This window comes from Glutamicibacter sp., assembly GCF_035257265.1.
GTDB lineage: Bacteria > Actinomycetota > Actinomycetes > Actinomycetales > Micrococcaceae > Glutamicibacter.
On the sequence record NZ_DATEXC010000002.1, the window covers coordinates 56,269 to 97,034 of the forward strand.

35 protein-coding genes and 1 riboswitch (1 of these 36 running past the window's edge) are annotated in these 40,766 nt (G+C 56.6%); of the genes, 15 read left to right on the forward strand and 20 right to left on the reverse strand.

Annotated features, from left to right (window positions below; all coding sequences use genetic code 11):
* Window positions 1-1,657 carry the 3' portion of a formate--tetrahydrofolate ligase gene (locus VJ369_RS00300; RefSeq protein ID WP_324090165.1) on the forward strand. It extends 29 nt beyond the left edge of the window, so the window shows 1,657 of its 1,686 coding nt (coding positions 30-1,686); the start codon falls outside the window, past its left edge; the stop codon is at window positions 1,655-1,657.
* Here VJ369_RS00300 and VJ369_RS00305 read toward each other — a convergent pair.
* From VJ369_RS00305 to VJ369_RS00315, 3 genes are all read right to left on the reverse strand, one after another.
* A complete protein-coding gene (locus tag VJ369_RS00305; RefSeq protein ID WP_324090166.1) occupies window positions 1,654-1,881 on the reverse strand; it encodes a helix-turn-helix transcriptional regulator in 228 nt (75 codons plus the stop codon). The two genes, VJ369_RS00300 and VJ369_RS00305, sit on opposite strands and share 4 nt — an antisense overlap.
* Window positions 1,881-2,270, reverse strand: coding sequence for a DUF2975 domain-containing protein (locus VJ369_RS00310; protein ID WP_324090167.1), 390 nt, complete (start codon window positions 2,268-2,270; stop codon window positions 1,881-1,883). The genes VJ369_RS00305 and VJ369_RS00310 overlap by 1 nt, the downstream gene beginning before the upstream one ends.
* A 159-nt stretch (window positions 2,271-2,429) precedes the next feature.
* The gene (locus VJ369_RS00315) at window positions 2,430-3,080 is read right to left on the reverse strand and encodes a class I SAM-dependent methyltransferase (protein WP_324090168.1); all 651 of its coding nucleotides are present in this window, start codon (window positions 3,078-3,080) and stop codon (window positions 2,430-2,432) included.
* Window positions 3,081-3,284: 204 nt separating this feature from the next.
* On the opposite strand from VJ369_RS00315, the gene VJ369_RS00320 reads away from it, so the two are divergent.
* The gene (locus VJ369_RS00320; RefSeq protein ID WP_324090169.1) at window positions 3,285-4,394 is read left to right on the forward strand and encodes a hypothetical protein; all 1,110 of its coding nucleotides are present in this window, start codon (window positions 3,285-3,287) and stop codon (window positions 4,392-4,394) included.
* 3 nt (window positions 4,395-4,397) lie between these two features.
* Here VJ369_RS00320 and VJ369_RS00325 read toward each other — a convergent pair whose 3' ends face one another.
* Window positions 4,398-4,820 (reverse strand): DUF1801 domain-containing protein, encoded by a 423-nt coding sequence (locus tag VJ369_RS00325; RefSeq protein ID WP_324090170.1) that lies wholly within the window; start codon window positions 4,818-4,820, stop codon window positions 4,398-4,400.
* A gap of 23 nt (window positions 4,821-4,843) precedes the next feature.
* The gene (locus VJ369_RS00330; RefSeq protein ID WP_414652598.1) at window positions 4,844-6,226 is read right to left on the reverse strand and encodes an MFS transporter; all 1,383 of its coding nucleotides are present in this window, start codon (window positions 6,224-6,226) and stop codon (window positions 4,844-4,846) included.
* A 341-nt stretch (window positions 6,227-6,567) separates the two neighbouring features.
* Between VJ369_RS00330 and VJ369_RS00335 the strand changes: the two genes are divergently transcribed.
* Together VJ369_RS00335 and VJ369_RS00340 are read left to right on the forward strand one after the other, a co-directional pair.
* The gene (locus tag VJ369_RS00335) at window positions 6,568-8,004 is read left to right on the forward strand and encodes a glycosyltransferase family 2 protein (protein WP_324090172.1); all 1,437 of its coding nucleotides are present in this window, start codon (window positions 6,568-6,570) and stop codon (window positions 8,002-8,004) included.
* On the forward strand, window positions 8,001-8,222 hold the full coding sequence (locus VJ369_RS00340; protein ID WP_324090173.1) for a hypothetical protein: 222 nt from the start codon (window positions 8,001-8,003) through the stop codon (window positions 8,220-8,222). Before VJ369_RS00335 ends, VJ369_RS00340 begins: the two co-directional genes overlap by 4 nt.
* On the opposite strand, the gene VJ369_RS00345 is transcribed toward VJ369_RS00340, so the two are convergent.
* Window positions 8,184-8,879 (reverse strand): EAL domain-containing protein, encoded by a 696-nt coding sequence (locus VJ369_RS00345; protein ID WP_324090174.1) that lies wholly within the window; start codon window positions 8,877-8,879, stop codon window positions 8,184-8,186. The two genes, VJ369_RS00340 and VJ369_RS00345, sit on opposite strands and share 39 nt — an antisense overlap.
* 231 nt (window positions 8,880-9,110) lie before the next feature.
* On the opposite strand from VJ369_RS00345, the gene VJ369_RS00350 reads away from it, so the two are divergent.
* Window positions 9,111-10,037: a GGDEF domain-containing protein gene (locus VJ369_RS00350; protein WP_324090175.1), complete on the forward strand. Its 927-nt coding sequence runs from the start codon at window positions 9,111-9,113 to the stop codon at window positions 10,035-10,037.
* On the opposite strand, the gene VJ369_RS00355 is transcribed toward VJ369_RS00350, so the two are convergent.
* Both VJ369_RS00355 and thiC read right to left on the reverse strand, forming a co-directional pair.
* Window positions 10,034-11,566 carry a SulP family inorganic anion transporter gene (locus VJ369_RS00355; protein WP_414652597.1) on the reverse strand — a complete coding sequence of 511 codons (1,533 nt, stop codon included), beginning with the start codon at window positions 11,564-11,566 and terminating at the stop codon, window positions 10,034-10,036. The genes VJ369_RS00350 and VJ369_RS00355 overlap by 4 nt on opposite strands.
* 469 nt (window positions 11,567-12,035) lie before the next feature.
* Window positions 12,036-13,778, reverse strand: a complete 1,743-nt coding sequence (thiC, locus tag VJ369_RS00360) for a phosphomethylpyrimidine synthase ThiC (protein ID WP_324090177.1) — start codon at window positions 13,776-13,778, stop codon at window positions 12,036-12,038.
* Window positions 13,776-13,883: riboswitch (TPP riboswitch) on the reverse strand. It overlaps the preceding gene by 3 nt.
* A gap of 316 nt (window positions 13,884-14,199) precedes the next feature.
* Here thiC and VJ369_RS00365 point away from each other — a divergent pair.
* Window positions 14,200-14,637, forward strand: coding sequence for a MarR family winged helix-turn-helix transcriptional regulator (locus VJ369_RS00365; protein ID WP_324090178.1), 438 nt, complete (start codon window positions 14,200-14,202; stop codon window positions 14,635-14,637).
* 145 nt (window positions 14,638-14,782) lie between these two features.
* Here the strand turns inward: VJ369_RS00365 and VJ369_RS00370 are convergent, their stop codons facing one another.
* The gene (locus VJ369_RS00370; RefSeq protein ID WP_324090179.1) at window positions 14,783-16,231 is read right to left on the reverse strand and encodes an MFS transporter; all 1,449 of its coding nucleotides are present in this window, start codon (window positions 16,229-16,231) and stop codon (window positions 14,783-14,785) included.
* Between the two features lie 439 nt (window positions 16,232-16,670).
* Here VJ369_RS00370 and VJ369_RS00375 point away from each other — a divergent pair, with 439 nt between their 5' ends.
* Complete coding sequence (locus VJ369_RS00375; RefSeq protein ID WP_324090180.1) at window positions 16,671-17,834, forward strand: glycerate kinase; 1,164 nt, start codon at window positions 16,671-16,673, stop codon at window positions 17,832-17,834.
* 13 nt (window positions 17,835-17,847) lie between these two features.
* On the opposite strand, the gene VJ369_RS00380 is transcribed toward VJ369_RS00375, so the two are convergent.
* The 6 genes from VJ369_RS00380 to VJ369_RS00405 form a co-directional block, all read right to left on the reverse strand.
* A complete protein-coding gene (locus tag VJ369_RS00380) occupies window positions 17,848-18,525 on the reverse strand; it encodes a GntR family transcriptional regulator (RefSeq protein ID WP_324090181.1) in 678 nt (225 codons plus the stop codon).
* A 2-nt stretch (window positions 18,526-18,527) separates the two neighbouring features.
* The gene (locus tag VJ369_RS00385; protein ID WP_324090182.1) at window positions 18,528-20,147 is read right to left on the reverse strand and encodes an FAD-dependent oxidoreductase; all 1,620 of its coding nucleotides are present in this window, start codon (window positions 20,145-20,147) and stop codon (window positions 18,528-18,530) included.
* Between the two features lie 42 nt (window positions 20,148-20,189).
* Window positions 20,190-21,038, reverse strand: a complete 849-nt coding sequence (locus VJ369_RS00390) for a fumarylacetoacetate hydrolase family protein (RefSeq protein ID WP_324090183.1) — start codon at window positions 21,036-21,038, stop codon at window positions 20,190-20,192.
* A 41-nt stretch (window positions 21,039-21,079) separates the two neighbouring features.
* Window positions 21,080-21,964, reverse strand: a complete 885-nt coding sequence (locus VJ369_RS00395) for a VOC family protein (RefSeq protein WP_324090184.1) — start codon at window positions 21,962-21,964, stop codon at window positions 21,080-21,082.
* Window positions 21,965-22,264: 300 nt separating this feature from the next.
* On the reverse strand, window positions 22,265-23,638 hold the full coding sequence (locus VJ369_RS00400; protein WP_324090185.1) for a carboxylesterase family protein: 1,374 nt from the start codon (window positions 23,636-23,638) through the stop codon (window positions 22,265-22,267).
* Window positions 23,639-23,640: 2 nt separating this feature from the next.
* Window positions 23,641-25,623: an NAD(P)/FAD-dependent oxidoreductase gene (locus VJ369_RS00405; protein WP_324090186.1), complete on the reverse strand. Its 1,983-nt coding sequence runs from the start codon at window positions 25,621-25,623 to the stop codon at window positions 23,641-23,643.
* Between the two features lie 135 nt (window positions 25,624-25,758).
* Between VJ369_RS00405 and VJ369_RS00410 the strand changes: the two genes are divergently transcribed.
* Window positions 25,759-26,469 carry a GntR family transcriptional regulator gene (locus VJ369_RS00410; protein WP_324090187.1) on the forward strand — a complete coding sequence of 237 codons (711 nt, stop codon included), beginning with the start codon at window positions 25,759-25,761 and terminating at the stop codon, window positions 26,467-26,469.
* 247 nt (window positions 26,470-26,716) lie between these two features.
* Here the strand turns inward: VJ369_RS00410 and VJ369_RS00415 are convergent, their stop codons facing one another.
* Window positions 26,717-28,294 carry an FAD-binding oxidoreductase gene (locus VJ369_RS00415; RefSeq protein WP_324090188.1) on the reverse strand — a complete coding sequence of 526 codons (1,578 nt, stop codon included), beginning with the start codon at window positions 28,292-28,294 and terminating at the stop codon, window positions 26,717-26,719.
* A gap of 97 nt (window positions 28,295-28,391) precedes the next feature.
* Between VJ369_RS00415 and VJ369_RS00420 the strand changes: the two genes are divergently transcribed.
* Window positions 28,392-29,327, forward strand: a complete 936-nt coding sequence (locus VJ369_RS00420; RefSeq protein WP_324090189.1) for a LysR family transcriptional regulator — start codon at window positions 28,392-28,394, stop codon at window positions 29,325-29,327.
* Here VJ369_RS00420 and VJ369_RS00425 read toward each other — a convergent pair.
* Window positions 29,324-30,652 (reverse strand): NtaA/DmoA family FMN-dependent monooxygenase, encoded by a 1,329-nt coding sequence (locus VJ369_RS00425; protein WP_324090190.1) that lies wholly within the window; start codon window positions 30,650-30,652, stop codon window positions 29,324-29,326. The two genes, VJ369_RS00420 and VJ369_RS00425, sit on opposite strands and share 4 nt — an antisense overlap.
* Before the next feature lie 202 nt (window positions 30,653-30,854).
* Complete coding sequence (locus VJ369_RS00430) at window positions 30,855-32,234, reverse strand: MFS transporter (RefSeq protein WP_324090191.1); 1,380 nt, start codon at window positions 32,232-32,234, stop codon at window positions 30,855-30,857.
* Between the two features lie 258 nt (window positions 32,235-32,492).
* On the opposite strand from VJ369_RS00430, the gene VJ369_RS00435 reads away from it, so the two are divergent.
* From VJ369_RS00435 to VJ369_RS00450, 4 genes are all read left to right on the forward strand, one after another.
* On the forward strand, window positions 32,493-33,989 hold the full coding sequence (locus tag VJ369_RS00435; protein WP_324090192.1) for a 4-hydroxyphenylacetate 3-hydroxylase N-terminal domain-containing protein: 1,497 nt from the start codon (window positions 32,493-32,495) through the stop codon (window positions 33,987-33,989).
* Window positions 33,990-33,998: 9 nt separating this feature from the next.
* Window positions 33,999-35,429: an MmgE/PrpD family protein gene (locus VJ369_RS00440; protein ID WP_324090193.1), complete on the forward strand. Its 1,431-nt coding sequence runs from the start codon at window positions 33,999-34,001 to the stop codon at window positions 35,427-35,429.
* Window positions 35,426-36,574 carry a flavin reductase gene (locus VJ369_RS00445; protein ID WP_324090194.1) on the forward strand — a complete coding sequence of 383 codons (1,149 nt, stop codon included), beginning with the start codon at window positions 35,426-35,428 and terminating at the stop codon, window positions 36,572-36,574. The genes VJ369_RS00440 and VJ369_RS00445 overlap by 4 nt, the downstream gene beginning before the upstream one ends.
* Before the next feature lie 194 nt (window positions 36,575-36,768).
* Window positions 36,769-37,299: a hypothetical protein gene (locus VJ369_RS00450; RefSeq protein ID WP_324090195.1), complete on the forward strand. Its 531-nt coding sequence runs from the start codon at window positions 36,769-36,771 to the stop codon at window positions 37,297-37,299.
* A 4-nt stretch (window positions 37,300-37,303) separates the two neighbouring features.
* On the opposite strand, the gene map is transcribed toward VJ369_RS00450, so the two are convergent.
* A complete protein-coding gene (gene map / locus VJ369_RS00455) occupies window positions 37,304-38,080 on the reverse strand; it encodes a type I methionyl aminopeptidase (RefSeq protein ID WP_324090196.1) in 777 nt (258 codons plus the stop codon).
* 64 nt (window positions 38,081-38,144) lie between these two features.
* On the opposite strand from map, the gene VJ369_RS00460 reads away from it, so the two are divergent.
* Window positions 38,145-38,447, forward strand: coding sequence for a helix-turn-helix transcriptional regulator (locus tag VJ369_RS00460; RefSeq protein WP_324090197.1), 303 nt, complete (start codon window positions 38,145-38,147; stop codon window positions 38,445-38,447).
* Here VJ369_RS00460 and VJ369_RS00465 read toward each other — a convergent pair.
* Window positions 38,444-39,526: a Zn-dependent alcohol dehydrogenase gene (locus VJ369_RS00465; protein ID WP_324090198.1), complete on the reverse strand. Its 1,083-nt coding sequence runs from the start codon at window positions 39,524-39,526 to the stop codon at window positions 38,444-38,446. The genes VJ369_RS00460 and VJ369_RS00465 overlap by 4 nt on opposite strands.
* Before the next feature lie 111 nt (window positions 39,527-39,637).
* Here VJ369_RS00465 and VJ369_RS00470 point away from each other — a divergent pair, with 111 nt between their 5' ends.
* Entirely contained in the window at window positions 39,638-40,726 is a 1,089-nt protein-coding gene (locus VJ369_RS00470) for a Zn-dependent alcohol dehydrogenase (RefSeq protein ID WP_324090199.1), read from the forward strand.
* Window positions 40,727-40,766: the final 40 nt, after the last annotated feature.

The following is a 40,766-nucleotide window of genomic DNA, read 5'->3' on the forward strand; positions in this document are numbered from 1 at the left end:
CGATCTCGGGATTGCCTCGCGGGCGGTGCTCAAGCCAATATCCGAGATTGCACAGCGTGCGGGGATCCCGGATATAGCCGTTGAATCCTATGGCAGGTACAAAGCCAAAGTGGACCCGTCACTTTTGGCGGCTCGCGGAGACCGTCCGGGAAAGGTGATCCTGGTCAGCGGTATGTCACCGACGCCAGCTGGTGAAGGTAAATCAACCATGGTGGTGGGCTTAGGCGATGCTCTTACCGCCGCCGGAAGCAAAACCATGATCGCCTTGCGTGAACCATCTGTGGGCCCAAGCTTCGGGATGAAGGGCGGGGCCACCGGTGGCGGCTACTCGCAGGTGCTGCCCATGGATGAAATCAACTTGCATTTCACCGGGGATTTCCATGCCATCACCAGTGCCAACAATCTATTGATGGCACTGGTGGACAACCACCTGCAGCAGGGAAACTCGCTGGGCATTGATCCGCAGCGGATCACCTTCAAGCGGGTGATGGACATGAACGACCGCGCATTGCGCCACGTGGTGATCGGGCTTGGGTCGGTGACAGACGGAGTGACCAGGGAAACCGGTTTTGAGATCACTGCGGCTTCCGAGGTGATGGCGGTCTTCTGCCTGGCCACCGGGCTGGCGGATCTGCGTGCCCGATTGGGCCGGATGACTATTGGTTACAGCTATGCCAAGGCCCCGGTCACCGTTGATGATTTGGGTGCCGCCGGCGCCATGGCGTTGCTGCTCAAGGATGCAATCAAGCCCAATCTGGTGCAGACCATCGGTGGCACGCCCGCGTTCATCCACGGCGGGCCATTCGCTAACATTGCCCACGGTTGCAACTCGGCCATCGCCACCAATACCGCCCGGACACTCGCCGATGTTGTGGTGACCGAGGCCGGTTTCGGTACCGACCTGGGGGCCGAGAAATTCATGGACATTAAAGCCCGCTATGCCGGATGTGCCCCTGACGCGGTGGTCATCGTCGCGACAATCCGTGCGCTGAAGATGCATGGCGCGGTGACCAAGGATGAGCTGGGCAAGGAAAACGTTGAGGCGGTCCGTGACGGACTGCCCAATCTCGCACGGCATGTCTCGAATATCAAAAAATTCGGCGTCCAGCCGGTTATCGGCATCAACCGGTTCACCTTGGACACCGAGGACGAACTAGCGGTGGTCACCCAGTGGGCGCAGGCTCACGGGGTTGAATGCGCAGTCGCAGACGTGTGGGGTCAAGGCGGTCAAGGTGCCGTCGACTTAGCCTCCGCGGTCTTGCGCACCATCGCGACGCCAAGCAATTACGCCGAACTATATGAGTTGCAGCTGCCCATCGAGGAGAAGATCTCTACCGTGGTGCGCGAGATGTATGGAGCCGCCGGGGTGGAATACTCGGCCAAAGCTAAACGAGTACTTGAACAGATCCACGCCAACGGATGGGACCAGCTACCGGTATGCATAGCTAAAACCCAGTACTCCTTCTCCGATGACCCAACTCTGCTAGGCGACCCCGGAGGCTTTACGCTGCAGGTGCGTGAGTTGATTCCCAAGACTGGTGCTGGCTTTATCGTGGCCATCACCGGAACGCTGACAACCATGCCAGGTCTTCCCAAGGTTCCCGCTGCCATGCACATGGATGTTGATGGCAACGGGAACGCGGTGGGGCTGTCCTAGGAGGGCTTCTCTTCAGATTCTTCTGGCACCCAGCGCAGGATATCTCCGGGTTGGCAGCCAAGGACCCGGCAAATGGAATCCAGGGTGGTGAAACGAACCGCCTTGGCACGGCCGTTCTTCAACACAGCAATATTTGCTGCTGAGATTCCGACGGCCCGGGAGAATTCTCCCACCGACATTTTCCGCTTCGCTAGTTGCACGTCGATGTCGATAATGATGGGCATCAAACCACCTCTGCTAATTCAGCTTCGAGGCTAGTTGCTCCGCGCAGTAAGCCTTTCATGACGAGCATTAGCAAGAGAAGTGCGATTCCGCAGGCCGTGGCAGCCATAACGGCCAAAACGATGCCGGGGCCTCCAACGTTAATAATTCCCAGTAAGTGACTACCTAGCCCCAGCACTAGAACGGTGGCAAGTGCGATGGCCCCAATGATGGTGTTGACCCAAACGAAGGCGCGTTGATTAAAGATAGTGTGGTTCTCTACCAAAGACAGTAGTTTCCAAATGGCCACCAGTGCCACCTGCATGCACGCGATTCCCATGATCACTACCGCGGCATAGGGAGCCGCGAGGAAAGCGACTTCAGGGAACTGACTTGCATTTTCTTGAGCCAACGTGGGTATCACCCATATTTGCCAAGGGAAGCAGCCTAGGAATATCAGGACGAGAAAGGCCCGGAGAAGGGTTGTCAGCGCTGTATTCATAAGTTGATCATCGATCATTATCTATCGAAAATCAATAGGTACTGTCAGCCCTTCTCCGAAAAGGCAGCCTTAGGCTCGTCGCTGCACAAACACCACGGTGTCCTGTAGCGTCGCCGGGTTACCCTCTGGGTCGGCGATGGGGCGTTCGGCGATTTCTGCCCGGAGGATATTCCACTGCTGCGGATCCAAATCAAGTGCAGCTAGCTCGGATTCCGGGCTTGGGAAGGAATGCTGCGCCATCTGCTCATTAGTGGTCCATGATGGGGCGGCCGCGTGCGATACTGCCAGCAGGTGTCCACCGGGAGCTACTAAGGATGCGGCGCTCTGCAGAGTCTCGGCGCGCGGAAATTCGAAGGGAGCCTGGAAGAAGCTCAAGGTCACCAGATCAAATTGTTCATCGGTAGTCCACGTGGTCAGGTCTGCGGTGATGAAACGGGCCTGGCTCTCACTCAAGTCATGCTTGGCTGCATCTGCCTGTGCGCGTTTGACCGCGGTGGCGGAAATGTCCACGCCGCTTGCTTTCCAGCCCTTGCTGGCTAGCCACAAGACATCGGCACCTTCGCCGCAGCCGAAGTCCAGGCTTCTGCCAACGGGAAGGTCGGCGACGGTGTCGGCCAGTACCTTATTAACGTTTCCAGACCAGACTCGCTCGGACTGGCCGTAGTGGTTTTCCCAGAAGGCTACGTGGTCGGCCTCGGTCTGGTGATGATGTGAATGCATGAGTTCCCCGTTCTAAATTTTTAACGACCTGTTTCTTCAACTGTAGGACGCAAGCACCACATGTTCACCTCATTTTGCTTCTGACGCAAAAATTGCCACTGGTCGAGCAAATCACATGTTTCCTTGCCCTTCGAAGCAGACGTGTATTGCCGGTGCACCGTAGGCTTGAGGTAAGCAAATCCGCACAGAACTCGAGGACATTTCATGGCTAGCAAGAAGAAACAGGGCAAGAAGAATTCCGGTGCAGGCAACCCTGCCAAGGCAGCACAGCGCGGGCGCAGTGTATTTCGGATCCAGGCCGAAATTCTTGTCGATTCATTGCGTGAAGACTACGCGAAGTGGGTTACCGAAAAGGTGCCGTCCGTTGGTCAGGAAGAAGCTGCGCAGCTTGCCGAAATTCAGCTGGGTGTTGTGCGCTCCATCGGTGCCGAATATGCCGAACACGCGCGCAGTTCAAACCTGCACCACATTGAGCCAGAGCTCTTCGGCGAAGTGTTCGCTGAGTTCTTGGTCAATCTGCCCGAAGGCCTGGAAGCCGAGCCGATCTTCAGCGCGTGGCTTGAGTTCTTCGCTTACCAGCACGAGCGTGGCATCTGGGAAGGCGGCGAGGAAAATCTTACCGAGCTGCGCGAACTGCTGGACGACGCGCTGAAGGGTTTCGCCGAAGACGACGCGCAACTGTGCGAGTTGCTTCGGAGCACCGATCTTTACACCAAGGTCAAGGCCTTCTCCGAGGCATTGGGTGACGGCGTGGACATCACCGCGTTTAGCGAGGCGGCCAACGAAGATCGTGTACGAGTCATGGCGTCGGTAGGCGTAGATGCCGCAACCGTTCCGGTGGATGCGCCGGCCCCGGACGTTTTTGCCCACGTCTGGAACGCCGCGATTCTCTCGGTGGTTGACCCATCCGAAGGGCGGATCGTGCGTGATGACCTGGCCTTCGCTCACCTGATTGAAGGCGAAGAATCCGAGAGCGCACAACTGCTCTTTGAGATGGGTGTTGGCTGCGTGCAGAGCCATCTGGTACCAAACCAAGCCTTCACCGAGCGCGACGAAGCGTACTTCTTGGTGCTCCGTAACCTGTTGGTCACCGCGGTCACCGGCCGCCCGGCAGATCTCGAGGCACTGCGCCGTAACTGCGGGCCGAAGAACTTCGACGCGGTCCTTCCGGAAGCTCGGCAGGCACTTGTCTCCTTGGAAGGTTTCGGACTGCTCAAAGCCAACGGCGAGGAATACGAAGTGGACGAGCGGCTGCTTCCGGTGATCTCTGCCGGCGTCAGCGAAGCCGAAAGCCTGATCGAAGAAACCGAATAGGCGCTACATGCTGGTTTCATCTTCCCGTGCGTAAGCGATGGCGATGAGCCGCCGCAAAACCGTCAGGTCGATGTCCTCAAGTTTTTTCACATAAACGCAACCTGCTCCCTCGGTGTATTTACCAAGCTGGGGGAGCAGCTGTGCACCTTCGGGTAGATCTTTGAGCCCATAAATGGATTGCTGGGCCTTGCGTGGGGAAAATCCGGTCTTTGGCCAGATCCCGGTGTTCCTGGGATTCGACGGTGAAACGAAGGTGTATTGCCCGTAACCCACAATGGATGGACCCCACAGCACGGGCTGCTCGCCGGTAACTTGGGCGAAGATCTGCGCCAAGACCTGCGCATCCTCGCGGCGTTTGAGTGGAGTGGACGCGTTGATGAAATCTGCGACGTTTGCGTCGGTGGGCTGCGTTTTTGCGGTGCTCAATTCACGCTCTCTCTCCAGGTAGCCTAAGCAGGCTTAATTTTGGGTGCAGGTTTTGGATCACTGAATATTTCTGAAAGCCTGCGGTACTGTTTGCTGGTCAGGGCCAGCAGTGCCGCTAGCACCATGATCAGTCCTGCCGCCAAGAAGATCAAGGCGATCCCGCGAGCGTCACCCTGGCCAACCAACCAGCCAAAGCTCGTATCGCCGTTGCCGGTCTTCATGAACGGGATGATCAGGTATTGGGCCAGTGGAGCGATGAGGAACGCGGTGAGAGGTGCGGCCGCGGCTTCCAGCATCTGCGCGAAACCAAAGACGCGCCCTTGCCTCCTAAAAGGTACAACTTTCTGGATGACCGTCTGTTCCGAGGCCTCGACCGCGGGAATCAGCACCATATACATCCAGATCCCCACCACGTAGAGCCAAGCCCACTCGCGGATGGTGAAGATCGCACCCAGTATCCCCATGGCGACCACGGCCAGAAGCAGTGTGCGGATCGGATTTTTGCCTAACCCAAATTTGGCAATCAGCAGACCGCCGATGACAAAACCGGTGGATGCTAAGCCGAAGACAATTCCCCACGCTTCCACGGACATGATGGTCAGGCCGTAGGGGTCCATCAGAGCCATGTACACGCCGCCGATGAAGTTGTTAAACATCGAAAAGATGATCAGTGCGAATAGTCCCGGGATCGCAAGCACGGTAGTGAATCCCATCTTCAGATCCGCTGTTCGTGAATGCTCTGGCTCGGTTTCCGGTGCTTCTTCGGGCAAGGAGACAGTTAGCAAGTGGATCAGCGAGGCAAGGACTAACAAGATTGCCAGCATTAGTGTCCACCCCATGCCGAGCAATCCAACGGATAAACCGCTGAATACGCTGGTGGCAATGAACGCGATGCCTTGCACGGTTCCGACCAGGCCGTTGGCATTTGCATGTCGTTCTGGTGGAATCAGCAGTGTCACCGTGGTCGACAGGGCGATCCCACGCATTTGCTCTACTACGGCACCAATGAGAATTACTGAGCAGAACAGCCAGAACTGCCAACCACCGATATCAAGTATCGATTGGGTGGGCAACCAGAGATAGATCAGCCCGGCAAGGGAGAAGAGAGCCGCGGTGAATATCGCCGAAAAGAGAAAAATCGACTTCTTCTTGTGGTTGTCTACGAGAGTCCCGAAGATCATCGAGAAAGCGGCGATGAGCAGCATGTAGGAACCGCCGATAATGCCGGTGGCCATGACATTCTCAGTCTCCAGATACACCCAGAAGGTCAATGCGAACCAGAGGTAACTAGTCGTTAGATTGGCTATCGCCGTATTGACCAGAATATGCAGGAAAGAACGTTGGCCGTTTTTAGGCTCGGTGCTGGGCCGATCCTGCGCTTCGTTGCCTTGCACGTGCTCTGCCATTTTGAGGTTCACGATGATCGGGATTAACATGCTTCTGCGTAAAGGACATGATACGACCAGTGAGAACGCCGCGGTAGATATTCTAGAAATTTCTGTAACAAAACAAGTTCAGATGCTCTTATGAGCCAAGGATAATTACGGTTAGGTCACTATTCGAAGAATACGAGTACGCCGGTGTAGTTAAGCGCTTAGACTATTGAATGTTTACGCGATTATGCAGCATGCTTCGTCTCCCAGGGCGCTAGTATGGTTGTCGATTCGTGGCAGTAGATAATGTCATTGTTTGAGATTCTTATTATTGAATACGAGAATTTCTCTCAATAAAGCTCCGGAGAGGAACCATGCCCAAGTACTTCCAAAGACTCGTGGGTCTTGCTGTCATTGCCATAGTCAGTATTGCAGCACTGCTGATGTGGTGGGCTTTGAGTGCAACAGAAACGCCGGTCCTTTGGAAGCCGGTGGAGGTCCAACTGGCAGGGCTCTGGTCTACGTTCTACAGCGCTGAACTTCCAAATACTGAGATCCTATATTTTGCCGTGGCTATTGCCCTCTTCATGGTCGCCTTCGTGGTGCTAAGTGAACGGTTGGTAACCCGTCGGTTCCGCCGGACACCGGTCGAAAAGACTTCGCGTCCGCTAGCCCCGCGAACCGTGATGGCCCGAACCCGCGGGGTCTATGCCGGACCGGTGACAGTCACGGTATTGATTCCAGCGCACAACGAGCAAGCTTCCCTTCCATATACCCTGCAAGCGTTGCAAGAACAGACTTTTAAACCTCATCGGGTAGTAGTGGTTGCCGATAACTGCACCGACAATACGGTAGCTGTTGCCTTGGAGCATGGAGTCGAGGTGTTCGAATCCGTAGCCAATGTCCACAAAAAAGGTGGCGCCTTGAATCAGGCGTTGGAAAACCTTCTGCCGCAGTTGGGAGACAACGACTGCGTTATGGTCATGGATGCAGATAGCCAAATCGGAAACGATTATCTGAGTACCGCAAAAGACCGTTTTACCGCGGATCGCGCGTTGATGTCTGTGGGCGGACTATTTCATGGTGAACAGGGGCATGGGCTTATCGGCCAGTTCCAGCGCAACGAATACACCCGTTACCAGCGCGAAATTTCCCGCCGTGACGGACGAGTCTTCGTACTCACCGGCACCGCATCGGTATTTCGCTCAGCAGCACTGCGCGAAGTGGCGGCATCTCGCGGACATACACTTCCTGGTACACCCGGAGATGTCTACGACACCGCCGCACTCACCGAGGACAACGAGCTGACCATTGCCATCAAAACACTGGGCGGTCTGACAACGTCGCCGGAAAAATGTACGGTAATCACCGAACTGATGCCATCGTGGAAGATGCTGTGGGCCCAACGCCTACGCTGGCAGCGTGGTGCCTTGGAGAATCTCGGAGCTTACGGAGTCACTCCTCAGACGATGCGGTATTGGGCTCAGCAGATCGGAATCGGCTATGGGGTGATTGCCCTGTTCAGCTATTTCTTGCTGATGGTCTTGATGCTGGTATCTATGGATACCTGGGTCTGGTTCCCGTTCTGGATGCTACTGGGACTAATTTTTGCGATTGAACGCGTTGTCACCACATGGCATGGAGGTTGGAAGGCTCGGATCTTGGCGGTGCTTGTCATCCCCGAATTGGTCTACGATGTTTTCCTGAATCTGGCCTTTCTCAAAGGCGTCGGAGATATTGCCTTTGGGCGCAGCGCCTCATGGAAGCACGTGGAACATAACGAACCAATCGAAGAAGGGGCTAAGCGATGATGTTTTCCGGTCTGATGGTGCCACGCGGCATACTGCTGCCAGAGAGCGTGCTGGCGAGCTCATGGTTTAGCGTATTAGCTTCATTCGTAGCCATTAATACGGTGATTTATTTGGTACTGGGAATTATCAAGATCATCCCCGTCATTCGGATTTCTTCCGGGCAAGGACGCGATCGACGTTCAGAAACTCGGAACATTGATCCCGAGGCGTCGGTGTAAATCATCCAAGATCATCGGAAGCTGTTCGGTTCGGTTCCCAGCTGCAAAGTAGAAACCTTGGGCGTAATCGATGGCTAGGTGCCGGATAAGTTCGAGGTCTTCCGCGGTCTCTAACCCTTCGGCGAGAGTCTTGGCTCCGGTCTCCCTGGCAGCTGAAAGCAGCGAGTCTACCAATTTACGGACCTCAGCTGATTCAGCATAGGAACTGATCATGCTGCGGTCTAGCTTCACCACATCTGGTTCCAACTCCAGGATCCGAGAGCGGTTTGCATATCCGATTCCTGCATCATCGATCAGCAGCAAGCAATTGAGGCTTGTCGCGATATTCCTGGCTTGGTTGCACAGACACGGTTCACTGAGTTCGTTTAGTTCCAAACCCCAGGTTAGCCGAGCGTCCATTTCCACGGTTGCCGCTCCCAGCGCTTCGATGGTTGGACCTGACGCGTTAAGCGTGAGGAGCATGCCTGAGGGAAGATGCACGCTAGCCTGAATGATTCCGTCGATTACCTGTAGTTCTAGTTCGGTAAGCCGGTTCTCCGTGTAAGCGTTGCGGAAGTGCACATCAGGAGAAACCTCATCATCAAACCGAGTCAGTGCCTCAAATCCAAAGACTGTCCACTGATCGACATCAATAAGAGGTTGGAAAACAAAATGCACGATATAGCTCCCTTGCAGAGGGAAATTTAGACTAGACGAGAGACAGCATCCGATAAGGGAAACCGGAAGTAAACATTACAGTGCGCGATGAGCTAAAGCTACGCGCGGATCAAACACACAGCATGGGGGCATCTTGTGGATCTAGGTACTGATCAAAGAAGATCAACAGATAAACACTGGTGGGATCCGGCGGGTATCGCGCAACGCCTGGGTGGGATCACAGATATCGGTGTGAGCATCACCGGGCTCGTGGCGCTGTTTCTGATGATTCTGTACCTCATCAATATCGTGCAACCAGGGGGGTCTGGCATCTATCTTTGGGCGTCGGTGGTTCACTTTCTTGGTGCGCTGACTGTCCTCATTTTAGTTCTCCTTAAAGGTGATAAATTTCCGCTCTGGGTGGCCTATGTCGGAGTGCTGACGGAACTTTCCTCGTTTGTCTATAACGTTGCCTTCACTACAAACCATGAACAAGTGATATTGCGGCTTCAGGAGTTCCCGCTCATTGCGCTATACCTGTCATGGTTGTTCCCCGTCTGGCTCACTCGACTATCGATTTACCCCACGATGATCTTTACAACGGTCTACGCGGTGTTCTTTGGTCCGGCGGTTGGTACCGAACACAGCCAAACGCTGCTCAACATTGCCGGACTGACATTTTTCACTTTCCTGAGTATCAACGTGGGAACTTTTGTCCGCAGAAGATTCGAACAAGGCACCGAAATTGATGCGCTTACCGGAGCTTTAAACCGCAATGGACTATCGCTACGCGGTGAGCCAGCTCTTGCCCGCGCACTTCGTTCATCTCTTCCCATGACCGTTGCCCTGATTGACCTCGATGGGTTTAAGCAGATCAATGATTCGCAAGGGCATGAAGCCGGTGATCAAGTGTTAGTCAACCTCGTGGCAAATTGGAAGCAGGCCACAAGAAAATCGGATCTGGTGTGCCGTTTAGGCGGAGACGAGTTCGTTCTACTCTTTCCTAATACCGGGATGGACGATGCCCAAAGGCTGCTGGGCAGGACGCAGAGTTCAAGTGAGTATTCGTGGTCTTATGGGCTGGCTCAAGCTATCACCGGAGACAACCTAAGCACCATGATTCTGCGTGCCGATCGAGCCATGTTTGAAAACAAACGGCGACGCTCAGAACGTATTTAGCCCTCCAGCTTTCCACCCATGCGGTCCTGCATTTTCTGGCTGGCCTCGTTGAGTCCGCGAATCTCTACCGCTTTCCCGTAGCTGGCATACTTGGTCCTAACGGAGTCCAAAGCAGCCACCGTTGAGGCATCCCACAGGTGGGAAGCAGACATGTCGATGATGATTTTTTGCGGGTCACCAGCGTAATCGAATTGGGTGTAGAGGTCATTTGACGAGGCGAAGAACAGCTCGCCGTTTACGTGGTAAATCGCAGTGTCGGCGTCGGTTCCGGCCAACGCTGCCGTCGGCTGATCGCGCTTCACGGTCACAAAGTGCGCTACCCGGTTGGCGAAGAGAACCATTGCGGTCAGCACGCCTAGTCCAACGCCGATGGCCAGGTTGTTGGTGGCAACGGTGAACACAACTGTCACCACCATCACCGCGGTTTCGCTCTTAGGCATCATCTTCAGCGTGCTCGGCCGGATACTGTGCCAGTTGAAAGTCGTCATCGACACGAAGACCATGATTGCGACGAGTGCAGCCATCGGGATTTGCGCCACGATGTCACCGAGCAATACCGCCAAAAGCAGCATGAAGACGCCAGCGAACATGGTGGAGATGCGGGTTCGGCCACCGGAGGCTTTCACCCCGATCATGGTCTGGCCGATCATCGCGCAACCACAGATTCCGCCGAAGAAACCGGTCACAATATTCGCGGTCCCCTGACCCCAAGATTCCCGGGTTTTATTCGAGGGGGTATCGGTGATGTCGTCAACGAGCTTGGCAGTCAGCAAGGACTCCAACAGGCCCACGAATGCGACAGCTAATGCATAGGGCGCGATGACCTGCAACGTTTCGAAGGTGAAAGGAACGTTGGGGATCAAGAAGAAGGGCAGTGATTCAGGCAGCTCTCCCTTGTCGCCCACGGTAGGCACGGTGACCTTGGCAAGCACGGTGATCAGCGTCAGTACGACGATTGCGATCAGTGGGGCAGGGACCGCCTTGGTGATTTTCGGGAAGAAGTAGACGATAGCTAGGCCTAAAAGAACCAGTGGGTAGACGGCCCACGGAACGTCTCCAAGCTCAGGCATTTGTGAGAGAAAAATCAGGATGGCGAGTGCGTTGACGAACCCGATCATCACTTGCCGGGGGATGAAGCGCATCAGTTTCGCAACACCGAGTAGCGCCAAGATCACCTGGAAAATACCGGCTAAAATTACCGCAGCAAAAAGGTAGTCCACCCCATGGCTACGCACCAGCGGAGCAACTACCAACGCGACCGCGCCGGCCGCGGCAGAGATCATTGCTGGACGGCCACCGGTAAATGCGATCACTATCGACATGGTGAATGAAGCAAAGATCCCGATCCGCGGATCAACTCCGGCAATAATCGAGAAGGCAATGACCTCGGGGATCAACGCCAGCGAAACTACTAGACCGGCCAGCAGCTCGGTTTTAAGCAACCGTGGCGATTTCAAAGTACGCCAGACGGACTGCCGTTCTAGCGGCGTCAGTTCGTTAACCGCGGTAGACACGGGTGCTCCATTCATTTGAGGACCCCAGAAAGCTGCGTGCGGGGACTATCTAAAAATATCGCACCCGGTGCCCGGAAGCTAAGTAAGGTGCTCGGAATCTCGGCGCCAAAATTCAGATGGAGCCCGTGTGCTGTTAACGAAAATTCCCCGCCGGTAAACCGGCGGGGAATCTCACGATCATCACTCGCACCTTCAATGAGGTATTTACTACTCTAAGCGTGAATGCTGTGCAGTAACTTTGGGTGAGCCCGGCATTTGATGAGGGTCACGGATGATCGCTCTTGAATCCCAGGACCTTGGCCGGCCATTTCGAATTTTAGCGGGCCTTGTGCGGCAGCCTCGAAGTCTTTGGCTTAACGAAAACTCCCCGCCGGTAAACCGGCGGGGAGTTTCACGATCATCACTCGCACCTTCAATGAGGTAATTACTACTCTAGGCGTGCTTGCTGTGCAGGAACTTTGGTTCGGCTTCGCGTTCGCCGGTGCTAGTCCGTGCCGGGCCCGACGGGAATCTTGTCCCCGACGTAAACTTTGCCCCCACTTTCGAGGAACTGCTTGCTTTTCTGCGCCATTCCGGCCAAGGCAGCTTGAGCCTCGGCGGACCCGTACTCGTCACGGATGTCTTGGGAGATGCGCATAGAACAGAATTTCGGGCCACACATCGAACAGAAATGAGCGGTCTTTGCCGGTTCTGCCGGGAGCGTTTCGTCGTGGAACTCCTGCGCGGTGACCGGGTCTAAGGACAACGCAAACTGATCACTCCAACGGAATTCGAAGCGTGCTTTGCTCAGGGCGTTGTCTCTGTCGATTGCGCCGGGGTGGCCTTTGGCTAGATCCGCAGCATGAGCAGCGATCTTGTAGGTAATGACTCCGGTCTTCACATCATCACGGTTGGGCAGCCCCAGATGCTCCTTGGGAGTCACATAGCAGAGCATTGCCGTGCCGTAACGAGCGATTTCGGTAGCACCGATGGCGCTGGTGATGTGGTCATAACCCGGTGCAATATCCGTGACCAGAGGGCCCAGGGTATAAAACGGTGCACCGTCACACAGCTGTTGTTGGCGTTCCACATTTTCGCGCACCAAATGAAATGGGATATGCCCGGGCCCCTCAACCATGACCTGAACATCGTATTTCCAAGCCCGCTTGGTCAGCTCGGCCAAGGTGTCCAACTCGGCAAATTGTGCCGCATCATTGGCATCTGCGATAGATCCCGGGCGCAGCCCATCACCCAGGGAGAAGGCCACATCGTAACGAGCAAAGATCTCACACAATTCATCAAAGTGGGTGTAGAGGAAATTCTCTTGATGGTGCGCCAGACACCAGCCAGCCATAATTGACCCGCCGCGCGAAACCATTCCGGTGACACGGTTGGCGGTCAGCGGGATATAGCGCAGCAAGACTCCGGCGTGAATGGTCATATAGTCCACGCCCTGTTCGCATTGCTCAATGACGGTGTCCCGGAAGATCTCCCAGGTGAGTTCATTGGCTTCGCCATTGACCTTTTCCAGGGCCTGATAGATCGGCACGGTGCCTATGGGCACCGGGGAATTGCGGATGATCCATTCGCGGGTGGTGTGAATATCATCCCCGGTGGAAAGATCCATCACCGTATCCGCACCCCACTTGGTGGCCCACTGGAGTTTGGAGACTTCCTCGGCAATTGAACTGGTAACCGCCGAATTACCGATGTTCGCGTTGATTTTGACTAAAAACGCTTTACCGATGATCATCGGTTCGGCTTCCGGGTGGTTGATATTTGAGGGAATGATGGCGCGGCCGGCGGCTAGCTCGCTGCGCACTAATTCGACATCGCAGCCCTCGCGCAATGCCACGTAGCGCATCTCTTCGGTGATCAGTCCCCGGCGTGCGTAATGCATTTGGGTGACCCGGGCGCCGGGGTGCGAACGCAGTGGAGGCGCGGATCTGCCGGCCCACTCGGCGCTTGCCGTGCCGCGGCGGACCGCAGACTTTCCATCATCGTGCAGATTACGCTCACGCCCTGCATAATTTTCGACATCTCCGCGCGCCAGAATCCACGATTCCCGAAATGGTTTAAGGCCTGCGTTGGGTTCACTACCCGGGCCGCTGGTACGGTACACGGTCAGCGGTTCGTTTGGTTGGCCATTGGGAGAATCTGCCAATTTGATCCGCGTGACGGGCACTGAGATCCCCGTGGATGCGCGGTAGGCAAGGGTGTGGGCAGGGTGCTGTTCAAATTGTTCCACTGTTGGAAACTCACTTCCTTCGCCGGCATTACCCGGACAGGTTCAACGGTCGCGGACGGCAATAGTCCGGTCTCAGCCCCTGCCGGGGCACCCGTGTGGTCTGAATTAACGTACCACGTCAGACACGTTGAGGAAGGAACTCAAAAAATGGGAGTTGTGTTTGGCGCAATGAAAAAGGTGGGCCAGACGCAGGACGGGACCACCTTTTTGAACATTACCCGCACCTTCAAGAGGTACTTACTGCACCGGAGCCTGGAGCCATGTCTGAGCTTTGGCTGCGGGTCAATAATGCCTCGGAAACGAGCTACGCGAGACTTCCGGGGTTCGGCACAGCGGCCTGCGGTCAGGGTCATGATCCACGAATATGTATCATGCATGCTGAGGGTAGGATGGATGGAGCGTCAGCCGTATAAGGGGAGAAATGAAGCGCCGTATCGCCGATATCGAATTTGAGCAGCTGATGCTCAGTCGCTACACCATTGCCCACCAGCGACAGGCCGGTGGACTGGATCGAAGCGTCTATCTGTTGATGAGCCGTATCGACGGGCAAGGCCCGATGACCATCGCGGAACTGAGCCACGCATTACGCCTGGATGCCTCGACCCTGCAGCGGCAAGTAACTAGTGCAATCAAGGATGGCTATCTAGAGCGGATTGCCGATCCGGAAGGACACCTGGCTCGTAAGATCACGTTGACCGCCGACGGCGAGCAACAAATGAACGAAGCCCGAAAAGTCTCGACGAACGCGCTGGAACACATCATGGGAGATTGGTCTACGTCGGATATCGACTCGTTCGCAAATTTTTTGCACCGCTTTAATCTGTCGATCGAAGAATATAGCGAATCAAAGCGGACTTAAAGAAAAACTCCCGTTGGGCAATATCCAACGGGAGTCCTTACGATCATCACTCGCACCTTCAAGGAGGTAGTTTCTACATTAGCGATGCTTCCTATGCCAGTGCTGAGCGCAAGCTTCGTAATAGCGCAGACTCAGCCGCAAGCGGTTATTTAGCTGGAACTTCTTGATGATTGCCTACCGGTTCCAGTACGGGCTTCGCTCGCGCTGAAGGAATCAGTGCGGCAAGTACTGCCGCGATAACCGAGATGCCAGCGCCCAGGATTAGCGCCATCCGGAAGCCGGTCTCCGAGGGGACCGTGACACCGCTGAAATCGGTGGTCATCTGGGCCAAGACGAGGCCAACAACAGCGGCGCCGGTGGTGGTGCCTAGCGACCGCATCAGGGTGTTGAATCCATTGGCCGCAGCGGTCTCGCTACGCGGAACAGCGCCCATAATGATTGCCGGCATCGCGCCGTAGGCAAGAGCGACACCACTATTGACGACAAGGCTGGTGGCCAGCAGGCCCCAGGTGCTGCCCATGCCCAGCAAGCCCACGCCATAGCCGATTGCGAGAATCGAGACGCCGAGGGTAAGGGTGAACTTCGGTCCCCGCGCGTCGGTGAGCTTTCCGCCGATGGGAGAAAGCACAAGCATCATCAGGCCCGCCGGGGCCATCCAGAGGCCAGCTGCAAGGATGGACTGTCCCAAGCCGTAGCCCGTTTGTGTGGGCAGCTGAAGGATCTGAGGCATGACCAGCATGCTCGCGTACATGCCAAAGCCCACAAAAATCGACGCGATATTTGTCAGCAGAACTCGTGGAATGACCGCGGTGCGCAGGTCCACCAGTGGATCCTTGGTGCGTGTCTCCCAAATTCCCCACAGTGTTAGCGAAATAGCGGCAACGGCCAGTAGTCCCAAGGTCATCGCAGAAGCCCAACCCCACGCCGAGCCCTTGGAAACAGCAAGAATCAATGACACTAAACCAATAGTCAGCCCGATGGCGCCGAGCCAATCGAATTTCTGTCCAGCAGCTCCCGCGGGCAGAGCCGGGATCAGTTTCCAGATGGCTAATGCGACCAGCAACGTAAGTGCGGCACTTCCATAAAACACCGCGCGCCAGTCGGCAAATTCGATCACTGCCGCGGAAAGCGGCATGCCCACCGCTCCACCGACACCTAGCGTGGCACTGACCGTGGCAATGGCGGCGGAGAGGCGTTCTTTAGGGACCAAGTCGCGCAGCATGGCGATGCCCAGCGGGACCATTCCCGAACCGAAGCCTTGCAGTGCACGTCCGGCAATCATCAGTTCAACATTTGGTGCGACCGCACACAGCAGCCCACCGATAAACAGTGGGATCGCAAGAATGAGGATCATTTTCTGCTTGCCAAAAAGGTCGCCGAGCCGTCCGGAAATGGGTACCGCTACGGCCGCCGCCAGAAGTGTCGCGGTAATGATCCAAGCGGCATTATCCGCCGAAGTATTAAAGATGCTCGGAAGCTGGGGGATCAGCGGGGTCACCATGGTTTGGGTGAGCGAGGAAGCGATGCCTGCAGAGGCGAGAACGCCTACGGCAAGACCTGAGCCGGGGATTCCGGCCGAGGTGGGTTTGGACACGAGGACCCTTCAGAGGGAATGTGTAAGATGCATACTGTATTCATCTTACACATGGACGCGGTGGCTCAAGAGATGGAGCAGTGCATGTTCGCAAGGCCCGGTATGTCCTGGCACGAAAATCTAAGAGAGCTCAGCTGCCCCTGCTTCTCGCGGATTTGCCCGAGCTGCGCCAAATATCCGGCACCGTTTGCTGGGGCCGATGAAGTCGGCCGAGAGCTCCTCCGGCAAATGATGTAGTTTCGCTCCCGTTGCTCGTGACTGATCTCTCGGGCGAATCTTTGATCAGGCGTTTGCTGCTGTGCGATAAGAGTTGGCAGGGGCGCTGTGCCCATTTCTGCTCAGTTGCAGTGTTTGATGCACAGGTTATGGGCGGGAATATGTGTGAATTATGTGTTAACGACTATGGTTCAAAGCTCCATCTGAATCTAAAGTTGATTTCATGACACAGAGCAATGCGTCCCACCCGCTGAATGTGGCAATAGTTCCAGATTCGTTCAAGGGCAGCGCCCGGGCTAGCGAAGTAGCTGCCGCGATTTCCGCCGGTGTGCAGGCGGCTGCAAACTCAATTAGCCGTGAAGTAGCAATTACGGCGGTCCCTTTTGCCGACGGTGGCGAGGGAACCCTGGACGCGCTGACCGACGCATGGGGAACCGAGCCACAAAATGCCCAAACTACCGATGCGGTGGGTCGAACAGTCAGTTCCCGGTTCGGATTGTCTGCAGACGGGAGAACAGCCGTAATCGAAGCTGCTGAAGCCGCTGGATTACCTCAAGTCAGTGACGTGCCTCGGCAGCCACTGACCGCGACGACCTTTGGGCTCGGCGCGCTTGTCACGCAGGCATTAGATCTTGGTGTCCAAAAAATCATTCTTTGTCTGGGCGGTTCAGCAACCACCGATGGAGGAGCTGGGCTTTTATCCGCCCTAGGGGCGAAGCTCCTTGACGTGCAGGAACAAGAAATTGCTCCAGGCGGCGGCCGGCTCAATGAATTGGCCAGCATCGACGTTTCCACTTTGGATCCGCGGGCGCAACAGGTCACCTGGCAAATTGCCTGCGATGTCACCAACCCACTGCTGGGTGCTAATGGTGCGGCCGCGGTATTCGGTCCGCAGAAAGGCGCCTCACCACAGGAGGTAGAGAGGCTGGACGCGGGTCTTCGGAAATTGGCAGATGTTCTAGAAGCTGCAACCGGGCGAAAAATGCGTGACCGTGCAGGAATGGGAGCTGCCGGAGGCCTGGCTCTTTGCATTGGATCCTATTGCGAGGTTGAGCTAGTGCCCGGATGGGAACTGGTGGCACAGGCAATCAACGCGCATGAGATCCTTTCCGCCGCCCAGCTCGTCTTCACCGGCGAAGGGCGCCTGGACTCTCAATCCTTACAGGGCAAGGTAGTAAGTGGGGTATTGCAAGCGGCCAATCCGCAAGCAGACGTCATTGTCATCGCCGGTTCGGTTGCCTTGGACGAAGCGGCGCTCGCCGACTCTGGAATCCTCGCCGCCTACTCGATTGCCCAAGGCCCAGCGGATCTGGCAGAGCTCTCCGCTAACGCATTGCAGCTTATTCGGCGTACCGCATATAACGTGGCCCGCACCTACCTGCGCTGAACTGGCGCACTGATTAGACGCTCACCGACGCGGTGCCGAGAAGCCCCGCCTCTAAGATGACCTGAACCGAACCTTCGTAATGTTCTCGGAGTAAGCGGGCGAGCTTGGAAGCATCATGGCTCAGCGCGGCTTCAAGCAGTTGCTCATGTTCATGCTCCACGTTGCGGGCACTGGCTGCGTCAGAAGTTGCCGCCCAGCGCCGGTACAACAATGTTGAATTAGCTAAGTTAGCTGACAGTGCCAATATCGGTGCGCAATCACACGGGGAGAGCAACGCCCGATGGAAGTCGCGGTGGGCCGAACCCCACTCAGGGTTTAGTACTACCGGGGACTGGCTGAGATGTCTGGGGATTCGAGCTAACTTGTGATGAGCCGCGAAGAGCCCTGATTCCCATCCAAGATCACCGCGAGCTACCGCTAGCTTGGCGGCGAGTTCTTCTGTGACGCAGCGTAGCTCGGTAATGTCCGCTAATTCTCGAAGACTTAGTTCAGGTACGAAAAACCCTCGATTGGGCTTGCTCGTAACTAGGCCTTCGCCGGCGAGCTTCGTCAGCGACTCGCGAATTACGGTGGTGCTGGTCTCGAAGTGCTGCGCAATAGCCGAAGGCTGGAGCCTGTCACCCGGGGACCAGTGACCTTCTAAAATTGCGTTGCGGATACCGGCTACTGAGTGCGTCGATGCCTTAGCCATGATTAGTGCCGCAGGGCAGTATCGAAGTCTCTAAGGGCTGGAACCTTGGAGAGTAAGGATTGCAGCAGTGCCTGGCGCTCGCGCGCTGGTGCAATGCCTGCTACATAGAAATCTGGGCGGATCAATAGCACCGTTCCGGTAGCTGCGTCGAAAACTCGCCCGGTATCCAGCGCAGCGCGCGTATTACCGAGCTGGTCGGTGAAGATCAGACGGTGCCCCGCAGAGACTTCCATCAAATTCCATCCGGCGCCTAATAGTTCGTCTAACTTGGTATTTTCGCCGTCCACGCTGATATCCGGTTGTGGCAGGCTGCGCCCAATGAACTCGGCGGCCAAGTGCGGCACTCCGGGCAAGGCTGGGGAAACGGTACCAGTGGTGTAATGCGGCTGTTTGAGAAAGCGCATCTGCGTCAGCCAGCGGTTTAATGCTGGAAACACTCGGGTTCCGGTGACTACCGCATCACGAATGCGGGTCACCACAGGATTCGTGTTCATCACGACCCAACCAATGCGCTTGGACAGTTTCACCATGTCCGCCGCATGAGGCCGGCGTTCGGAGGCGTAATCGTCAATGATTGACTCGTTAGCTTCGCCCTTCACCACGGCGGCTACACGCCATGAGGCGCCAACGGCGTCACGGATTCCGGCGTTCAAACCCTGCCCAGCAAACGGTGGCATCAAATGCGCGGCGTCACCGGCAAGCAGCACGCGTCCACTGCGGTAGCTGTCGGCAATACGCTGATGAGCGGTATAGACGGTGGCCCGGCGTACCGTGACGGTGGAAATGTCTTGGTAGGGGGTGACTAGTTTGGTAATTGACTCGGTGCTGATCATCGCTTCGCCATCTTCATGATCAAAGAGCATGAATTCGTAGCGGCGCCGACCGTTGACGCCGGGCACGACGACAGCCGGCCGGGTTCCATTGCAATGGAAGGAGGCAAAAGGTTCGGGGTTTCCCGGAACGTCGAGCAAGTCCACCACGATCCAACGTTCTACCTGTGTGGATCCTTGCAAGCCGATGCCTAGTTCACGCCGCGTGAAGGAACGGCCCCCGTCACACGCGATAACCCAGCTGGCCTTAAAATCCAGCTCGGTGACCGGTGAGTTTTCCGGCGGTGCACTTTGTGAACCAGAATCTCCGGCTAGGGCACCGTTGTAGCCAAGGCTGCGCTCGCCGAGGCGGGTGGCCGCGACTCGGACACCGTGTTCGTCCTGGGTAATCGAAGTGGCGGAGGTGTTGAAATGCAGGCTGATCTTCTCGCGCTGAGCCGCTGCCTCGTAAAGCAATCCTTCGAGGACCGGCTGATCAAACTGTGATTTTCCGGGTTGGCCAAGGCGCGGGTTTCCGGGGCGGACGTCGGCAATCACCTTGCCGCCAAGGCCAAAGTAGCGTGCCCCGGTATCCATGAGCATTTCGGGAGCGAGCCGATCCATGATGCCTAGATGCTGCATCACGCGCAGGGTCTCGTCGGTGGCGCTGATGGCGCGCGGTTCGTCACCGCTGCCCGGGTTCGCCTCGATCAGGGCTACCGTCAAGCCGGCGTCCGCCAACAGATTGGCGGTGGTCAGTCCCGTAGGACCTGCCCCAATAATCAGTACATCGACTTCTGCACGTTCGGCCACAGCCCGCTCCTTACTTTGCTTTGAATGGTACTGCGTGGATACTTAGACTTCGTCCTTGACGGTATTACGCAGAACGCCCAGTCCGGTGATCTCCACTTCAACGACATCACCGTCGTTGAGCAGTCCACCTTCACCCCAGAACAGGCCTACGCCGCCTGGAGTTCCGGTGACAACTACGTCTCCCGGGTTCAGCTTGGTGAAGCCGGTGACATAGTTGATCAGCTGTGGGATGTTGAATACGAGGTTGGAGACCGGAGCGTTCTGGCGGACCTCACCGTTCACGCGGGTTTCCAGGGTCAGCTTGTTAACGTCGCCCAGATCCTTGGCCGGGACCAGGTATGGGCCGAAACCGCCGGTTGCAGGGAAGTTCTTGCCGGGGATCCACTGACTGGCAGCTTTCTGCCAGTCGCGGACCGAGAAGTCGTTGTAGCAGGCATATCCGGCGATGTGGTCCCAGGAATCTTCTTCGGAGACGCGCCAAGCTTCCTTGCCAATGACCAAGGCCATCTCGCCTTCGTAATCAAATTTGGTGGTGGAAGCCGGCTTCACCGCAGGAGCCAAGTGACCCATCTGAGTATCGGCGAAACGGGTGAAGACCGTTGGTGCGGTCTGCCCGGTCTTGCCGGATTCTTCCTGGTGAGCCAGGTAGTTCACACCGATGCAGATGATCTTGCCTGGGTTGGTCAGTGACGGCAGGTGGGTGATCTCAGCTTCGTCGGTAGTTGGCGCACCGGACAGATCCAGTTCGGTGCCGAAGGCACCCTTTTCAATTAATTCACGCACGTTGGCTGCGAGGTTTTTGCCGGTTGGGCCCAGATCATGCACGGTGCCATCGATGGCTACGCCCCAGGTCTCGGTGCCGTCAGCTGCAAGGAAAGATACGTACTTCATGTGATTGTTGCCTTTCGAAAATTTTGTGAATCGCTCAGTTGTTAGATGAAAGTTTTAAGTTCGGTGACCGTGGGGATGCCGAAGGTGCGGAAGTCCTCGGTACGCCGGTTGGACCACATATTCCACCAGTTTTCGTCCTCGCCCCAGATGACCGGGTCGCGTTCATCGTCATAGATCTGTTCAAGATCGGTGTACAGCTCGACGACGGCGCCTGAAGTTTCTACGTAGTACGCGGCGATATTGTGTCCCGCGCCGTGGCGGACCGGGCCCCAGATCAGTTCGCGTCCGGCGGCGCCGAGGCGGTCGCCGAGCTTGGCTAGGTCGTTCACGGACTGGACCTGCCACGCATGGTGGTGGAAAGTGCCCTGGCCCTTGATCAGCGCGATGCCGTGGTGGTCTGGGTTGCAGCGCATGAAGTAGGCGTAGTCATCGCCGATGATATCGGAGAGCCGGAAGTCGAAGATGCGACGCAAAAATTCCATCATGCCGCGCACATCGCGCGGGTGGAAGTTGATGTGGCCGTAGCGGTCCGGGCCGAAGGAGAGCAGGCCGCGGTCGGTATGCTGCATGCCGGTGTAGATCTCGAAGACCCAGCCTTCGGGGCCGATGAAGGAGAATCCATCCTGCACGCCGGCGGAGACCGGGGTCTCGGAGACGATCTTGAAGTTCTCCGTGGCAACGCGGCGGCGGATTTCGCGCAGTGCGTCGCCGTTCTGAGCGATCAGGCCCAGCGAGTGAATGCCGTTGACCTCGGACTGCACATAGGTCAGTTCGTGGTGCACGGAATTTGCCGCCAGATAGACCTCATTATCGGTGCGTTCGGTGACGCGCAAGCCCAAGAGCTCCGTGGCATCGAAGATTGAGCCTTCGATGTCGTTGGTTTGGATGGAAACGTGGCCCATTTCCCTAATTAGTCCCCAAGCCATGGTGATCCTCTCGGTTAGCGCGAATGCAATCTGTCTCAATAATTAGATTATCTTTGTTTAAGCAGATTATCCAGAGATGTTGAAAAGTTTCTTAAATGAGTTGATGCCCGTCCCGATCAAGTCCGGAACGGGCATCAGAATCAGCGCGCAAATGCGCGAAGTTATGTCTCGCGGGGTGACAACTAGGCCAAGAAATTCGATGAGCTCTTGGAATCGATGCGGCCAGTGGAATGTGTGTAACTCAATTCCCCCGGGGGAGCATCTCCTTGAGACGCTACTGCTGCATAGCGATTGCGGACTTCACCGTATAGGCGCCAAGCGCTTAGTGGTCAGACGGCGTTCGAGTCGATGATCTTGAACCCCGGAGCCGGTAACCTGGCGAGCCTCGACGGTGCCAACTTGATGCGCCGGCAAGGGGTTGCCTTGCGTGTCGGCAGGTATGCCGTCCTTCAAGAATGAACCAAGTAGCGAGCTGAACTGTGTTGAGGCCTCATCATAGGTCTCGGGATCCAGCCCGCGTAGCATCGGCGCATCTTCCCAATGCTGTGCATTGGCAAAAGCAAAGGGAAGCTCAAAGCAGTGCGCGGAGCGTGCCTTGGGCAACTCGGAAACTACTGAGAAGCGAACTACGTGGCTCTGCTTGCCTGCTGCTGCCACGGCATCGGCCAGCTCGGTCGCGTACAACTCAATCTGATGTAAGGTCATCGCGCGAATCATCCGGTCCTTCGCAGTCACCAGCGACTGATCTTCGGCGAAGACCTCCGCGACGATATCCGGATCGGCGAAATGCGCACCTATGAATCCATGCACAGCTGGTTCCGGGAAGGCTTGATCCGGCGCCTGGCCGATAAAGGCGGTGGCTTCGTCGGCAGTATGGCTCAACATCACCTGATCTACGTGCAAACGCGAAGCCGCGGCGCCGGCGTCGAACAAGTCGGCGGGAACCGCTTGGTCGGCGCTCGGATAGAGCCCAAGGCCGCGCCCGGCCCAGTGCTTGCCGATGCCGCTGGCAGTGGACAGTAATTGAGCCGTCGTGACGGTTTCCAATCCCCGTTCGCCCAGGTGCTCGGTAACGAGTGCCTGGCGCTGCGCTGCTTCTTGTTCTGACATTGGCGGTTGGAAGGACAGCGAGCCGAAGTAGACGCGCTGAAAGAGACCGCGGGCTTCTTCGAGCTGGGCCAGGGTAAAGGCCCAGAACGCACCGGCAGACTGGCCCGCAAGCGTGACGTTCTCAGCGTTTCCACCCAGCGTGCCAATGTGGCGCTGCACCCAGCGAAGCGCCAAAAGTAGCTCTTCGGGTACGGTATTTCCTCCGCCAACGCGACCTCGATGGGCGAGCAATCCGACTCGGTAATTCACCACAACGACTACAGCCCGTTGGGTATCGGCGAAGTTCTGCGCGTTATACCAGCGCACGGTACCGGCGCCGGAGACAAAGCCTCCGCCGGGTAGGAAGACCATCACCGGAAGATCACGAGCGCCTGCCGGTGCGAACACAGCCAGCTGGAATGCATCCTCAGACTGTTCCAGTTCCTGCAAAGCAGGGCCGAGCAGCCAGTCCAGGGACCCGGGGCTCTGCGGGAACACCACTGGACTGGACTGAACTAAGTCCTCCACCGCCTGTAGCGGCGCAAAGCGTGCGCCGGTAGCGGTGGCATAGGAATAGACGGCCATGCCTAGTGAACCTCGTTGTACTGGGAAGTATCCACCGACCGGGTGACGTTCCAGTATTCAACGATTGGGTACGGCCAGATCTGTGAGACGCGGCCGAACTTGTTCTTGTACCAAGTTTTAACATCTGGGTGGCCCCAAGCTTTAAGCCGGTTAGCCGCATCTAAATCGGTGACGAACTTGTCCAAGACCTCCTGCTTCAGGTCTAAGGCCTTCAGATCCTTTTCCAAGAGAATGTGTATCGCATCCAAAATGTAGGTCAAGCCGTACTCAATCATGGAGAACAATGAACCGTTGACTACATGGCCGGTATTTGGTCCGGAAACAATAAATAGGTTGGGGAATCCTGGAACGGTAACTCCGGCATAGGCGGTGGCGTTACCCGCCCAGTATTCGTGCAGGTCAACACCCTTAGCGCCGGTGACGCGCAGTGGTTCTAGGAATTCGGAGGCTTGGAAGCCGGTGGCGTAAATGATGACGTCAAGCTCGTGCAGCGTTCCGTCGCCATCGATGATGCCGGCTTCGGTCATCTCGGCCATGCCTTCGGTAACCAGAGTAGTCTGCGGTTTCTTCAGGCTTGCGGACCAGACACCGTTGTCGCGCAGCATGCGCTTTCCGCCAACAATGTAGTCTGGGGTGACTTTAGGCAGCAAATCAGGGCGGTCTGCGTACTGCACCTTGAGCATCTCGGTTAGTTCTTGACGAACTCGTTCGTTGATTTCCGAGACGGAACCTTCCTTGGTCCAGTTCGGGTCCGCGGCGGTAGAGTGCTGGCGGCCCTCGACACCGAGCCAGTGCTGCCAGAGGCGAAGCCACTGGCCGAATTGTGGAAGATGCTCTACGAGGTAGGTGACGGACTCGGGCATGTCCTCGTAGTAGAACGGGGTTGGTAGCATCCACGGTGACGAACGCTGGAATACTTTCAGCTCCGATACCTGATCCACGATGGCTGGAACGATTTGGTAGGCGCTCGCACCGGAACCGATGACCGCGACCTTTTTGCCGGTTAGATCGATAGCCGGATCCCATTCGGCCGAGTGCACCTGGATGCCGGCGAACTTTTCACGGCCAGGAGTCTCCGGGAACTTGGGCCGATCAAGCTGGCCGACAGCCGAAAGAACTGCATTAAAGCGGCGCTCCTCCACCTGGCCGCCGTCTACGATCATCGACAAGACCCACTCACCGGTGGCTTCATCCCATTCGGCGGAGAGGATTTCGGTGCCCATCTGAATGTTTTCGGTGATCCCGCCGCGCTGCGCAACATCTCGGGTGTACCTGTGGATTTCTGCACCTTCAGAGAACTGTTGCGGCCAGTCATCACGCTGTGCAAAGGAGAAGGAGTATGCATAGTTAGGAGTATCAAGACGTACGCCAGGGTAGGTGTTTTTCCACCACGTGCCGCCGACTTCGTTGCCCTTTTCAAAGACCGTGTAGTCCAAACCGGCCTGCTTGAGGCGGTAAGCGGCGGCCATTCCTGCAACCCCCGAGCCGATCACTGCGACTGTGAAGTTACGCTGCGCGTCTACTTGGTCCTTGGTAAAGCGGGGTGCCCCGCTGTGCTGTGGAACGAGAGACATATCGTGCATGAGCATCGGATGGTACTCGCGGGTAGCGCCATTAGTGAGCCAGTCCAGAATCTGTGTGGCCTGCTCGTCGGAGAGCGTCTTTGCGCTGGTGATCTTTTCGTCCCGAACGCGCCGTAACGCGTCAAAGGCCAGGTCGCGTGCGGCAGTACGCTGCGCCTCATCCATTCCGCCGTGCGGCTGACCGACGGTATCAACGGGAGGCTGCGGGGGGCGTAGCTCATCTCGCAATATTGAGTAGTCACCGGTGGCTGCAGCCAAAGCGATCATCAATGGCGGGAGATCCGTGGAATCTACAACCTGACGCAACTTCGCGTCATCATCGTTAATCGCGGTGTAGCTATCGCGGGCATATAGATCGTCAAGCTTATGCGCAGCGCGGGTTTCGATCAGCGATTCACTCATTTTCACTCCTGAAGTCATCGGTTTTGCGGGAATTTTCGGATTCCCACAAACTCTCTTTGTAACCAGTGTCACTCGTTGGTTATGCATAAGTCAACTAAAAATGTATTCTGTAAGTCGTTTGGTATGATTTGTGTCATGGCTAAGCGGACCGACTCGGAAACGATGTCAAAGCACATTAGAGACACCTTGCGCACCGATATATTGGATGGGCGCTGGGAACCTGGCGCTCGCCTGCAGTTGACGCAACTTTCCGAACATTACGACACCTCAAGTACCGTGATTCGTGAGGCCTTGACTCGATTAGTCGGGGACAGGCTCGTGACGTTGCGCCCCAATCGCGGCTTCTTCGTCCCAGAGCTTTCCCTTGCCGAATTAGGTGACATCGTTGAAATGCGTTGCGCCAATGAGCAGCTCGCGGTGACGCTAGGTTTTGAACGAGCGCCCTTGGAATGGGAGAGCGAACTAATTGCTGCGCACCATACCCTGAACCGCACGCCTCGTCGTTCGGCAGAAGATCCGGACAACCACACCCCTGCGTGGAACCATGCTCATCAGGAGTTCCACAACAAATTAGTTGAGGCCTGTGGAGTGCCTATGCTGTCGGAATTGACGCAGACCCTCTCGGACCTGATTCAGCTCTACGGACGTTGGGCTGGGCCGGCAACACGAGACGTCAAGCGCGATATTGAGCAGGAACACGCGGATATCTTGGCCGCAGCACTGGACCGTGACGCACGGCTAACTGGCGCGCTGTTGCGAAAGCACTACGAAATTACCTTAAATGCTGTGCGTAATGGTGGTGAGGCTGGATTGGCCTGTGCAGACCATGCGGTCTTAGCTAGCTAAAGCGAAGTACGCCAAAGGCGCGTCACGCCCTTGGCGTTTTGCCGCATCAAATTACTGGCACAAGGCTCGTTGGTAAATGTGGCGTATCGAAACTGCAGCGGGCTAAATCGCGCACCTTTTTGAGGTGAGGCCCAGCGTCTCGGCTGTCATGGAACGAATGTCCTGCTGCTGTACTGGCCGGCTCTCCAACTTAAATAGGAGTCCAGCAGGGGAAGCGAATATTTTGCGCCTGCTGGACTCCCAAGTGCTAACGCAGCTGTTCTTGAGGTGCACTGGAGCGCTGCTCACGGAAGCGCTCTGGCCAAATGCCTTGCTTGCCGGGCGCAAGAATACCTGCAGGATCTAGCGCATCCTTGATCTTCTCTTGCAGGCGACGTGCAGCGTGATCATTGAAGTCAAAACCGTCAGAGATGCGGTCCATGTAATCCACATGGCTGCGGTATGGTGCGTAACCGCGTTCCCGCGCAAAATCCAGTAGTTCTGTATAAAGTGCGCGAGCACGGGTAAGCATCTCGTCATTGCCACGTTCAAAGAAAATCATCGTCACGTGAACCATGTGCCGGGGATACAGGTGGTAACCGATGTACAGATCAAACCCATATTTTGTGTAGAGCTTCTTGGCTTCTTGATAGAACTCATAAACGGCTTCGCCGCGGGCTGGAATGATTGGTGCGGCATCGATGTGACCACCGTTTTCAGCAGCCCATCCCACGGTGGACAGTGGCTTCAGGGTTGGCACGCCGGCCATTTGAGTTTTATCCAAGGGGGCAATGTCATCATGTTGCAGGGCAAGTCCTTCGGCTCCCGAGTAGAAGCGTGCCTTGACCGTAGCGCCAGGAATCTGCGAGATACGCTCTTCAACGATTTCTAGACGTCGTTCGCACAGCGCGCGGTCACCGTAGAATGCAAACTTTCCATTCCACTGGCCGATGCCGAACTCTTGGCGCATCTCTTCCAAGCGCCAGTCTGGAATGGAACCTTCGCCTTCCCAGAATTGAGCCCGATTTCCGCGCATCGTGGCCGCACGGACCACGTTGCCGCACAACGCATTATTCTGAATGATCTCTTCGCGGCGCAAGGTGGTGAGGATGTCTATTAGCTGGGGCAGATCTTCTTCGTTCTGGACCGCAATGTCACCGTTGACGTAGGTGTTTGGGGCTGGCTGTAACCACAGGCCAACTTGGGTGACCACGCCAAGATTCGATTGAGTGAATAAACCGTCCAGGGTGGGGCCGAATCCTCCTTGGAAGATCGGTCCAAGTTCCGTACCGTCCATGGCACCCATGCCGGTACGCACTAAGTCACCGTCCGGCAAGACCACTTCCATGCCGCAAAGTGACTTCACATGGTCACCGTACGGGGTCATGCCATATCCACGGTCCAGCATATTTCCTAGTACCGAACCCCAGCCGAGGGCCGGAACGGACATCCAAACGTTGAGTTTGTGCTCCTTGATGTATTCAAAAAGATCAAAGAAGGTCACTCCGGGTTCCACCACGGCGTAGCACAAACGATCATCTACCTTGATGATCCGATTCATCCGGCTCAGATCTAATGCAACCATGCCGCCATCTCGCGGTTCAGGTCCGCCGTAGCCCAGATTTTTGCCACAGGAGAAAGTCCACAGGGGGACTTCGTGTTTGGTAGCCAGCGCGACGATTGCCTGAACTTCTTCGGTATTTGCTGGGCGCACACCTGGCCATGGGGTGCGGCCTGGATTTAGCGGGTAGGGGTCAAGGTATCCTTCGGAGTCTCCGAGCGGTACGACATTTTCTTCGCCGACAATGGCGGTGGCTTCGCGCAGGAAGTCTTCACGACGATCCATGATTCACCCTTTTCTGGCCGCCGTATCAAAGGTGGCCTGATCTTCTTAATCGAAAATATTGCTTTATATCTTTGATGTCATCAATAGGATTGATGACATGAGTCTTGCCACGCACCCACAACTGACCTTGCGTCAGCTCTGGCACTTTGTCGTCGCAGCCGAGGCGGGGACCATGGCCGAAGCCGCACGCCGCCTGCACCTAGCGCCTTCGGCAATTTCTATGTCAATTGCCGAACTTGAACGCATTGTCGGAGCTGAGCTGGCGATCAAGCGCCGGGCCAAAGGGCTGACGCTCACGGCTACCGGTCGCACCGTGCTGCGCCAGGCCAGAGAAATGCTGGAACTAGCCCACGAGGTCGAAACGATGGGCCATGGAACCCGCGCCAGCCTGACCGGACCACTGACGGTGGGCTGTTTTATGCCCTTAGGGCCAACCATCATTCCGCCAATGCTCAACGCCTTCGCCTTGCAGTGTCCGAAGGTAGAGGTGGACTTCATGGAAGGATTCCACCAAGACATGCAAGCAGCCTTGCTTGATGGTTCCATCGATGTCGCCTTCCTTTACGGTGCAGACATTTCCCCAGCCCTGCGGTCGGCCACCGTGGCGATGGCCCCGGCTTACGTATTGCTTCCAGCCGATCATGCATTGGCTTCCGAAGCGTCGGTATCTCTGGAGCAAATTGCCACCGATCCGCTAGTGCTCTACGAATCTGATCCAATTACGCAGCGGATCCTTGGGCTCTACCAAGGATCCGGGATTTCGCCGCAGATCCGGCATCGTTCGCGATCCTATGCGACAGTTCGTTCGCTGGTCGGTACCGGCCGTGGGGTAGCGGTGCTGTTTCAGCAGCCTGCTCTCGAAGCGCCTTACGGCGAACTTCAGGTGGTGCTGAAACCATTGACCTTGCCCGATAACCAAACCGCGGCGGTTCCGGTTTCGGTGGCCTGGCCACGCAGTTCCCGGCTGAACTCCCGCGCCCAAGCATGGGTGGAAGTGGCCGCCGAACTCTTTGACCAGGCCGCCGGGGATTAGACGCGTTCGCGAATCGAGGCCGGGCGGGAGAGCCCGAAGTTGTCACGCAAAGTGGTGCCCTCATACTCGGTGCGGAAGTAACCGCGTTCCTGCAGTTCTGGGACTAGCTTGTCGCAGATGAGCTTGAAGCCGCCCGGGTTGAACGGAGCATTGAGGTTAAAGCCGTCGCACGCCTTGGAATCGAACCAGTCGATCATCCGGTCTGCCACGGTGCTGGGGGTTCCGGCCATCCACTGGTGTCCGGTGGAGCGGGCAAGATCTACGATGAGTTCGCGCAGGGTCATGCCCTGATCTACCGATTTGCGGCGGTAGATCTGGTAGCGGGAACCCAGCGCCGGATCATCGGAGAACCAGGAAGCCGGGATCTTGTCGTTGAATTCCAGCTCGGACAGGTCCATCTTCAGATCCGCCCCGACCTGCACGCGGCCATTATCCAAATGCAGGTGGTTGGCCAAGTGCTCGGCGAGCTCATCGGCTTCTGCCTGCGTATCGCCGAGGATCGGGAGGATTCCCGGAATGACCTTGATATCTTGCGGGTTACGACCCTTAGCCGCAGCCATGGCCTTGAACTTCGCGTAGAACTCAACGGAAGGTTCCTTCAGCGGCTGTGCGGTATAGATGCCGTCGGCCACCGAAGAGCCCAGTTCCATACCCGGACCGGAAGAACCGGCCTGTACTAGAATCGGACGGCCCTGCGGGCTGCGTGGCATGTTAATAGGCCCTTGGACCTGGAAGAACTCGCCAGAGTGATTGATCGGGTGGATCTTCTCGGTGTCCACGTACCAGCCGGACTGCTTGTCATTGATGACCGCGTCATCTTCCCAAGAATCCCAAAGCTGTTGGACCACGTCGACAAACTCGGTAGCGCGGCGGTAACGGGTTGCCGGGTCTGGCGCGGTTTTGATGCCGTAGTTCTGGAAGCCATCGGAGCTGGTCACGATGTTCCAGCCGGCGCGTCCGCCAGACATGTGGTCCAGGCCTGCCATCTGCCGGGCCACATTGTATGGCTCGGAGAATGAGGTGGAGACGGTGCCTATCAGGCCAATGTTCTTGGTACGTGCAGCCAGTGCGGCGAGTACCGTCATCGGCTCATAGAATCCGTTCATCTTGATATCGCCGCGCATCACGGTGTTAGCGTGCACGATATCGCCGAAGAAGATCGCGTCAAGCTTGGCGTCCTCGGCCATCTTGGTGAGGTCATAGACGAACTCGAGGTTGGCCAGTTCGCCGGAACGGGAACCGTCCATGCGCCAGGAATCTTTGTGGTAACCAGCGGGAAGCATGAAGGTGGTGAGCACCATGTGCTTCGGATTTTTGGGAGTCATTGTGGCTGTTCCTTTCCAAATGGGAATCCGTGATGCGAATTTCGCGGATGTAACCCAGGGCACTTGCTTCTATCGTGCCAAGCGGATGATAAGTCGTAAATAGAGAAGTTTTAGCTGTATACCATCAATAAAATTGATGATTGGATCTAAAAGTTTGCCACGGACCATAAGGTGCCGCGGCAAACCGTTAGTGCCTGTGTTCTCAGGCGTCGATGCTGTCTTTGTTCGTCGTGAGTTTTGACTGCTTGTGCTCCAAGGCTGCACCCTCGGGGCTCATGCGGATCGCGATAAAGCCGATGACAAGAATTGCTACCCAGAAGACGCCAACCGACATGACGCCGAAGGTCATCGCTAGTGCGGTGGCAATCATCGGAGTGAAGCCCGCACCGAGTGTTGAAGATCCTTGGTAAGCCAGCGAGGCGCCGGTGTACCGGACATCGGCCGGGAATAGCTCGGAGATGTAGGCGCCAATCGGCCCGGCGAGAATTCCCTGAATCACTCCATTGCCAACCAGTACCGCGACCATGAAGCCCCATCCGGTTCCGTTGCTCATTAATGCGATGGCTGGGAAAGCCCAGACGATACCGGCTACCGCGCCGACGGTGAGAATCGTTTTGCGACCGTACCTGTCAGAAAGCCTTGCCGCCAGCAGGCAGACGATAATCGTGATGATCGCGGCGTAACCCTTGGTGTTCAAGACGAAGGACCGGTCGACCCCCAGACCTACCGCTTGGGAGACACCCCATGAGGTCAAGATCCCTTGGCAGGTGTAAAAGCCAAGCGAGGCGACCAAGGTAATAACCACGGTTTTGGAGTGGTGTTTGAGCACCAGCGAGATCGGGGTCTTGCGTTCTTTTTGTGCTGAGGCTGCCTTGGCGTCCATCTCCTGGAAGACCGGGGACTCTGCGACTTTAAGCCGAATCACCATTCCGATGACGATGAGGACCGCTGAGAAGAGGAACGGAATACGCCACCCCCAGGTGAGGAAGTTGTCCCCGGTGCTGAAGGATACAAATGAAATGAGGAAGGTTGCCAGCAGGCCACCGGCTGGCGCGCCGGCGTTGGCGAAGGATGCCGCAAAGCCACGCTTATTTGCAGGTGCGTGCTCCAGCGCCATAAGTGTTGCGCCGCCCCATTCGCCGCCTACCGAGATGCCTTGAACTACGCGCAGCAGGACCAGGATGATCGGAGCAGCGACACCGATGCTAGCGGTGGTTGGCAGTAAGCCGATAGCGATGGTGGCAAAACCCATCATCATCATTGACAGCACCAGCATCTTCTTGCGGCCCACGCGATCACCGAAGTGACCGAAGATGATTCCGCCCAGCGGCCGGGCGACGTAGCCCACCGCGAGTGTTCCAAAGGAAGCGAATAGCGCTAGACCGGGGGTGAGGTTCCCGAAGAAGACCTTGTCAAAAATAATCGAGGCGGCGGTGGCATAGAGGATGAAGTCGTAGTACTCAATGACGCTGCCTAAGAAGCTGGAGCCGAGGATTCGACGCAGGTCCTTTGTATTAAGGGAATCATTCTTGGAGGCTACTTGAGAATTTTCGGATCCGGTGTTCGCTCGTGGTGCAGGCACGGTTGAACTCCTTCCTAATGGGGGTTTGTGACTCAGCCCATAATGGCGCACATCACGCAGTTTTGTCCAGTTTTTACCGATTGTGTGTTAAAGAATATTTTTTCTGAGAATTCGCAGTTGCTGAAATATCGCGGATTTTGAGTGTTTTTGGTGAAAAGTTTGAGCAAGGGATTGATTTGCGTCACACTCTTTATATAAACTTAGACACAGAATATATTTTGAGTCCCGCTTGAGGGGCGATCCGTTAGGAGTAATCACATGAGTGCACGCACTGGTGAGCAGTACCGGGCAGGTCTGAAGGATTCCCGTGAAGTTTGGCTAGGTAACGAACAGATCGATATCACCGAGCACCCCGCGTTCCAAGGGTCCATTAACGGCATGGCCGCTTACTTTGACTACCAGCACAAGTACGCAGCGGACTGCCTGATGCAGGATGCCGAAACCGGTGAAGAGCACAACGTCTCACTGCTGCGTCCACATAACGCGGAAGACATTGCACGCCGCCACCGCGCATTTGACCGCCTGGCCCGCTACTCCAACGGCATGCTTGGCCGCACCCCGGACTACGTCAACGTAGTACTTGCCGGCCATGCCTCCCGCCCGGACATCTTCGCCAAATCCGGTGACCCTGTCTACTACGAGCGTCTGCAGAACTACTGGCGTCTAGTGCAAGAGCAGGATCTGGCCTTGACGCACACCATTGTTCACGCGGCCATTGACAAGTCAGTTGGTGAGCTTCAGGGAATCAACGAGGAATTGACCCTGCGCGTCGTTGAGCGCACCGATGAAGGGCTTATCGTCCGCGGTGCCAAGATGCTCGCTACTCTCGGCCCGATTGCCGACGAACTCTACGTCTACCCAGCGGTGCCCATCCAGAAGGGCTACGAAGAATATGCGCTGTCCTTCGCGATTCCGGTGGCTACTAAGGGCGTCGTCTCGGTCTGCCGCGATCACTACGGTGTGGACCAGCCAATCGTGGACAAGCCCTTCTCCTCCCGTTTTGATGAGCAGGACGCGGTGATCATCTTTGATGATGTGCTCATCCCGTGGGACCGCGTATTCATCGATGGACAGCTCGATGTCTACAACTCCCTGAACGCGGGAACCGCCACTGGCAATACCCAGCAGCAGACCGCCATTCGCGCCTCGGTCAAGCTCGAATTCGCCTATGACCTCTGCGTGCAGATGGCCAAGGTCACTGCCACAGATACCAAGCCGGAAACCGCGTCAATGCTCGGAGAAATTTACTCCTACCTGCGCATAGCCCGTGCGGTAATTCACTCGGCTGAGGTCAACGCCTCGGAATGGGGCGGCGGTGCGTTCTTCTGCCACGATGACATCTCCAGCCTGCGCACCATGATGCCTTTGTGGATGGCTCGGGTCAACGACATCATCAAGTCCATGGGCTCGCATAACCTGCTGGCTACACCAACCGCCGCGGCCTTCGAAGAAACCCGTCTTGGTCCGCTACTGAAGAAATACCTGCCAGGTGCCAACGGCATCCTGCCGGAGGAGCGCGCAAAGATCTTCCGCACCGCATGGGACTTCGCCGGCTCCGCATTGGGCAGCCGCAACGAACTCTACGAGCGCTTCTACTTAGGCTCCATTGGACGTGCCCGCGCACTGGACCACAAAAAGGCTCAGATGAAGGGTGAGACCGGAGCCTATGAGGCAATGTTTGCTGAAGCTGGCATCTTTCCCACCCCAGTAGCCGATGACAGTCTCGACCTCGACGCCGCCACGGCGCGCGCCTAAGGAGCTGACGTGCAAACCCGGACGCCGGACCTGCTCGACACGCTCATTGGGCATGCGCTGGGAACTCAATTCACGGATCTGCCCCCGCACACCGTGCAACGAGTATCCCAACGCCTGCTCGATAGTGTCGGCGCAGGATTGGCCGGACATCAAGCGGACGGCGCGGCAAAGCTCCGCAGGGTAGTCGCCGCCTGGGGAGAAGGTACCCAAGCGCAGGTGCTAGGAACCGGGCAACGGTTGCCGGCATCCTCGGCGGCCTTCCTCAATGCGGCGCTGATCCGCTCCTTCGACTACGAGCCGGTCGAGGCCGAGGGGCCAGGCGGTAAAACCGTCGCTGCGCACATTTCCGGCACCACGGTCCCGGTGGCTCTCGCTTTAGGGCAGTCCACCGGTACCAGCGGCGCCGAGGTCATCACCGCGCTCGCCGTAGGCGATGATCTCACCGCACGCCTCGCGGTGGCTGGCGGCTTCGACGTGTATTCCGGCCAGGACAACACCGGAACGGTAAATGTAATCGGTGCCAGCCTGATTGCTTCGCGGCTGCTGGGGTTGGACCACGAGACTACCCGTCATGCGGTAGGCATCGCGGTGAACCAGGCGGCCGGAACCGTGGCGGCGATCTTTGACGGAGAAAATAGTTTCAAGCTCCCTATGGCCTTCGCAGCCAGGGCAGGAATCAACGCAGCTCAGCTCGCTGGCGCCGGAATGCGTGGTCCACAAGATCCGTTGACCGGAAAGCATGGATATTTCGAGGTATTCACCACGGATCCTGATCCGCAGCTCGCGCTTCAGGGTTTGGGTGAAAGTTTCCACGGGGACTGCACCATCAAACCATTTGCTTCTTGCCGCGCGGCTCAGCCTTCGCTCCAGGCCTGCGCCGAACTGGTCACCAAGCATTCGGTGCGTGCCGAGGACGTTGAATGCCTGAGCGTGCATGTTACCGAACGAACCCTGAACGGATTTGTCGGAGCCCGGTTCAAAGAAGGGGAAACCCGGACCACCGCCGCATTGTTCTCCATCCACCTCACCGCCGCGGTGGCTCTGATGCACGGCACGGTACGTCCCGAACATCTGACATCCAAGGCGCTAGCTGATCCGCGGCTGACTAACCTGCTAGGCCGTATCGAGCTAGCCGGCACGCTTCCGAATAACCAGCGTTTGACGGCCGAAGTCACCGCGCGTTTGAAAGACGGAAGCATCAAACATGTGCGGGTAGAACATCCGGATGGCAACATCTTGCGCACCGCACTGACCGAAGAAGCAATAGATGAAAAGTTCGCCCAGAATCTTGCGTTCGGCACGCCGCAACTTACTGAACGCAGTGATGCATTACGTGAACAGATAAAAAATCTCGGGGCGGCAGCAAACCTCGAAAAACTTTTTGAAACTCTTGATCCCAGCAAAAATTTCACCTTGATTCCTCAGGAGCAGTACTCATGAATACCGCAGCAAAAATTGAGAACGTACAGCCCGTAGACCAGAACATCTTCCGCAACGTCGTGGGACATTTTGCCTCCGGCGTCACCGTGATCACCACGGCGGTTGATGGACAGCTCTACGGCACCACGGCTTCTGCAGTCTCGTCGCTGTCCATGGATCCACCGATGATGCTTGCCTGCCTGAACCGTTCCAGCAGCACTCACGACCGCGTGGTTGAAGCAGGAGTCTTCGGGATCAATATCCTTGCCGAAGATCAGGGCGCACTGGCCTTCCACTTTGGACGTAAAGGTGAAGATAAGTTTGCCACCGTTGCGCACACCTTATCCCCAGAAGGAGTGCCGCTGATCGATGGGGCGCTGGCCACCATCGTATGTAAGGTCGCCGAAACTCCTACCGGTGGAACGCACACCGTGTTCCTCGGTTTGGTGACCCAGTCCGAGGCGCACGACCGCGAACCACTGGCCTATTACCGTGGAACTATGGGGCGGCTGGAACCAACTAAGGAACTTGCCGCCTACCAGGCAACCCGCACCTGGGTATTGCTGCGCACCAGCCCACTGGGCGAAGACTTGGACCTTGATGCAATTGCTGCCGCCTCCCGTACGGACGTAGACCACGTCGCCATTGCCCTGGTGAAGTTGGAAAGCGAGCACCTGGTCTTCCGTACCGAGGGTGGAAAGTACCAGCCCAAGCCAATTACCGCAGAACTCACCGATTCCGCCTACGATTCACGGGCAACTATTGAATCTGGGGTGATCGCGGTGCACCTTTCCAAGCTCACCGATGAGACCGTTGCGCAGCTGCGTGAGATTACCGAGAAGCTAGGTACCCTGCGCCAGGATTCGGCCGCAGATCTCGACGCTTTCCTCGCGCTCAATGTTGCTTACCATGATGCGTTGGTCGGAGTTGCAGGATCTTCTCAGCTGATCGACTCGTACCGCCGTTTGGGTATCGGCACCGTGTGGCGTCAGGCGTTCACCGGCGAAGAGTGGGCCCGCCAGCTGGATCACAGCTATGTGGTCAAGTTGACCGAAGCTCTAGCCGCTCGGGACGTGGCAGCTGCGCTAGCTGCACTGGCCGAACACACCAAGTTTGGCAAGTCGCTGGCGCGTGACGTGGTCTCGCGTCACGGAGGCCAGGTCTAAGACTTAGCTAAAGCCAACTCAGGCCGATCCGTTTTCCCAGCGAGTGGGGAAGCCGGTCGGCCTGAGCTGTTAGTAGCAGTTGGCGCTCATCCTGTGGGTGTACCTGGCGTGCGCAGAGTTCGCCCTCTGAGCTGAAGCCAACCGAAGGATTGCTGACTAAATTTAAAGTCATGATGAAGAAAAAGTACCTTTCAATGCTCGCCGTGATAATTCCTAGCGCGTTACTGCTGACTGGTTGTAACGTTGCCGATTTAGCGCAAGACAAATATGAGCAGTCAGCGTCCAAGAGCGCAAAAACCTCTGAGGAAGGTGTGGCCTCCGGCTTGCTTCCGAAATGGGTTCCCGCCGGCGGTACGGACGTGAAGTTGGAACAGCGCAGTACCGGCGACGAGCGTATCTTCACCATGAACTACGCAGGAGAATTATCTTCTGAAAGCTGCAAACCACTCAAACTGGTGGGAGTACCCAGCGACAAAGAATTGGAAAAGGGTTATGCCGCAGACCCGCGCACCAAGAAACTGACGGCGGACAATTTTGTCACCTTCCGTACCCTCGAAGCCGACTGGTGGCCGCAGGACGCTGAGCAGCGAACCACCGCGCTGTGCGGGCGTTGGTGGGTGCACCAAGACGCCGGCAAGCTGTACGCCTTTGCGCCGGATAACTCCAGTGTTGCGAACGCAATCGTTGCCGAGCGGGCCGAAACCGCGAAGAAGGAAAGTCAGTAGATCCCTAGTCGACAGGCGGAAGGGTCATGATTTGGGCATCACCTTCGGTGATCAAGACGGTGTGTTCGGTATGTGCGGTGCGGCATCCCGTGGCGCTGCGCAAGGTCCAGCCATCTGGATCTGTGACGAGCTTCGCGGTATCGGTCATCACCCATGGTTCTAACGCAAGCATCAGTCCGGGAACTAACTTGTAGCCACGGTTTGGGCGTCCGGTGTTGGAGATGTGCGGGTCTTGATGCATGGTGGAGCCGATGCCATGTCCACCAAATTCGGTATTAATTGGGTAGCCCGCATCGCGTAAGACTGCCCCGATGGCGTAGGAAATATCGCCAGTTTTATTTCCAGGCTTAGCTGCTTCGATCCCGGCGGCTAGAGCGCGTTTGGTGGCGTCGATCAGCTTTTCATTTTCCTCATCTTTGGATGCTCCGACGACAAAGCTGATCGCGGCGTCTGCGGATATCCCGTCCTTGGTAATCGCTAGATCAAGGGTTAATAGGTCTCCGTCGGCTAGCGCGTAATCGTGAGGCAATCCGTGCAATACGGCGTCGTTGACCGCCGTGCAGATGTAATGGCCAAATGGGCCGCGTCCGAAGGAAGGTGCGTAATCCACGTAGCAGGAGACCGCTCCGGCGCCGAGGATCATTTCCTTGGCCCAGGCATCAATTTCCAGCAAATTGGTCCCTACTGTGGCACGCTCGCGCAGTGTCTGCAGAATTTTTCCCACCAGGGCGCCGGTAACCTGGGCGCGTTCGGCGTCTTTGGAATTTAGAATTTCAATCATGAGCAACCCTTCGATAAACCAATAATAATACCGTTCATACTATACCGGTACTATAATTGGGTTTATGGTCAGATTACCCCTTACTCTTATGGAGCTCCAGCGCGGCGAGCGACTCGGTGCCCTGTTGCGAACTGCGCGTGCCGAACGCACCATGGTTGACGTAGCCTTTGATGCGGGAATCTCTCCGGAGACGCTGCGCAAAATCGAATCCGGACGAATCGCCACTCCATCGTTCGCCACTATTGCAACTATTGCGAACGTCCTGAACATCTCCCTGGACGAGCTCTGGATGACGTTGACCGTCGATACCGACGGTCTCAAAGCTGAGCGTCGCAGGGAGACTGCGCAGGAACGGCTAGCCAGCTAGAAGCGGATCACGCTGCGGGCTATCGCCCCGGTTTCCTGCTTCTCGTAGGCTTCGTTGATCTGCTCTAGAGGAATTTCTTGAGCAATGAGGTCATCTAAATTCAGACGTCCCTGTAAGTAAAGATCTGCATAGTAGGGGATATCCTTGCGGACATTTGAGGACCCCATGTAGATTCCATGCAAGCTGCGCTGATGGATCAAAAGATCCAACATGACATTAAGTTCCAAGGGCTTGCCCTGCGGTAGCCCGATGAAATGCACATGCCCGCCGGTACGCGTTACATCAATAGCTTGGCGCTGGGTGGCTCCGAGTCCGATGGCTTCAAAAGAATGGTGCACTCCAGTGCCGGTGATCTCCTTGATAGCTGCGACAACATCCTGCTCACCGCCGTGGATGACGTGGGTCGCGCCAAATTTTTTGGCCAATTCCAGCTTGTCTGGTTGCAGGTCAATTCCGATAATGGTCTTTGCGCCGGCCAATCGTGCACCCTGAATGACGTTCAATCCAATGCCACCCAGACCAACCACCGCAACGGTTTCCCCTGGAGCGACCTTCGCAGCATTGAGAACCGCGCCTACGCCAGTTGCGGTGGCGCAGCCGAGTACCGCCGCTTGTGCAAACGGGATCTCTTTGGGGACTTTGACAAGCTTGTTCTGATGCAAGACCGTGTACTCCGCGAATCCTGCAACACCGAACCCCTCGACGCGATGCCCCTCACGGGTAAGTCGAGCGGGGTCTTCCGAGCCGCGCAGGGCGGAGTGTGGGGAGGTGCAACGGTAGCTTGCGCCATTGACGCACTCTGCGCACGTTCCGCAGAAGCTGATCTCGGTGGCGATGACATGGTCGCCGATTTCGAAGTCTGTGGCCGCTGGGCCCAGGTCGACTACGATCCCAGCCATTTCATGCCCAACCACCATTGGCAGCGGACGTCCGCGGTCGACATTTGCCACAATGTGGTCTGAATGGCATAGTCCTGCCGCTTCGACTTTGACCAAGACCTCCTTGCCACGAGGTTGGTCTACTTCAATTTCTTGGATGTCGAACCCTTCACCGATGGTGTTGACGACTGCTGCGCGCATGAAAACCTCATTATTGGATTTGTGTATCTAAAATACATTATTTCTACTAGTATATTTTCAAGAGTGTTATTCGTCACGTCTTTTCGTGAAAAACTTTTTGGAGGAACTCCTATGCAGGCTGCAGTCATCTCGGAAGTCAAAGGCGCCTTCGACGTTTTGGATATTAAGGTGGACAACCCGGCGGCACATGAAGTGCTCATCGACGTTAAAGCCAGTGGACTGTGTCATTCTGATCTTCACGTAGCCAGCAACGACCTTGGCTTTCCACTACCTGCAGTGCTTGGGCATGAAGTGGCTGGCGTGGTTGTGGGCGTCGGGTCGGCGGTCACCGCACTGGAGCTCGGTGACCGCGTTGTCACCTCACCGGTGCACAGCTGCGGGGTGTGCACCGGATGCCGCAGTGGACGCCCTTACCAATGCCGGGTTCCTTCGCAGACTTCCCGGCCTTCAGGTGCCACCCCACGACTTTCCTTTGAAGGCCAGGCGTTGACCCAGTTCATTGGTGTGGGAGGGTTTGCGGAGCAAGTATTGGTACATGAAAACACCGTAGTGAAAGTCCCGAACAGTATTCCTTTCGACCGCGCAGCCCTACTTGGATGTGGCGTAGTCACCGGCGCTGGAGCGGCGATCAACACTGCTCGCATTCGCCCGGGGGACACCGTAGCAGTAATTGGTGCCGGCGGAGTGGGCCTCAACGTGATCCAGGGTGCCAAGCTTGCTGGCGCGACACGTATCATCGCCATCGACCTGCAGCCGGCGAAACTCGAACTGGCTTCGCTTTTCGGCGCAACCGACGTCATCAACGGCGCAGACATCGACGCGGTAGCCGCCGTGCAAAAATTGACCGGAGGCGGCGTCACCCACGCTTTCGAGGTCATCGGATTAAAGCCCACCACGGAGCAAGCCGTGGCGATGCTGGAAATTGGCGGTACGGCCTACCTCATTGGGGTGCATAAGCCGGGCTCCACCATCGATGTCACCCCCTTTGGCGACCTGATGGGCAAGCAAAAGGGAATTCGTGGAGTTGCCATGGGCTCAAGCAATATTCAGCTAGATATCCCGATGTACGCCGAGTTGTATCTACAAGGGCGCTTTAAATTAGATGAGCTGGTCTCGGCGCACATTACGCTGGACCAAATTGAGCGAGGCTATGAGCAGTTGCGTGGCGGTGCCGTCGCACGCAGTGTCATCATGTTCTAAGCATTTTTAATGGCGGTGGGGGCTTCGCTTGCGAAGCCCC

Coding starts and splice junctions, on each gene's coding strand:
- VJ369_RS00405 (WP_324090186.1), bottom strand. CDS start 25,623: ATGAGTGAATCGCTGATCGAAACCCGCGCTGCGCATAAGCTTGACGAT.
- VJ369_RS00400 (WP_324090185.1), bottom strand. CDS start 23,638: ATGGCCGTCTATTCCTATGCCACCGCTACCGGCGCACGCTTTGCGCCG.
- VJ369_RS00375 (WP_324090180.1), top strand. CDS start 16,671: ATGACACAGAGCAATGCGTCCCACCCGCTGAATGTGGCAATAGTTCCA.
- VJ369_RS00340 (WP_324090173.1), top strand. CDS start 8,001: ATGATGTTTTCCGGTCTGATGGTGCCACGCGGCATACTGCTGCCAGAG.
- map (WP_324090196.1), bottom strand. CDS start 38,080: ATGATTGAAATTCTAAATTCCAAAGACGCCGAACGCGCCCAGGTTACC.
- VJ369_RS00305 (WP_324090166.1), bottom strand. CDS start 1,881: ATGCCCATCATTATCGACATCGACGTGCAACTAGCGAAGCGGAAAATG.
- VJ369_RS00445 (WP_324090194.1), top strand. CDS start 35,426: ATGAATACCGCAGCAAAAATTGAGAACGTACAGCCCGTAGACCAGAAC.
- VJ369_RS00330 (WP_414652598.1), bottom strand. CDS start 6,226: ATGGCAGAGCACGTGCAAGGCAACGAAGCGCAGGATCGGCCCAGCACC.
- VJ369_RS00420 (WP_324090189.1), top strand. CDS start 28,392: ATGAGTCTTGCCACGCACCCACAACTGACCTTGCGTCAGCTCTGGCAC.
- VJ369_RS00425 (WP_324090190.1), bottom strand. CDS start 30,652: ATGACTCCCAAAAATCCGAAGCACATGGTGCTCACCACCTTCATGCTT.
- VJ369_RS00380 (WP_324090181.1), bottom strand. CDS start 18,525: ATGGCTAAGGCATCGACGCACTCAGTAGCCGGTATCCGCAACGCAATT.
- VJ369_RS00390 (WP_324090183.1), bottom strand. CDS start 21,038: ATGAAGTACGTATCTTTCCTTGCAGCTGACGGCACCGAGACCTGGGGC.
- VJ369_RS00320 (WP_324090169.1), top strand. CDS start 3,285: ATGGCTAGCAAGAAGAAACAGGGCAAGAAGAATTCCGGTGCAGGCAAC.
- VJ369_RS00435 (WP_324090192.1), top strand. CDS start 32,493: ATGAGTGCACGCACTGGTGAGCAGTACCGGGCAGGTCTGAAGGATTCC.
- VJ369_RS00315 (WP_324090168.1), bottom strand. CDS start 3,080: ATGCATTCACATCATCACCAGACCGAGGCCGACCACGTAGCCTTCTGG.
- VJ369_RS00395 (WP_324090184.1), bottom strand. CDS start 21,964: ATGGCTTGGGGACTAATTAGGGAAATGGGCCACGTTTCCATCCAAACC.
- VJ369_RS00470 (WP_324090199.1), top strand. CDS start 39,638: ATGCAGGCTGCAGTCATCTCGGAAGTCAAAGGCGCCTTCGACGTTTTG.
- VJ369_RS00465 (WP_324090198.1), bottom strand. CDS start 39,526: ATGCGCGCAGCAGTCGTCAACACCATCGGTGAAGGGTTCGACATCCAA.
- VJ369_RS00335 (WP_324090172.1), top strand. CDS start 6,568: ATGCCCAAGTACTTCCAAAGACTCGTGGGTCTTGCTGTCATTGCCATA.
- VJ369_RS00355 (WP_414652597.1), bottom strand. CDS start 11,566: ATGAATGGAGCACCCGTGTCTACCGCGGTTAACGAACTGACGCCGCTA.
- VJ369_RS00415 (WP_324090188.1), bottom strand. CDS start 28,294: ATGGATCGTCGTGAAGACTTCCTGCGCGAAGCCACCGCCATTGTCGGC.
- VJ369_RS00450 (WP_324090195.1), top strand. CDS start 36,769: ATGCTCGCCGTGATAATTCCTAGCGCGTTACTGCTGACTGGTTGTAAC.
- VJ369_RS00460 (WP_324090197.1), top strand. CDS start 38,145: ATGGTCAGATTACCCCTTACTCTTATGGAGCTCCAGCGCGGCGAGCGA.
- VJ369_RS00410 (WP_324090187.1), top strand. CDS start 25,759: ATGGCTAAGCGGACCGACTCGGAAACGATGTCAAAGCACATTAGAGAC.
- VJ369_RS00365 (WP_324090178.1), top strand. CDS start 14,200: ATGAAGCGCCGTATCGCCGATATCGAATTTGAGCAGCTGATGCTCAGT.